Annotated in this window: 53 protein-coding genes and 1 tRNA gene (2 of these 54 cut by a window edge); 43 read left to right on the plus strand and 11 right to left on the minus strand. The window is 32.9% G+C overall.

Features of this window, described 5'->3' with window-relative positions; translation table 11 throughout:
• Window positions 1-330: the 3' end of a M12 family metallo-peptidase gene (locus LG45_RS04260; protein WP_035124757.1), read on the plus strand. The gene continues 1,854 nt to the left of window position 1, outside the view; the window shows 330 of its 2,184 coding nt (coding positions 1,855-2,184); its start codon lies off the left edge, out of view; the stop codon is at window positions 328-330.
• Between the two features lie 128 nt (window positions 331-458).
• On the plus strand, window positions 459-1,991 hold the full coding sequence (locus LG45_RS04265; protein ID WP_035124760.1) for a DUF4394 domain-containing protein: 1,533 nt from the start codon (window positions 459-461) through the stop codon (window positions 1,989-1,991).
• Between the two features lie 72 nt (window positions 1,992-2,063).
• On the opposite strand, the gene mfd is transcribed toward LG45_RS04265, so the two are convergent.
• A complete protein-coding gene (gene mfd / locus LG45_RS04270) occupies window positions 2,064-5,366 on the minus strand; it encodes a transcription-repair coupling factor (protein ID WP_240471817.1) in 3,303 nt (1,100 codons plus the stop codon).
• A gap of 56 nt (window positions 5,367-5,422) precedes the next feature.
• The gene (locus LG45_RS04275; RefSeq protein WP_052087479.1) at window positions 5,423-6,046 is read right to left on the minus strand and encodes a hypothetical protein; all 624 of its coding nucleotides are present in this window, start codon (window positions 6,044-6,046) and stop codon (window positions 5,423-5,425) included.
• Window positions 6,047-6,238: 192 nt separating this feature from the next.
• Here LG45_RS04275 and LG45_RS04280 point away from each other — a divergent pair, with 192 nt between their 5' ends.
• Window positions 6,239-7,180 (plus strand): L-threonine 3-dehydrogenase, encoded by a 942-nt coding sequence (locus LG45_RS04280; RefSeq protein WP_035124764.1) that lies wholly within the window; start codon window positions 6,239-6,241, stop codon window positions 7,178-7,180.
• Between the two features lie 275 nt (window positions 7,181-7,455).
• Here the strand turns inward: LG45_RS04280 and LG45_RS04285 are convergent, their stop codons facing one another.
• Complete coding sequence (locus LG45_RS04285) at window positions 7,456-7,938, minus strand: nuclear transport factor 2 family protein (protein ID WP_035124765.1); 483 nt, start codon at window positions 7,936-7,938, stop codon at window positions 7,456-7,458.
• Between the two features lie 153 nt (window positions 7,939-8,091).
• Entirely contained in the window at window positions 8,092-9,423 is a 1,332-nt protein-coding gene (locus LG45_RS04290) for an ammonium transporter (protein ID WP_035124768.1), read from the minus strand.
• Window positions 9,424-9,663: 240 nt separating this feature from the next.
• Between LG45_RS04290 and LG45_RS04295 the strand changes: the two genes are divergently transcribed.
• Complete coding sequence (locus LG45_RS04295; protein ID WP_035124771.1) at window positions 9,664-10,257, plus strand: 2OG-Fe(II) oxygenase; 594 nt, start codon at window positions 9,664-9,666, stop codon at window positions 10,255-10,257.
• A 213-nt stretch (window positions 10,258-10,470) separates the two neighbouring features.
• Here LG45_RS04295 and LG45_RS04300 read toward each other — a convergent pair whose 3' ends face one another.
• Entirely contained in the window at window positions 10,471-10,758 is a 288-nt protein-coding gene (locus LG45_RS04300) for a hypothetical protein (protein ID WP_035124774.1), read from the minus strand.
• Window positions 10,759-10,814: 56 nt separating this feature from the next.
• On the opposite strand from LG45_RS04300, the gene LG45_RS04305 reads away from it, so the two are divergent.
• From LG45_RS04305 to LG45_RS04320, 4 genes are all read left to right on the plus strand, one after another.
• A complete protein-coding gene (locus LG45_RS04305) occupies window positions 10,815-11,201 on the plus strand; it encodes a (deoxy)nucleoside triphosphate pyrophosphohydrolase (protein ID WP_035124775.1) in 387 nt (128 codons plus the stop codon).
• The gene (locus LG45_RS04310; protein WP_035124777.1) at window positions 11,198-14,338 is read left to right on the plus strand and encodes a DEAD/DEAH box helicase; all 3,141 of its coding nucleotides are present in this window, start codon (window positions 11,198-11,200) and stop codon (window positions 14,336-14,338) included. Before LG45_RS04305 ends, LG45_RS04310 begins: the two co-directional genes overlap by 4 nt.
• A 116-nt stretch (window positions 14,339-14,454) precedes the next feature.
• Entirely contained in the window at window positions 14,455-15,015 is a 561-nt protein-coding gene (locus LG45_RS16005; protein ID WP_052087480.1) for a hypothetical protein, read from the plus strand.
• Window positions 15,016-15,680: 665 nt separating this feature from the next.
• Window positions 15,681-15,875: a hypothetical protein gene (locus tag LG45_RS04320; RefSeq protein ID WP_035124780.1), complete on the plus strand. Its 195-nt coding sequence runs from the start codon at window positions 15,681-15,683 to the stop codon at window positions 15,873-15,875.
• An 85-nt stretch (window positions 15,876-15,960) separates the two neighbouring features.
• Here LG45_RS04320 and LG45_RS16010 read toward each other — a convergent pair whose 3' ends face one another.
• The gene (locus LG45_RS16010) at window positions 15,961-19,884 is read right to left on the minus strand and encodes a choice-of-anchor I family protein (RefSeq protein WP_081932033.1); all 3,924 of its coding nucleotides are present in this window, start codon (window positions 19,882-19,884) and stop codon (window positions 15,961-15,963) included.
• A 488-nt stretch (window positions 19,885-20,372) separates the two neighbouring features.
• Here LG45_RS16010 and LG45_RS04330 point away from each other — a divergent pair, with 488 nt between their 5' ends.
• The 12 genes from LG45_RS04330 (at window position 20,373) to LG45_RS04385 (ending at window position 29,347) form a co-directional block, all read left to right on the plus strand.
• Complete coding sequence (locus LG45_RS04330) at window positions 20,373-20,564, plus strand: hypothetical protein (RefSeq protein WP_165570792.1); 192 nt, start codon at window positions 20,373-20,375, stop codon at window positions 20,562-20,564.
• 55 nt (window positions 20,565-20,619) lie between these two features.
• Window positions 20,620-21,333, plus strand: a complete 714-nt coding sequence (locus tag LG45_RS16015) for a GLPGLI family protein (RefSeq protein ID WP_165570793.1) — start codon at window positions 20,620-20,622, stop codon at window positions 21,331-21,333.
• Window positions 21,323-22,060 (plus strand): GLPGLI family protein, encoded by a 738-nt coding sequence (locus tag LG45_RS16020; protein WP_052087483.1) that lies wholly within the window; start codon window positions 21,323-21,325, stop codon window positions 22,058-22,060. The genes LG45_RS16015 and LG45_RS16020 overlap by 11 nt, the downstream gene beginning before the upstream one ends.
• A 174-nt stretch (window positions 22,061-22,234) precedes the next feature.
• On the plus strand, window positions 22,235-22,936 hold the full coding sequence (locus tag LG45_RS04345; RefSeq protein ID WP_035124786.1) for a GLPGLI family protein: 702 nt from the start codon (window positions 22,235-22,237) through the stop codon (window positions 22,934-22,936).
• 378 nt (window positions 22,937-23,314) lie between these two features.
• Complete coding sequence (locus LG45_RS04355; protein ID WP_035124791.1) at window positions 23,315-23,590, plus strand: hypothetical protein; 276 nt, start codon at window positions 23,315-23,317, stop codon at window positions 23,588-23,590.
• Between the two features lie 54 nt (window positions 23,591-23,644).
• A complete protein-coding gene (locus LG45_RS04360) occupies window positions 23,645-24,358 on the plus strand; it encodes a GLPGLI family protein (protein WP_035124795.1) in 714 nt (237 codons plus the stop codon).
• Between the two features lie 47 nt (window positions 24,359-24,405).
• Entirely contained in the window at window positions 24,406-24,627 is a 222-nt protein-coding gene (locus LG45_RS04365; RefSeq protein WP_035124797.1) for a hypothetical protein, read from the plus strand.
• A 57-nt stretch (window positions 24,628-24,684) separates the two neighbouring features.
• Complete coding sequence (locus tag LG45_RS04370) at window positions 24,685-24,915, plus strand: hypothetical protein (protein ID WP_035124799.1); 231 nt, start codon at window positions 24,685-24,687, stop codon at window positions 24,913-24,915.
• Window positions 24,916-24,966: 51 nt separating this feature from the next.
• On the plus strand, window positions 24,967-25,677 hold the full coding sequence (locus LG45_RS16025) for a GLPGLI family protein (RefSeq protein ID WP_081932036.1): 711 nt from the start codon (window positions 24,967-24,969) through the stop codon (window positions 25,675-25,677).
• 70 nt (window positions 25,678-25,747) lie between these two features.
• Window positions 25,748-25,906, plus strand: a complete 159-nt coding sequence (locus tag LG45_RS16460; protein WP_165570794.1) for a hypothetical protein — start codon at window positions 25,748-25,750, stop codon at window positions 25,904-25,906.
• 68 nt (window positions 25,907-25,974) lie between these two features.
• Window positions 25,975-26,673, plus strand: a complete 699-nt coding sequence (locus LG45_RS04380; protein ID WP_035124802.1) for a GLPGLI family protein — start codon at window positions 25,975-25,977, stop codon at window positions 26,671-26,673.
• A 7-nt stretch (window positions 26,674-26,680) separates the two neighbouring features.
• Complete coding sequence (locus LG45_RS04385) at window positions 26,681-29,347, plus strand: TonB-dependent receptor (RefSeq protein WP_035124805.1); 2,667 nt, start codon at window positions 26,681-26,683, stop codon at window positions 29,345-29,347.
• A gap of 215 nt (window positions 29,348-29,562) precedes the next feature.
• On the opposite strand, the gene LG45_RS04390 is transcribed toward LG45_RS04385, so the two are convergent.
• On the minus strand, window positions 29,563-31,581 hold the full coding sequence (locus LG45_RS04390; protein ID WP_035124808.1) for a M13 family metallopeptidase: 2,019 nt from the start codon (window positions 31,579-31,581) through the stop codon (window positions 29,563-29,565).
• Between the two features lie 356 nt (window positions 31,582-31,937).
• Between LG45_RS04390 and hisG the strand changes: the two genes are divergently transcribed.
• The 15 genes from hisG to trpA all read left to right on the plus strand — a co-directional run bounded on the left by hisG (window position 31,938) and on the right by trpA (window position 45,540).
• A complete protein-coding gene (gene hisG / locus LG45_RS04395) occupies window positions 31,938-32,795 on the plus strand; it encodes an ATP phosphoribosyltransferase (RefSeq protein ID WP_035124810.1) in 858 nt (285 codons plus the stop codon).
• A gap of 13 nt (window positions 32,796-32,808) precedes the next feature.
• A complete protein-coding gene (hisD, locus tag LG45_RS04400) occupies window positions 32,809-34,098 on the plus strand; it encodes a histidinol dehydrogenase (RefSeq protein ID WP_035124812.1) in 1,290 nt (429 codons plus the stop codon).
• Window positions 34,091-35,104, plus strand: a complete 1,014-nt coding sequence (hisC, locus tag LG45_RS04405; protein ID WP_035124813.1) for a histidinol-phosphate transaminase — start codon at window positions 34,091-34,093, stop codon at window positions 35,102-35,104. The genes hisD and hisC overlap by 8 nt, the downstream gene beginning before the upstream one ends.
• A complete protein-coding gene (gene hisB, locus LG45_RS04410) occupies window positions 35,101-36,192 on the plus strand; it encodes a bifunctional histidinol-phosphatase/imidazoleglycerol-phosphate dehydratase HisB (RefSeq protein ID WP_035124814.1) in 1,092 nt (363 codons plus the stop codon). Before hisC ends, hisB begins: the two co-directional genes overlap by 4 nt.
• Window positions 36,189-36,767, plus strand: a complete 579-nt coding sequence (gene hisH / locus LG45_RS04415; protein WP_035124815.1) for an imidazole glycerol phosphate synthase subunit HisH — start codon at window positions 36,189-36,191, stop codon at window positions 36,765-36,767. The genes hisB and hisH overlap by 4 nt, the downstream gene beginning before the upstream one ends.
• 51 nt (window positions 36,768-36,818) lie before the next feature.
• Window positions 36,819-37,532: a 1-(5-phosphoribosyl)-5-[(5-phosphoribosylamino)methylideneamino]imidazole-4-carboxamide isomerase gene (gene hisA, locus LG45_RS04420; protein ID WP_035125379.1), complete on the plus strand. Its 714-nt coding sequence runs from the start codon at window positions 36,819-36,821 to the stop codon at window positions 37,530-37,532.
• The gene (gene hisF, locus LG45_RS04425; protein WP_035124816.1) at window positions 37,526-38,278 is read left to right on the plus strand and encodes an imidazole glycerol phosphate synthase subunit HisF; all 753 of its coding nucleotides are present in this window, start codon (window positions 37,526-37,528) and stop codon (window positions 38,276-38,278) included. The genes hisA and hisF overlap by 7 nt, the downstream gene beginning before the upstream one ends.
• On the plus strand, window positions 38,275-38,865 hold the full coding sequence (gene hisIE, locus LG45_RS04430; protein WP_035124817.1) for a bifunctional phosphoribosyl-AMP cyclohydrolase/phosphoribosyl-ATP diphosphatase HisIE: 591 nt from the start codon (window positions 38,275-38,277) through the stop codon (window positions 38,863-38,865). The genes hisF and hisIE overlap by 4 nt, the downstream gene beginning before the upstream one ends.
• A gap of 233 nt (window positions 38,866-39,098) precedes the next feature.
• Complete coding sequence (locus tag LG45_RS04435) at window positions 39,099-40,490, plus strand: anthranilate synthase component I family protein (protein WP_035124819.1); 1,392 nt, start codon at window positions 39,099-39,101, stop codon at window positions 40,488-40,490.
• A gap of 3 nt (window positions 40,491-40,493) precedes the next feature.
• Window positions 40,494-41,084, plus strand: coding sequence for an anthranilate synthase component II (locus LG45_RS04440; protein WP_035124821.1), 591 nt, complete (start codon window positions 40,494-40,496; stop codon window positions 41,082-41,084).
• A 105-nt stretch (window positions 41,085-41,189) separates the two neighbouring features.
• On the plus strand, window positions 41,190-42,182 hold the full coding sequence (gene trpD, locus LG45_RS04445) for an anthranilate phosphoribosyltransferase (RefSeq protein WP_035124822.1): 993 nt from the start codon (window positions 41,190-41,192) through the stop codon (window positions 42,180-42,182).
• On the plus strand, window positions 42,179-42,964 hold the full coding sequence (locus LG45_RS04450) for an indole-3-glycerol phosphate synthase TrpC (protein ID WP_035124824.1): 786 nt from the start codon (window positions 42,179-42,181) through the stop codon (window positions 42,962-42,964). Before trpD ends, LG45_RS04450 begins: the two co-directional genes overlap by 4 nt.
• On the plus strand, window positions 42,961-43,587 hold the full coding sequence (locus tag LG45_RS04455; RefSeq protein ID WP_035124825.1) for a phosphoribosylanthranilate isomerase: 627 nt from the start codon (window positions 42,961-42,963) through the stop codon (window positions 43,585-43,587). Before LG45_RS04450 ends, LG45_RS04455 begins: the two co-directional genes overlap by 4 nt.
• Window positions 43,584-44,777, plus strand: coding sequence for a tryptophan synthase subunit beta (gene trpB, locus LG45_RS04460; RefSeq protein WP_035124826.1), 1,194 nt, complete (start codon window positions 43,584-43,586; stop codon window positions 44,775-44,777). The genes LG45_RS04455 and trpB overlap by 4 nt, the downstream gene beginning before the upstream one ends.
• On the plus strand, window positions 44,767-45,540 hold the full coding sequence (gene trpA / locus LG45_RS04465; RefSeq protein WP_035124827.1) for a tryptophan synthase subunit alpha: 774 nt from the start codon (window positions 44,767-44,769) through the stop codon (window positions 45,538-45,540). Before trpB ends, trpA begins: the two co-directional genes overlap by 11 nt.
• 174 nt (window positions 45,541-45,714) lie before the next feature.
• Here the strand turns inward: trpA and LG45_RS04470 are convergent.
• The 3 genes from LG45_RS04470 to LG45_RS04480 all read right to left on the minus strand — a co-directional run bounded on the left by LG45_RS04470 (window position 45,715) and on the right by LG45_RS04480 (window position 49,488).
• Window positions 45,715-45,788 (minus strand) — tRNA-Asn (locus LG45_RS04470).
• Window positions 45,789-45,929: 141 nt separating this feature from the next.
• Window positions 45,930-47,492 carry a site-2 protease family protein gene (locus tag LG45_RS04475; RefSeq protein WP_035124828.1) on the minus strand — a complete coding sequence of 521 codons (1,563 nt, stop codon included), beginning with the start codon at window positions 47,490-47,492 and terminating at the stop codon, window positions 45,930-45,932.
• A 76-nt stretch (window positions 47,493-47,568) separates the two neighbouring features.
• Window positions 47,569-49,488 (minus strand): M1 family metallopeptidase, encoded by a 1,920-nt coding sequence (locus tag LG45_RS04480; RefSeq protein ID WP_035124829.1) that lies wholly within the window; start codon window positions 49,486-49,488, stop codon window positions 47,569-47,571.
• Window positions 49,489-49,665: 177 nt separating this feature from the next.
• Between LG45_RS04480 and serS the strand changes: the two genes are divergently transcribed.
• The 5 genes from serS to mgtE all read left to right on the plus strand — a co-directional run bounded on the left by serS (window position 49,666) and on the right by mgtE (window position 55,454).
• Window positions 49,666-50,937 carry a serine--tRNA ligase gene (gene serS, locus LG45_RS04485; protein ID WP_035124830.1) on the plus strand — a complete coding sequence of 424 codons (1,272 nt, stop codon included), beginning with the start codon at window positions 49,666-49,668 and terminating at the stop codon, window positions 50,935-50,937.
• Between the two features lie 166 nt (window positions 50,938-51,103).
• Entirely contained in the window at window positions 51,104-52,882 is a 1,779-nt protein-coding gene (locus tag LG45_RS04490) for a tetratricopeptide repeat protein (RefSeq protein ID WP_035124831.1), read from the plus strand.
• A 45-nt stretch (window positions 52,883-52,927) separates the two neighbouring features.
• Entirely contained in the window at window positions 52,928-53,251 is a 324-nt protein-coding gene (locus tag LG45_RS04495) for a DUF4286 family protein (RefSeq protein WP_035124832.1), read from the plus strand.
• An 81-nt stretch (window positions 53,252-53,332) separates the two neighbouring features.
• Window positions 53,333-54,112: a 16S rRNA (adenine(1518)-N(6)/adenine(1519)-N(6))-dimethyltransferase RsmA gene (gene rsmA / locus LG45_RS04500; RefSeq protein ID WP_035124833.1), complete on the plus strand. Its 780-nt coding sequence runs from the start codon at window positions 53,333-53,335 to the stop codon at window positions 54,110-54,112.
• Window positions 54,102-55,454, plus strand: coding sequence for a magnesium transporter (gene mgtE, locus LG45_RS04505; protein WP_035124834.1), 1,353 nt, complete (start codon window positions 54,102-54,104; stop codon window positions 55,452-55,454). The genes rsmA and mgtE overlap by 11 nt, the downstream gene beginning before the upstream one ends.
• 30 nt (window positions 55,455-55,484) lie before the next feature.
• Here the strand turns inward: mgtE and LG45_RS04510 are convergent, their stop codons facing one another.
• Window positions 55,485-56,201, minus strand: a complete 717-nt coding sequence (locus tag LG45_RS04510; RefSeq protein WP_035124835.1) for a hypothetical protein — start codon at window positions 56,199-56,201, stop codon at window positions 55,485-55,487.
• Between the two features lie 57 nt (window positions 56,202-56,258).
• Between LG45_RS04510 and LG45_RS04515 the strand changes: the two genes are divergently transcribed.
• The 3 genes from LG45_RS04515 to LG45_RS04525 form a co-directional block, all read left to right on the plus strand.
• The gene (locus tag LG45_RS04515) at window positions 56,259-57,215 is read left to right on the plus strand and encodes a 2-hydroxyacid dehydrogenase (protein WP_035124837.1); all 957 of its coding nucleotides are present in this window, start codon (window positions 56,259-56,261) and stop codon (window positions 57,213-57,215) included.
• Between the two features lie 89 nt (window positions 57,216-57,304).
• Window positions 57,305-57,643 (plus strand): TM2 domain-containing protein, encoded by a 339-nt coding sequence (locus tag LG45_RS04520; protein WP_035124838.1) that lies wholly within the window; start codon window positions 57,305-57,307, stop codon window positions 57,641-57,643.
• A 3-nt stretch (window positions 57,644-57,646) separates the two neighbouring features.
• Window positions 57,647-57,671, plus strand: the 5' end (the start) of a protein-coding gene (locus LG45_RS04525; RefSeq protein ID WP_035124839.1) for a DUF2752 domain-containing protein. Its footprint extends 380 nt past the window's final position; the window shows 25 of its 405 coding nt (coding positions 1-25); its start codon is at window positions 57,647-57,649; the stop codon falls past the right edge of the window.

Below are 57,671 nucleotides of genomic sequence, written 5' to 3' on the forward strand. Positions count from 1 at the left end.
TCTTTAACGATGAGATTTGAATCTGATCCAGGTGTTACTGATATTGGTTGGGTTGCTGCAACTTCTTGTAGCGCTTTAGCAAATAATGAATTTGACGGAATAGATTTTACCTATTTCCCAAATCCAACTACTGGATCAGTTTCTATAAATTCTAAATCAGAAATTAATCAGGTTTATGTTTACAACATTATGGGTCAATTATTATATCAAAATGATGTAAATGATCTAAATACTAATGTTGATATTTCTGCCTATTCTACTGGAACTTATTTCTTCAAATTAAAATTTGATGACAATAAAGAAGTCAACTTCAAGATATTGAAAAAGTAAAAAAATCAAGTACTTTTTCTTCAAAAGCTCTTTATCAATTAAAAATAAAATTGATAAAGAGCTTTTTTTTAAAACCAAACAGCTTTTTTCTGCGTAATTGTTTTTTATAACTAAAAAAATATATACAAATGAAAAAATTTAAATCAATTAATCGATTCGCATTTATTGCGGTTTTGACATCATTTTGTTTTGCTACAATTTCTTGTAGTGATGATGACGATAACAACACACCAATTGTTACACCACCAGATCCAATTCCGAACATGAATTTTACAGCTTTATCTAACAATAATGCTATAGTAAAATACAACTCTACTAATTTATCGTCACCAATTTCAACAACTCCAATTACTGGATTAACAGCTGGAGATGAAATTATCAGTATTGATTACAGACCAGCAACAGGACAACTATATGGTTTAGGCTCTTCAAGCAGATTGTATTTTATTAATGAAGAAAGTGGTCTTGCAACTGCATTAGGTGCAGCACCTTTCACGCCAGTTATTGCTGGTGCAAACGCTTCAATCAATTTTAACCCAACAGTAGATAGAATTCGATTAGTTACAGAATCTGGACAAAATTTACGTCTTCACCCAGAATTAGGAACTGTGGCCGCAAATGATGGTTCAATTAATGGAGTTGCTAACGCAAGAGTTGGAGCAGTTGCTTATACTAATAGCATTGCTGGAGCAACATCAACAGTTTTATATGATATCGATTTTCAAACAGATAAATTGTACATGCAAGTTCCTCCAAATGATGGAACATTACAAGTTGTTGGAGATTTAACTTTAGATTTTGAAGGTTCAGGAGATTTTGACATCACTCCAGATAATTCTCAAGCTTTCGCAGTAACTAATAATGCAAGCGTTTCAACACTTTACACTATAAGTTTAGAAACTGGAAAAGCTAGAAACATTGGTGCATTTTCACAACAAATTATTAGCATTGCATTTAAAACAAATCCGGTTGCTTATGCAATTACTGCTGGAAATGAATTGTTCAGATTCAATCCTACAACTGGAGTTTCATCAGTTTCTGCAATAACAGGAACAGCTGCTGGAGAAACTATAGTTGGTATCGATTTTAGACCTGCTACTGGACAATTATATGGTATTACAAACCAAAGTAGAATAGTAACAATCAATACTTCATCTGGTGCAGTTGCAGTAGTTGGGACAACACTTACTACAGCACTTTCAGGAACTACTTTCGGGTTTGATTTTAATCCAACAGTAGATAGAATTAGATTGGTAAGTGATTCTGGTCAAAACTTAAGATTGCACCCAGATTTAGGAACAGTTGCTGCTGTAGATTCTAATTTAAATCCAGGATCACCAATGGTAAATGGCGCAGGATACACTAATAGTTTTGCAAGTACAACAACTACAACTTTGTATGTAATTGATTCACAAACTAATATGTTATACATGCAAAATCCACCAAACGCAGGTACTTTGGTTCCAGTTGGAGCTTTAGGTGTTGATGTTGATGCAGATAGCGGTTTTGATATTGGAGGAAGCAGTGGCGTTGCTTATGGATTGCTAAAAGTTGGGGGTACAACTTCAGTGTATTCTATCAATTTAACAACTGGTGCAGCTACTAAAGTTAGAGATATTCCTGTTCAAGCAACAGCTATGACAATTGGTTTAGGATTCTAAATTTCAGTTTTAATTATAAAAAAAGCCTTGTAGATTTTTTTACAAGGCTTTTTTGTTGGTTTATATCCAAAATTATATTCGATTCATCAATTCTAATGCTTTATTAATTGACTTTACATTGTCAAATGTTAGCAATAATCGAAGTCCGTTTTTGGTTTCTTTTTCTTTCATTTTACACAAATTACTATTCATTTGCACAAACTGAACCATTTTCATAAAACGATTGGATTGGTAAAAATCACTTTGTTGATCGCCCACAAAATAGCCAATCATTTTACCTTGTTTCATCAATAATTTTTCAATTCCAATACTGCTTGCTTTCCATTTTATTCTGATGCTGTTTAGTAAAGCATTGGCTTCTTTTGGCAACGCTCCAAATCTATCAATTAATTTTTGTTCGAATTTCAATAACGTTTCTTCATCTTTTATCAAAGCCAATTCGTTGTATAAACTCAATCGTTCTGTAATACTGTTGATGTATTCGTCTGGAAAAAGCAATTCAAAATCGGTGTCAATTTGTAAATCTTTTACGTATTCTTTGGTTTCGATATTGTTTTCTGTTGGATATAAATCTTTGAATTCGTTTTCTTTTAGTTCGTCAATAGCTTCGTTCATGATTTTTTGATAGGTATCAAATCCGATATCGTTGATGAAACCGCTTTGTTCGCCACCAAGCAAATCTCCAGCTCCACGAATTTCCAAATCTTTCATGGCGATATTAAATCCGCTTCCAAGTTCTGAGAATTGTTCCAATGCATGAATACGTTTTCTAGCATCATCGGTCATCGCTGAATAGGGAGGAGTAATGAAATAACAAAACGCTTTTTTATTACTTCTACCAACACGACCACGCATTTGATGCAAATCAGACAAACCAAAATTATTCGCATTATTAATGAAAATGGTATTGGCATTTGGCACATCCAATCCGCTTTCAATAATTGTTGTGGCGACCAAAACATCAAATTCTCCGTTCATGAAGCCCAACATTAATTCTTCTAGTTTTTTTCCGTCCAATTGTCCGTGGCCAACGCCAACTCTCGCATCTGGAACCAATCGCTGAATCATTCCAGCAACTTCTTTAATGTTTTCAATTCGATTATTGATGAAAAATACTTGTCCGTTTCTCTGAATTTCATACGAAATAGCATCACGAATTAACTCTTCATGAAAGCGAACTACATTGGTTTCAATTGGATATCTATTTGGCGGAGGCGTCGTAATTACTGATAAATCTCGAGCTGCCATTAACGAAAATTGTAACGTTCTCGGAATTGGAGTTGCCGTTAAAGTCAACGTATCGACATTGGCAGAAATCGTTTTGAGTTTGTCTTTTACGTTTACACCAAATTTTTGTTCCTCGTCAATAATCAATAATCCTAAATCTTTGAAAACTACATTTTTATTAACCAATTGATGCGTTCCGATAATAATATCGAGTTTTCCTTCAGATAGTTCTTTTATAGTTTGAGCTTTTTCTTTTGCAGTTCTAAAACGGTTCAAGTAACCAATTGTAACTGGCATTTCCTTCAATCTTTCGGTAAAAGTTCTATAATGTTGGTATGCCAAAATCGTAGTTGGAACCAAAACCGCCACTTGTTTACCATTATCAACAGCTTTGAATGCCGCGCGAATGGCGACTTCTGTTTTACCAAAACCCACGTCGCCACAAACCAATCTATCCATTGGGCGATCGGTTTCCATATCATTTTTCACGTCTTGTGTTGAGGTAATTTGATCAGGCGTATCTTCATAAATGAAGGAACTTTCTAATTCTTTTTGCAAATAACTATCGGGTGCGCAAGCAAATCCTTTTTCCAATCTTCGCTTTGCATAAAGTTGAATTAAATTGAACGCAATATGTTTTACACGCGCTTTTGTTTTTTGTTTTAAAGCTTTCCACGCGCCACTTCCCAATTTGTAAATTTTTGGTGGTGCGCCATCTTTTCCGTTGTATTTTGAAATTTTATGTAGCGAATGAATACTCACATACACAATATCATTATCGGCATAAACCAGTTTTATAGCTTCTTGTGTTTTGCCTTCTACCTGAATTTTTTGCAATCCACCAAACTTTCCAATTCCATGATCGATGTGAGTTACATAATCGCCAACAGTTAATGACGTCAGTTCTTTTAAGGTTATAGTTTGCTTTTTAGAATAGCCGTTTTTGATGCTGAATTTGTGATAGCGTTCAAATATTTGGTGATCGGTGTAACATGCTATCTGATTTTCCTCATCTATGAACCCTTGAAACAATGGAAAAACAACGGTATTGTATTGTTTTTTGATGTTTTCGTGGTTTTCTTCATCAATTTCTTCAAAAATATCATGAAAACGATTCGCCTGATTTTCATTCGAACAAAACAAATAATTTTTAATTCCGTTGAAATGATTTTCGTTCAAATTATTGAGCAATAAATCAAATTGCTTGTTGAATGACGGTTGCGGATGAATATGAAATTCTATCGTTTTATCAATTTTATACGTTGGCGAATTGCTTAATTCTACCACCGAAAAATTAAGTGCTTTCCTAAGAAATTGCTTTTGATCTACAAATAAACCTTCGGGTTGAACGTGTTTTATTGTGGAGTCAAGTTTAGAAAATGCTTCGGTTGCTTTTGAAAAAAGTTTGTCTAATTGTTGCGAAAGCAAATCGGTATTCTGAATGAAAAGCACCGTTTTGGGATCGATGTAATCTAAAAAACTTTCACGATTTTCTTCAAAAAATTTATTTTCAACATTCGGAATAATTGAAATCTTTTTTAGTTTTTCGATAGACAATTGGGTTTCTACATCAAAACTTCGAATGGAATCGACTTCATTTCCAAAAAACTCAATTCGATACGGATTATCATTTGAAAAGGAAAACACATCTACAATTCCGCCACGCACCGAAAATTCGCCTGGTTCAGTAACAAAATCAACGCGTTTAAAGTTGTATTCAAATAATATTTCGTTGATAAAATCGATGGCTAATTTGTCATTAACTCCAATCTTTAAAGTGTTTTTTTCGAGATCTTTTTTGGTTACAACTTTTTCAAAAAGTGCTTCTGCATACGAAACAATTATAGCTGGTTTTTTACGAGAATTAATTCTGTTTAAAACCTCGGCGCGCAATAAAATATTAGCGTTATCGGTATCTTCAAGTTGGTAAGGTCTTCGGTACGAACCGGGATAAAACAGCACATCTTGGTCGTTAATCAATTGCTCTAAATCGTTTAAATAATAGGCAGCTTCTTCTTTGTCGTTGAACAATAGAAGAAAAGGCAAATCACTCTTTTCGAAAGTAGCATTTACAATAAATGACAACGCCGAACCCAATAAACCTTTCGCATTTATTTTGGTATCGCGTTGTTTTAATTCATTGGCCAAAAGCGCAACTTTAGCCGATTTTTGATAAACAGAAACTACTGTATTTTTACTCAAGTTTAATTTTTTTGAAATAATTCTGATTTTATTGGACGTTCACCAAGAACTTTTGGAGCAGACGGAATAGCTCTTGCCGTATCTTTCATTTTAATTAAGTCGGGTTCGCCTTCTTCTCTTGGAATCTGACTTCTAGTTACAATTTCTTCTAATTGCAGTTGTAAATATTCGATTTCCATATTAATTTCACCAACTAATTTCACCACTTTATTATCGGGAATTTGATTCAAATGAATAAACAAATCCATCGATTTTACTTTGGTAGTAATCACCGAAATTCTCGCTTTTACTTGTGGTTTATTGAATTCTACCGGAATGTTATTATTTAATTCAACGACTTTTTGAGAAAGTACTTTTGCTTTTTTCTGAAACGCACCAATAGAACTTTTTGGTTTCTGATTGATTTCGTTTAAAAAGACGCGCCATTCGTTCCAGCTGTTAATTTTAGATTGTGTGGCAGGATTAACAGGTGCGATGTCAAAAATCCAACCGTTGCTGATGTTGTTAAAGATAGCTTCACTTTTTTTGGCTTGTTTTTGTTGTTCAATTTTGCGTTGAGCAGCATCGTCCTGACAAGAAAAAAGAAGAACAGAAAGTAGTGAAAGAATTAGCAATTTCAATTTCATAGTGCGATTTTCATTTGGATTACAAAAATACAAAAGTAGTAGTTTAGTTTTGAGATTTTGTGAAAGGTTTTATAAATGTTGGACGATAGCAGTTTGATTTTCAAATTTGTTTGTTAATTGTATTGGTTGCTGTTTTGAATTCGAATAAATTTCTTCCGAAAACGTTATCTTTGTATCAGAAACAAACAAACTATGACTACTAAAATATTAATTATTGGTGCCTGTGGCCAAATAGGAACCGAGCTAACGACAAAGTTAAGAAGCATTTATGGTAACGACAATGTTATTGCTTCTGATATCAGAAAATTAAACAGTGATATTGTAAACAACGGAATTTTTGAAGTTGTAAATGCATTAGATTACAATCAGATTGAGCATTTAATTGAGAAATATCAAATTACCGATGTTTATTTAATGGCGGCATTATTATCGGCTACGGCTGAGAAAAATCCAGCTTTTGCATGGGATTTAAATATGAATTCGCTATTCCATGTATTGAATTTGGCGAAAGCCGGAAAGATAAAAAAGATATTTTGGCCTTCAAGTATCGCGGTTTTCGGACCAACAACTCCAAGAAACAACACGCCACAATATACCATAATGGAACCTTCTACAGTGTACGGAATTTCTAAACAAACTGGCGAAAGATGGTGTGAATATTACCATAATCAATATGGAGTTGATGTGCGAAGTATTCGTTATCCTGGATTAATAAGTTGGACAACCGAACCTGGTGGCGGAACGACAGATTATGCTGTAGATATTTACCACAAAGCATTAGAAAACGGAACTTTTGAATGTTTTTTATCAGAAGACACTAAGTTGCCAATGATGTACATGGATGATGCCATTAGAGCAACGGTAGAAATCATGCAAGCCAATGCTGATGATGTAAAGATTCGCTCTTCGTACAATTTGTCTGGAATTAGTTTTACTCCAGCCGAGATTGCCAATGAAATTAAAAAGCATATTCCCGATTTTACTATTTCGTACAAACCCGATTTTCGTCAGAAGATTGCCGACAGTTGGCCTGCTTCAATAGACGATTCTAGCGCTAGAAAAGATTGGGGTTGGAGACATGAATTTGAAATGGATTCGATGACAAAAGTGATGTTGGAGAATTTGAGGAAGTAAGGTTTTATGTAACATTTTTGAACATAGATTAGAGAAATTATATAAATTTTTAAAATTTCTTTAATCTGTGTTTCTTTTTTATAGTTCTGATTTATTCAGCCGTCACTTCGAGTGTTTTTTATAAAATTGCGACCGAGCTATTTTATGAAAAATGTATCGAGAACTTTGGAGCAATTAATTCAGTTTTTCAAAAGTTCTCGATACAATTTTGCTCCATTGCATTCCACAAAATCACTCGAAGTGACGATTGAGTAATTCCGGAATTTGGAAAGAAACTATTTTTTCAATTTACTAATCAAAGCGTCTTCAATAGGCGCTTTTATTTTTGTAACTTCATCCGAATTGTCGTTGGGAACGGTCATTGATAATACGTAATGTTTTATTTTCCAAGAGTTTTTGTCTTTTACCAAAACACCCGAACCACGACAGATTTTCATTTGAGTATTCAATAATTCATCAAACCAAGCTGTTTTTCCGTCTTTAGAAAAATAGATATTTCGTTCTAACGCGGTGAAACTCCAAGCGCGACCTTTATCGAAATAAGGTTTTGCAAAGGCTTTAAATTGAGTTTTGTTCCAGTTTTCTGTAGCATCGGTTCCAATGTAGATGGAATCATCGGTTAAGTAACTAAAGTAGTTGTCAAACTGAACATCGGCTGCAGCTTTGTGCCAATTGTCTAACATTACATTTATGTCTTTTTTGTCTTGTGCTGTTGCAAAAGTTGTAGCTAGCAATAAAAAGAAAAGTAGTTTTTTCATGAGTAAAGTTTTGATAAAAATACAAAAAGGTTGCCACAAAGTCATTAAGCCACAAAGTTTTTTTCTAGCTCACTGACCAAAAGAAATATATTTTAGAGTTTAACAAATTAAAGTAAACCTTTGCGTCTTTGTGTCTTCGTGGCAAAAATGTATCTAAAACTTCTCACCATGCTGCGATAAATCCAAACCTAAATCTTCTGATTCTTCGGTAACACGTATGGGAATTATAAAATTGGTAATTTTAAAAAGTAAGTAAGCACCACCAAAAGTAAATGCCGAAACTAGAACCAACGCCATCATGTGATGACCAAAAACGCTCCATCCGCCGTGAAGCAAACTAGCATTTTCTCCTTGTGCGAAGATTGCCGTAAGAATCATACCCATAATTCCGCCAACGCCATGACAGGCAAAAACGTCTAACGTGTCGTCTATTTGCTTTAGCTTTTTCCAATAGACCATTTTGTTGGAAACTATAGCGCCGATAAATCCGAAGAAAATACTTTGCGGAACGGTTACAAATCCTGCCGAAGGAGTAATTACCACCAATCCAACAACTGCGCCGATACAAGCTCCGAGTGCCGAAACTTTTCGTCCGTTTAATCGGTCGAAGAACACCCAAGTCATCATTGCTGATGCCGATGCGATTGTAGTAGTTGCAAATGCCATTGCCGCCGTTGCATTTGCTGCCAAAGCCGAACCAGCATTGAATCCGAACCAACCAAACCACAACAATCCAGTTCCTAATAACACAAACGGAATGTTGGTAGGAATATGTTCGCTATTTTTTCGTTTGCCCAAAACAATAACTCCAGCCAATGCTGCGAAACCTGCGCTCATGTGCACCACTGTACCTCCAGCGAAATCCTTAACTCCGAAATAACTACCTAAAAGGCCGTGAGGATGCCAAATCATGTGGCATAACGGAGCATAAATACAAACTGTGAACAAACAAATAAATAGGAGAAAGGAGATAAAGCGAATGCGCTCGGCCAATGCGCCGGTTATGATTGCAGGCGTAATCACAGCAAATTTCATTTGGAAAAGGGCAAAAAGAATAAACGGTATTGAAGAACCCAACGACTTATGAGGCAAAAGTTCTACTTGATCAAAAAAAGCATAATTGCATGGGTTGCCTATTATTCCGTAGTGTGTTCCGTCTATGGTTAAGCCTATTGGGCTTCCGAATGATAAACTGAAACCTACGGTTACCCAAAGCAAACTCACAACGCCAAGGCAAATAAAACTTTTGAGCATGGTAGAAATGACGTTTTTCTTGCCCACCATTCCGCCATAGAAAAAAGAAAGTCCAGGCGTCATTAATAAAACTAAGCACGATGCAGTTAGTAACCAAGCCACATCGGCAAAATTAATTGTACTTGCATCATTAAAATCGGTTGTTGGCGCTTGGTGTTGCCAAAACAAACCAGTAATCGCTACAATTGTAATAATTATGAAAGCCGATATCCAACGTTTTTCTAAACCCATTTTATTTTTACCCTAAAATTTATGGGGTAAAATTATAAAATAATTAAATATAATGGATTTGAAGTCTAAAATAATTGGGGTTAAAAATAAATTTTTATGAAAAATACAATTATAAGTTTGTTTTTGCGTCATGTATGTAGATATTCGAAATTATAGTACAAATACATTATTTAAAATGTAACACCAACGCTTTTTAATAGCCTACCTTGCTCGGCTTGTCTAATCGAGTACAAATGTGAAATGGATGCTAGTTTTGAAACCTTGATTACGAGTTTTATTGAAAATAATGTGGGAATTGCCGATGATTTTTTGAGTGATGAATTGTGTCAGCATTTAAAAGAAAATCTTTTACAATTGAACGATAGTGATTTGCTAAAAAAAGCAGGAGTAGGCAATGATGCCCGAATGGTTGTAGACGATTTAATTAGAAATGACAAAATTTATTGGCTAGATAAAGCGCACAATAACAAATTTGAAAATGCTTTTTTTGCTAAAATTGATGCTTTTGTGGCACATTTAAACCGCAGTTGTTTTACCAATATTAAAAGCTACGAATTTCACTACTCTTTGTATGAATCGGGTAGTTTTTACCGACCTCATTTTGATCAATTTGAAGACGATGCCAAGCGCCAATTCTCGATGATTAGTTACTTAAATGCCAATTGGGAGCAAAAGGACGGAGGCGAATTAAAGATTTACCAAGACAACAGCAACCAAACGATTTCACCCACGCAAGGCAAAACGGTTTTCTTTAATAGTCACGATTTAGAACATGAGGTTTTAGTGACGAATGAGAGACGAATGAGTGTTACTGGTTGGTTGAAGAGAGGTTAGATATTTTTTTGTAGAAAACTTGAATCACATTAATCTTTTGGGTACCACAACATCGAGGTATATACGGCTTATATACGGCGTATATATGGAGTAAGTACGGCGTAAGTACGGAGTAAGTGTAAATTTCAATGCGATTGATTTTTGTATTGAGGTTTCTTAAAATTTACGATTTGGAGCATGAGGTTTTAGTAACGAATGAGAGAAGTATGAGAGTTATTGGTTGGTTGAAGAGAGGATGAAACTTAAATAATCATGAATAAAATCATTTTCTGATTCTTGATTTTCATCAAATTTTAAAACGAATTGTGAAGTTAAATTATCGATAAGAGCTTCAATTTCTTCTGTGGTGTTGAGATTGTTTAGAAAAATTAATTGTTGATTTTCTTCTGAAAAATCTTCATTGAAATATATTAAAATGTCTTGCTTGAAAGAATCGGCGTAGTTTTGTTCTACTTTGTTTAAGTAGTTTTCTAGGTGATGGATTTTGTCTTTTAATTTCATTGCAAAAATTTCTTTAAAATTAAATAATTATATTTAAGTTTATCAAAAATCAAAAAATGATTAATGTTACCTGTGCAATCATAGTAATAGATTCTAAAATCTTAGTAACTCAAAGAAGTGCAAAGATGAAACTACCTTTGAAATGGGAGTTTCCAGGTGGAAAACTAGAAGTAGATGAAAGTGAAGTTGATTGTGTAATGAGAGAAGTTAAAGAAGAATTAAACATTGAAATTGAAGTTTTGAACAAACTTTCCAATAGCATTTTTGATTATGGAGCTTTTAAAATAAATCTAATTCCATTTATTGCAAATTATATCTCTGGTGAAATTTTATTGTCAGAACATAAAGATTATAAGTTGCTTGATAAAATCGAATTATTGAATTTAGATTGGGCGGAAGCAGATTTGCCAATTGTAGAAGAATTTTTAAAACTTGAATTATGAACCAAGGATTATATGAAGAATTAGTTACTAAACTAATCAATTATAAAATAAATGAATTAGATAAAGATACGTTTCACGTAAAGACAACACCTATTGACAAAGCTGAAGCGGCACAATTATTATCTCAACATATTGGAAAAACAATTCGGCAAGCTTTTAATTTAATCAAAGGCGAAGATGTTCTTGAAACACAAATTGAAATAGCAAATAAAATCATTCTATTTTTAAATGAAGAATTAAAAAAAGAAGAATTTGAAGATGACTTAATCGAAACAGAAGGAAAAATTTTAAAAGCTGTTTTTACAAAAGTTGATGCACATTTCACTGATTTAAATTTACATTTAAAAGAAATTACACCTTATACAAGATTAATTCATAGCGAGCTTTTTACAGGAGGAAATTCAGGAACAACTTTAGAAAGTGAATTAAGAAAGGAAATATTATCGTCTAATAAAATTGACTTATTAGTTTCATTTATTAAATGGAAAGGTATCAGGATTTTAGAGCGTGAATTAAGAGAATTTACAGAAAGAGGTGGAAAACTTAGAGTTATTACAACAACTTACATTGGAGCAACCGACGCAAAAGCAGTTGAATTTTTAGCTTCTTTAGAAAATACAGAAGTAAAAGTTTCTTACAATACAGGAAATGAGAGATTACATGCCAAAGCTTATTTGTTTCAAAGAAATACTGGTTTTCATACTGGTTATATTGGGTCTTCCAATTTTTCTCGCTCAGCATTAACTGACGGATTAGAATGGAATTTGAAAATAACTACTAAAGAAGTTAGTCATATTATTGATAAATTTAAAAAAACATTCGAGGCTTATTGGCAAAATTCAGAGTTTGAATTGTACGACCGCAATATTCATTCTGTAAAATTAGTTGAAGCTTTAAAACAAGGAAAACTTTCAAAAGAATACACTTTTACAACATCGTTTTTCGATATAAAACCTTTTCATTATCAAAATGAAATACTTGAAAAATTAGAAGTTGAAAGGGCTGTTCATAATAGATATAAAAATCTTTTAGTTGCGGCAACAGGTACAGGAAAAACTGTTATATCTGCATTTGATTATAAAAATTTTAGAAGCAATAAAAAATCATCAAGATTACTTTTCGTTGCGCACAGGAAAGAAATTTTGCAACAAGCAAAGGCAACATTTCAAGGAGTTTTAAAAGATAATAATTTTGGAGCTTTATGGGTTGATGGTTTAGAACCAACATCGAATGAATATGTTTTTGCTTCGGTTCAAACCTTAAATAATAGACTTAAGGAAATTAAGCTTTCACCTGAATACTATGATTTTATAATTATTGACGAAGTTCACCACATATCTGCAGCAACTTACAGACCAATCATAAACTATTTTAAACCAAAAGTTCTTTTAGGATTAACAGCAACTCCCGAAAGAATGGATAATGAGAATATTCTTGAAGATTTTTGTAACCGCATTGCTGCAGAAATTAGACTTCCAGAAGCATTAAATAAAAAATTATTAAGTCCTTTTCAATATTTTGGAATTACAGATAGTATAGATTTAAGAGGTGTAAAATGGGAAAAAGGAAAGTATGTAGCAAGTGAATTAACAAATTTATATACTAAAAATGATGTTCGTGTAGGTGAGATAATTTCTAATCTTAATAAGTACACTAATGATATAAATGATGTTCGTGCAATTGGTTTTTGTGTAACAATTGAACACGCATCATTTATGGCTGAAAAATTCAATTTAGCAGGATTAAAAGCAGAATATTTGACAGCTAAAAACTCTAGCGAAAGAGACAGAATTAGAGAACAATTTAGAAAGAAAGAATTCAACTATTTATTTGTAGTAGATATTTTCAATGAAGGAGTTGATATTCCTGAAATTGATACGGTTTTGTTTTTAAGACCAACCGAAAGTTTAACCGTTTTCCTTCAACAATTAGGACGTGGTTTGCGTTTGGCAGAGGGTAAAGATTGTTTAACAGTTTTAGATTTTGTTGGTAATTCAAGACCAGAATATGATTTTGAGAGTAAGTTTAGAGCTTTAATTGGGAAGACAACAACTTCTGTTCAAAAAGAAATTGAAGATGATTTTCCACATTTACCTTTGGGATGTTCAATTGTTTTAGAAAAAAGAACAAAAGAAACTATTCTTGAAAACATAAAAAGGGCAACATCTTTAAATGTAAACCAACTGATAAACAAAATTATAAATTTTCAGCACCAAACGACTTTACCATTAACTTTAAATAATTTTATTGAACTAAATCATATTACAATTGAAACTATTTATAAGAAAGATAGTTGGTCAAGATTATGTCAAAGAGCAGGAGTAATTAATGATTTTGAAAATACAAACGAAAAGCAAATTTATTCAGCTATTGGAAAAAAATGGTTGTCTACCAATTCTACAAGTTATTTCAATTTCATTTTAAAAATTGCCAAACAAGGTTTCAATATTAAAATTAATGATTTTAATGAGAATGAAAAAACAATGCTATTGATGTTACATTATGACGTTTGGCAAAGTGCTGGAGGTTTTGATTCCTTAGAAAAAAGTATAATTCAAATTGGAAAAAATAGAATCCTTGTAAAAGAAATTATTGAAGTTCTAGAAATATTGATTGATAAAATTGGTTTTAAGGAAATAGATATCAAACTTCCTTATGAACAGTCATTAAAGTTGCATGCGCGTTATACTAGAGATCAAATCTTAGTTGCTTTCGGGTTAAGTACTTTTGATAAAAAGTCTTCAAATAGAGAAGGCGCTGCGGAAAATAAAAAGTTAAACACGGAAATACTCTTCATAAATTTAATTAAATCAGAAGAAAATTTTTCTCCAACAACGATGTATGATGATTATGCAATCAGCGAAACATTATTTCATTGGCAATCACACAATGCTTATGGTCCGGAAACAGGCAAAGGATTGTCATATATAAATCATGGTGAATTGAATAAAAAAATGTTACTCTTTGTTCGAGAAAAAGCAAACGATGAAAATGGAAATACTCTTGGTTATGTTTTTATTGGAGAAGCAAATTTTAGAGAAACAGAAGGTTCAAAGCCAATGAGCATTAAATGGGAACTGAACGAACCAATGCCAAATTATTTGTGGAAAGAATCTGCTAAAATGTCTGTAGGATAATCTAATTTTTGAAAGCATTTTAATTGTATATATCTTCCATTTCAACTTTTAACACTTCCACAACTAAAAACTTATTTCAAAAACTACTATATTTGAAATCTTAAAAAACACACACTATGAAAAATATATTAAGTGCTTTGGTTTTAGCGTCGGTATTGTTTGTTTCTTGCAAGAAAGAGGAAACAGCAGTTGCTCCAGAAGCCAATAAAGAAGAGTCGGTTTTCTCAGATTCTTTCTCTGGACCGGTTGATACTACTGCAGTTCCGGTTGCTACGGCAACTACTCCAGCTACAACTACCACTGGAAGTCCAACTATGATGACTACAACGCAAACGGCTACTGTGCCTGCGCCAGCTCCGGTTGCTAAAGGAATGAATCCTGCGCATGGTCAGCCAGGACATCGTTGTGAAATTCCGGTTGGTGCGCCATTGAATTCGGCTCCAGGTAAAGCTACTGTGCAACAGGTAAAGCCAACTAGCACAACAATTAGTTCTTCTGATTTAAAAGCAGGAACGGTTTCTACTAATGGTGCTACAATTACTACGGTGAATAATAATGTTACTCCAAATGCTGGTCCAGTTACTCCAACTGTTACAGCTCCTGGAATGAATCCGCCACACGGTCAAGAAGGTCATGATTGCGCGGTTGCTGTTGGTGCGCCGTTACCGAAGAAATAATTTTTAGTTTTTAGATATAATGGAAGAGTGGCTTTTTGGTCACTCTTTTTTTTGTGGAAATGTTTCCATAGGTTCTCGATTAGCTACGCTCAGTTCGGCAAAAGCCTCGGGTCAATTTTTATAAAACAGCTAATCGCAGTTTTATAAAAATCACTCGAAGTGACGGTAGTGTGAGTTTGACGTTCAGTTTTCATAGTGTTGGTGGTTTTTGGGACGCGGATGACGCGGATTTTGGCGGATTTTGGCGGATTTTGGCGGATTTTTTATTTGGATTGTGGAATTGTTTCCATTGGTTCTCGATTAGCTACGCTCAGTTCGGCAAAAGCCTCGGGTCAATTTTTATAAAACAGCTAATCGCAGTTTTATAAAAATCACTCGAAGTGACGGTAGTGTGAGTTTGACGTTCAGTTTTCATAGTGTTGGTGGTTTTTGGGACGCGGATGACGCGGATTTTGACGGATTGTCACGGATTTTTTTATTGAGTATTTTGATTTTTTGGAACACAGATTTGAGAAATTTATTTATTTTTTACTAATCACTAATCACTAATCACTAATCACTAATCACTAATCACTCAAATCATACAACATTTAACTGAGAATGTATAACAGAATCAAACTGTTGGCAGATACCTTTGTTGTCATATTAATTTAAAACTAAGGATTATGAATTTGAAACGTACTTTTGGCTTTGTGCTAACGATATTGGGAATTGTGGGATTGATTTATGCAGCGGTGTTGTTCTCTGGAACGCAAGGTAGCGAAAGTGATATTAAAGGTTTAATTATCTACGGTGTTTTGGGTGCTATCTTTTTCATATCCGGAATTGGATTGGTGAAAAATACTAAAGACGAAGCATAAATTTTCACTTTTGAACATTACATAAAAAAGAAAACCTCCTTTGCACAGGAGGTTTTCAAGTTGAAAAAAAACTACACAATTAACTTTATTTCACAACTAATTTTTTAACGATTCCTTCGCCTGTTTTTACTAAGTAAATTCCAGTTGATAAACCGCTTGTATTGATGGTTTGAGCTCCTTTTTGTGATAGGATTAATTTTCCTGAAAAGTCATACAACTCAATATCGGCAGTACGATTAAAGTATACTATTCCGTTGTCGTTTGATGGATTTGGAAACAATACAAATGTTGCTGGACCATTATCAAAATCTGGTGTTGATAAGGCATTGGTATCTACTTCAAATATTGTAATTGTTCCGCTTATTTCATTGGCAACTAAAATGTATGGTGTTCCTGTTGGGCTATTTGCTCCAGAAACATAAGTAATTCCTTCTGGTCCATGATCACCTGCATACGCTGAGGTACTTCGACTGTTTTTATAATCGACAAAAACAGCATCGTTTGGATTGGTAATGTTATAAACCATAACGCCACCAACGCGTTCTAACGAAATGAAAGCAAATGTTTCCGAACCAATTTGAGCAACCGTTACACCTTCTGGTTCTGGACCTTTAGCACGGCTTCTTCCTTTAGCAACGTTGTCCTCATGATCGGCATTGAATAATGTTGGAAGATTGGCAGCTGTATACATTTCAAAATCATCACCACTATCATAAACTAATTGTTTAGTCGTAGCATTGAAAATTGAAAACGAACGTGCTCCAACCGCATTAATAGTTTCAAATTCTGGATCGGCATCAGTATTTCCACTTAAGTTGGAAACTCTAAAACGTCCCATATTGTACGATTGTTTCAAAACACTTGCATTTGGAAAATTGACAGCATCCAATAAATAAGTAGCTGCTCCAACGGTAGTTCTTTCTACAAATCCAGTGTATTCTTTTTCGTCACCTTCATTAGCAGTTACAATGTAATTTGTTCCGCCAACAGTGTAATTTGCAACAGCATCAGGCATATAAAACGCTTGAATTGGCCAGTTTGCAATAAGCACTTGGTTGTTGTTATCAGAAATATCCATTCCGTTTCCAGGCGTATTTACATTTTTGGTTCCTAATGCCCAAATATCAGTAATAGAAGTAGTTGCCAAATTGATTTCGGCAATAGCATTGTTTTCTTGTAGAGTAACATAAGCTTTTTGAGAATCGGCGCTAATAGCGATATATTCTGGTTCGAAATCTTGAGACATTGTACTAGTCAATTTTAATTTTCTTACACCAGATGCAATCAAAGTTGCTTCTTGCGAATTATAAGCAGTAAATAATAAAGTAGTTACATTGGCTTGAGTTAAAGCAGGAATTCCTCCCGAAATATCAATCACACTTACCGAACCTTCTGGATCGATAGAATAATTAGCGTTTGGCTGACCTTCATTAGCCGTCATAACTTTAGTTCCGTCTGGTGAAAACGTAATCATATCAGGTAATGCACCAACAGTTACTTGTTTTAAAAATACTCCGTTGGTATCAAAAAATACTACAGAACCATTTAAGGTTTCATCAGCATTTGGCGAAGCAACAGCTACAACTCCGTTTTTAACAGCTACAGAAGTTACTCCTCCATAAGGATTCATGTTGATTGATGTTACAACAGTTGGCGCAGTTGGATTTGAGAAATTAATGATGTCTAAAAATCCTGCTACAGCGCTTGTAGTAAATAAACGTTGCGATGTTGGATCGTGAACTACAATTTCGCATGTACTCGTACTTGATCCTGATGGGTCGAAACTTCCAATGTAATTTAGTTCAATTTGATTGCTTGGCGTTGGCGCTAAACGATCGTTATCTTTAATGAAAATCGTTGCAGTTGGAGTTCCTGTAATTGCTAAACCAACTGGATTTTCTAAACTTAAAACAAAATATTCTGCTTGTTGTTCTTCTAAAGTATCATCAATAATCGGAATAGTAATCGTTTGTGTCAACGCACTTGTTCCAGTAAAGTTCAAAGTTTGCGTAGCCAATGTAAAATCTCCAGAATCGGCTGTGCTGAACGGTGCAGTTTTTACAACTAAATCTACTGAACTTGTTGCAGGACTTGATAAATTAACTACGAAAGATAGTGTTCCAGCTGTTTCATTTACTGTAACAAAATTAGAAGCTAAACTTACAGATGTATTGTATGTAAAAGCAAAAGAATAAGGACAAGACATTAACGCGTTTGTAGTATCTTGAATATTACTAATTACTAAAGTATAATTTGTTGCCGATGCAAATGCTGTGCTGAAATTTAATGTGGCAATATTATTTGCAACAGATACAGAAGCTAAATTTGGAACACCAGAATAATTCGCCACATTTGAAGCAGAAGTTGGGTTCAAATTATTATTGAATGTTACTTGAATTGTTGTATTATTTACAACCGAAACACTTTGTACTTGAAGTGAACTTGGGAAATTCCAAGTTGGCCACGTTTGAGCTGCTGTTCCGCCTCCGACACCTGTCCAATTAGCTGGATTTAATATTGAAGCTCTTACAGTAGCTGGAGTTCCAGTTTGCGTTCCGCTGTAAAAAGCATTTACTGTATTTCCGGATACATTTCCAGGAGAAGTTGTAGTATTTAATGATGAAACTCCGTCTGTTAAACCAACTGGTAACATGGATAAACTTCCGCTGCATGAGGTGTTTGTTGCAATCCATCCGTTAGAAGTTAAAGCCGTAAGATAATTTGGAGTAGTATTTGAACCTGTGTAAGCAATCACTTGATCACCACCAGAACTCAATCCGAAACCAGAACCAGTAACTGTTCCAGTATTAGAAAGTAAAGCCGATGTTTGAATTGTAACAACAGAACCAGCAGGAACACATTGCGTCGCAGTCCAAACAATTCCGTTAGCACATTGTGCCGGTGAATTAGTAGTATATTTTGAATCGGTAAAGTTGATAAAAGTACCAGCAATAATATCTACGAAAGTGATAAAAGCTACTTCATCTTCAGTTGCTGTTGCATTCATTCTGTAAGCTACAAAAGCAATATCGCCTGCAGCAAATACCGTTTGATTGGCAATTGTTGTAAACGTAACTGATGGTGAAGTTGCAAGAGCATTATTACTTAAATCTTCAACTACATTTGGCAACAAAGTAACATAATATACTTGATTGTTAGCTAAATCTGAAGTTGGATTGATAGTAATTGTATTTCCAGAAATGGTAGCGTCGAATGGCACTAAAGTTCCTGTTGCATTATTTAAACGTAGTTCTACTAATGCATCAACATTGGTATTAGTAATTGCCGCATCGCTAACTAAACGAACATCTTCATTAAAAGTTATAGTAGGATTTGTAGTGATTGCCACATTTGTAGAAGCATTGGAAGGTAAAATAGTCGCAATTGGAGCAACCGAATCACCGCCGCCAACTGAAGCACCTTGAACAGTGAAATTGTCAAAACGATTGTTACCAACAGTTCCACCATCGCCTTGTGAAAATTCAACTTTTAGTTTGAAATTAGCGTTGTTATTCGCGCCAGTTACAGCTGTAAAATCTAAAGTTGCTAAAGCTGGATCACCGTTGTTTGGTAAAACAGTTGCGAATGGAACGTAAGTTGTTCCGTTTAATGAGTACGACCAAGATTGTGTTCCTGCTCCAGAACCAGATCGACGAGTTGCAAATTTCACGATAATGTTTTCATAACCTGAAGTTGGCAAAGCAAATTCTAATGCGCCACCAATTGGATCATTAAAACGTAAATGGGTTCCAGAAGCATCAGCATTTTGTGCGTTTAAGTTGAGAACATTAAAGTTCTGACCAGTTCCACCAGCAAAATCAATCGTACTTATTCCGCCAGGAATTGCATTTAAAGTTGCGCCACCAATTGTCTGAGATGGTGTAGTTATTGTAGCAACTGAAGTGGCAGTATTGAAGTTCCAATAGTGCAATAAGGTTTGCCCATGTGAGAATTGGCAAAGGATTAATAGGAGAAAAAAGACTCCTTTAGATAGGTAGTTTTTGTACATAATAGCGTTGTTTTTTTATTGCCACAAAATTGCAATGTGATTGTTATTATAGGATTATCTAAAAAACAATGATTTATTAAAAACAACTACTGGAATGTGTGTAAAATGTTACGGCTTGATGTTATGTTAAAATTGGTTTTACAATTTTGTAAAGGTTGGATTGTGATGTGAGCTAAAGATTTAAAGGAATTTATATTATGAATTTTCGAAATAAAAAAGCCCAACATTGAAAACTACACAGAAAATTTTAAAACCAAAAGAGTTTCATTTAATGCTAAAATTTATTTACACTTATTTATAATAAAATTCTATAACTTCGTAGAAATCATTCTACAGCCTTTTAAAACGGCAATCAAAATAAAAATCTTACAATTGTAGTGTAAACATTTTGCGCAAAAGTTTATAAAATATATTTATAAATTTAAAACTTTTAAAAACTAAAAAAGTATTTTACAACTATCGCAATGGTAGCTTTTAGTAGTGCATCAATGGCAAATACAATTGCTGATGAAGAAGTTGTAACTGAAGAAAAAAAAGAAGTGGTTGTCGTTAGAAAAACAGATTGTTGTTTAATCTATGATCTAGCTTATGACTTAGCAATTAGTGAAGTCGCACCAGCTGAATCGGCTGAAAGTACAGCTAACATAGCATATAATAATTGTGAAAAAACAGCCGTTTAAAAATTAACAAAAGGAACTGAATTGTCAAATTCAGTTCCTTTAAAACTCAAATATTGTGAATAAAATAATAGTAGTATTGCTTTTTATTACTTCAAATTTAATTGGTCAAACAAATTCAAAATTTGTTTATGGAGTTACAGCAATTGTAAATAAAGACTCTAAAGTAGATGAAATGATGAAATCATTGAGCCCAAACTATGAAAATTTAATTTCTGGAATAGAATTTAATTTAATTACAAATGATTCTATTGCTTCATTTAGTATCAATAAAAAAACGGTACCAGATGATGTAGGAGTGCAAATGTTTCTCACATTAAGCAATTACAGCGTACTAAATCAAACAAAAGAATTTCTTTTTACAGAAAAAAAGTATGACTACCTTGAGAAGAATTATACTGTTAAAGATTCAGTTTACAAGAATTGGCAAATTCTAGATGAATCAAAAGAAATAATGGGCTACAAATGTTGCAAAGCAATAGGCGAAAAAATAATAATAAATGATGCTGGAAAATTTACTGACAAAATAATTGCTTGGTTTTGTCCGTCAATTCCTTTACAATATGGTCCGATTGGTTATGGAAATTTACCCGGTTTGATTTTTGAATTGCAAACAAAAAAAACATTGTACGGATTAAAAAAAATTGAGTATAATAGTACTGAAAGTATTGCGTTAATAGATGAGAAAAATATTTCAATTAAATATGAAGATTTTGTAAAAATTATTAAAGAATCAAGAGAAAAAAGAAAACAAATGATGAATGGGAACTAAAAAAATTCTTCTACTTTTTTTACTAAATACACTTATTTTATTTTCACAAAATAAAAGTGGAGAAGTTGTATATAAAGTTGTCTTTAGTCAAGATTCAACCTTGCAAAAAAAATCTGATCGTTTAAACCAATTACAACAACAAGCCGCTAATGGTAGTTCAAAAATTAGACTTGATTTAATATTTAACAAAGAGTTTTCACAGTTTTCATTGCAGAAATCAATAGAAGATAACGATGTAAAGTTGGCCATTGCATGGGCAAATTGCAGTAATACTATTTATTGTGATTTAAAAGCAAAAAAAAGTTACTATAATACCGAGTCAAATTCAATGGGAATAGTTAAAAAAGATGAGTTTTTAATATACAATGAATTAGGCAACGATTGGGTTGAAAGTACTGAAACCAAAAAAATTGATACGTTTGATTGTTATAAAGCAACTAAGATTATTGAGTTTTCAACTGAAAAAGGAATACAAAAAAAAGAGATAATTGCATGGTATTGTCCGAAAATCCCGTATTCTTTTGGTCCTAAAGGATATTGCGGACTTCCTGGCATGATTCTAGAACTAACTGACAAGAATGTAACATTTATCGCAGAAAAAATTATTTTAAAAGATGACAACATTGAAATAAAAATGCCTAAAAAAGGCAAATTGATTTCTAACTCGGAATATCAAACTATTTTAAAAAGCAGATTTGAAGAAGCAAAAAAAAGTGTAGAAAAATAATTTCGAAAGCAACTTTTAATCATGTCAAAGCTAATAAATAAACTAGTAGTCAAAAAATTGCAAATACATCTTATCAATTAGCATTAACTGCATGTGTTTTGGGTGGATTATAAAATTTAAAACAAATAAATCCTATGCTTTTTAAGTCTAGGATTTTAAAACTTAATTAAATATATGAGATTTTTATTTTTTTTACTATTTTTTCAAACATTATTTTCTCAAAGCACTATTGAAGTTGTTTATAAATCCTCTTTTAACGGAGATTTCTTAAGTAAGGAAAATAAAGACAATCCAAACTTAAAAACTTTCAATAATGGTATAGAAAACAAAATAAGTACACTTAAGTTTCAATTATTGATTAATGAAAATAAATCATTATTCAAATCAATTCCTGAAATGGAAAGAGAAGGTGAAACTACTGGCGAGAAAATGGCAAAAATTGTTACAGGATTTGAAAATAAATATTATACTGATTTAAAATTAAAGAAAATAATAATTGATGAAGTCTTTGCAGATAAGAATGATAAAGTTGATCTTGGTTTTGATACTTATAAATGGGAGTTTTTAAATGAAACTAAAGAAATAAATGGATATAAATGTTATTTAGCTAAAACTAAATTTGCACATTTAGATGTATTTGCATGGTATTGCCCAAAATTACCCTATTCCTTTGGACCGATGGAATTTAGTAATTTACCTGGTTTAGTTTTAGAACTTCAAAAAGGAAATGTAATTTTTCAAGTAGAAAAAATCACATTAGATTCAAAAAATAAGATAGATTTTGATATCACAAAATTTCAAACCATTACAAAAGAGGAACGAGATATTTATCTAAAAAAACAACGAGAATCATTTGGTATTAAATACGGAAATTAATTTTCAAATACAGTAAATTATCACAAAAGAAGAAAATGCTGCAATTGCAAAAGCAAAATTATAAGAAATGTTAAACAATAGATAATCAATTGTATTTAATGAAATTTATTTTAGCATTTCTATTTTTACTCATATGTATATTCTCCCAAACTCTAACCCTAACAGGCGTTATCTCTGACGACATAAGTAAACCACTTGAGTCGGCTAATATTATTGCCAAACCTTTACAAGAAAAAGCAACTTTAAAATTCTACAACTTTGTAGAAATCATTCTACAGCATTTTAAAACGGCAAACAAAATAAAAATCTTACAATTGTAATGTAAACAATTGGCCAAAAGTTTATAAAATATATTTATAAATTTAACACATTAAAAAAATGAAAAAAGTATTTTTTACAGCTATCGCAATGATAGCTTTTACTAGTGTTTCAATGGCAAATACAATTGCAGTTGAAAAAAAGGTTAGTGAAATTGAAATTAAAAAAGAGAGTAAAAGAAATAAAAAATCTTTACCATTGAAACGTGGACTTACTTTATGTGAGATGATTGGGACAATCGCTGCACATGATGTTTTTATTGCAACAGGAAATACAAACGCTGCTACCCAAGCCGGACTTACAGCTCAATTAACTTGTATTCTTGCAGGAGGTTAATAAATGTTGCACTTGATAATCTTTTTTATCAAGTGCATTTATAAATTCAAACTAATGAAAAAACTTAAATATCTTTTGCTTATTTTTCTACTTGTAAACAATGTATACTCACAAAATAAAATTAGTGTGATATATTCTGTAGATTTCATTGGAGAAGTTTTTAAAAAAAGAAATAATGCAATATCACAAAATCTAGTCTCTGGAACGAAAGGAACTGAAACAAAAATAAAGAGTTTAGAATTTAAACTTATAGTGGATAAAAATAAATCTGTTTTTAATGTAATTCCTCAAATGGAAAAAGATAATGAATCTTTAGGAGAAAAAATGGGAAAAATAGTTGCGGGTTATGATGATATATTTTACAGAGACAATGATTCTAAAATTCTCATTAACAATTTTTTACTTGATGGAAAAAAAATTAATTTATTAGATAAATTTGAAAAATATAAATGGGAATTTTCAAAAGAAGAAAGATTAATTCAGGGTTATAAATGCTATTTAGCAAAAACAAAATTATTACATCTTGAAATAAATGCATGGTATTGTCCACAATTACCATACTCAACAGGCCCGAGAGATTTTGGTCAACTTCCGGGTTTAATTTTAGAGTTACAAAAAGGAGATTTAATATTTCAAGCAAAAAAAATAACTTTTGATGACAACATAAAATTAGATTATGATTTAAAAACTTTTAAAACAATTACTGTTGAAGAAAATGAAAAAATGTTAAAAAATATACGTGATAAATATTTAAATCAGCAGGATTAAAATCAATACCTATTGAATCTAAATACTATTTTTTTAATATACCCATAATGAATTTAAAGTTTTATGTACTTTTTTTATTTTCAATATTTTCTGTTAATGCCCAAACCCTAACAGGCGTTATCTTTGATGACTTGAGTAAACCACTTGAGTCTGCTAATATTATTGCCAAACCGTTACAAGAAAAAGCATCTTTAAAATTCTACAACTTTGTAGAAATCATTCTACAGCATTTTAAAACGGCAAACAAAATAAAAATCTTACAATTGTAATGTAAACAATTGGCCAAAAGTTTATAAAATATATTTATATATTTAAAACTTTTAAAAATGAAAAAAGTATTTTTTACAGCTATCGCAATGATAGCTTTTAGTAGTGCATCAATGGCAAATACAATTGCTGATGAAGAAATTGTTGTTAAAGAATTGAGCAGTTGTCAACTACTTTCTGCTTATGCATACGATTATGGTGTTAATCAAGAATGTATGACTCATAGTGAAGCACTAACTTATTCTAACACGGTTTACTTTAATTGTGTTATGAGTAATTGGATTTGGTAAAACTATTTCACGCTCTAAAAATTTTAGAGCGTGATTTTTAATTTTTAAGTTATGAAGCTAAAAATAACGATTTTTATATTATTACATTTTGTTTTAAGTCATTCTCAAAAAAATAATTTATCTGTAACATATAAGTGTAAGGTAATTGAAAAAAAAGAGAGTAAATTGAGGAAAATGATGCTTGATGCATATCCAAATATTGAAAATAATACTGAAAAAATTGAATTTGTCTTAAATATTAATGACAACAAATCTTCATTTTCAGTTTTAAATAACAAAATTTTCGAAACAAAAGAATTGGAGGCATCTTTACTTATTTTAGGTTTTTTAGGTAATGTATGGACAGATAAAGATTATGTTTATGAACAGCAACCTGAAAATTATGTATACAAATCTTGTCTTGTTAAGAGTGAAGTTCCTAAAAACTGGGAATTGATTAATGAAACAAAAGACATTGATAATTATAAATGCTATAAAGCAATATATAAAAAAGAAATAATTAATCCAAGAGGTGTTTTTTATGAAAATATTACAGCTTGGTATTGTCCAGAGCTTCCATATTCTTTTGGTCCTTTAGGTTTGTGTGGATTACCTGGTTTAATAATAGAAGCTCAAACAAAAAATGCGGTGTACGGATTATATAAGTTCAATACGGACCAAAATAGTCAAATGATAATTAAGCCAAAACTTGATGAACTAACAACTAAAGAATATTTTACGATTACAAAAGCTAAAATGGATGAGTTTTTTAAAGAAAAATAATTTTGAATTAACGATTTAGCATTTTTTCTTACATCTAAAGGCAAATACAATTGCTGATGAGGAAGTTGTTGTGAACGACAAAGAGAAAAAAGAAGCAGTAGTTAAAAAAGATTGCTTTGCTATGGCGTTATTTGCATTTGACGTGGCTGAAAGTTTTTATGGTGAAATGGATGATGTAGAAGCTACTGATTATTTGAACTGGGCATACAATCAATGTATGACAACTTAAAATTTTCTCTAAATTATTAACTAAAAGATGCAGTAAATATGCTGCATCTTTTAAAATTTTATACTATCATGAAAAAAATTCTTGTACTTTTATTATTAAACACATTAGTTTCCTTCTCACAAAATAAATCAGGAACAGTTACTTATAAAAGTTACCCAGCCGTTGTAAACAAAGTAGACTCGACCAAATTCGATCAAGAAGCTTATAAACTTGTATCAAACATGACAAAATCAAGAGAAAAACTGGAGTTTAATTTGGTCTATAATACTAAATATTCTAAGTTCAATCTTATTGATAAATTAGAAACCGAAACCAATGCAGGTATGGATTTTGCTAAAAATGTGTTTGGAAATAAAGAATTTTACTATGATTTTACTCAAAGATATTTTATTAGAAATAATAAAGGTAAACTTGTAAAACTAAATAGTACTTATGAATGGAATTTAACACCCGAAAGCAAGGATATTAATGGTAATTTGTGTTACAAGGCTACTTGTGATCATAAATTTATGAGTAGAAAAGGTGAGGTTACAAGAAAAGTTATAGCTTGGTTTTGCCCGAAAATACCAGTAAATAGTGCACCAGAAGACTTTAATGGTTTACCAGGTTTAGTTTTAGAATTAAATACTGGTATGACCGTTTATGTAGTAAAGGAAATTAAATTCTCTGACAAAGAAATTACTATAAACTTTCCAAAAGGTAAAGTTATTACAGAAGATGAAAATGCAAAAGAAACTAAGAAGAACTTGTCAATGTTTCAAAAATAATTTATAAATGCCAAAAACTATTATTTTCTTTATTTCCATTTTATGCCTTGTAACTTCTCAAGCTCAAACCTTAACAGGTGTAATCTCTGACGACTTAAACAAGCCACTTGAGTCTGCCAATATCATTGCCAAACCATTACAAGAAAAAGCATCTTTAAAATTTGCAATTGCAGATAATAAAGGTCGTTACAGGCTTGAATTGGAAACTTCTGTAAAATATGAAATTACCGTTTCTTACATTGGTTATACCGAAGAAGTACTTATTCTAGAACCCAATTCTTCTTTAAAAACTTACGATTTCAAACTAAAACCAACTGGCGAAGTGCTTAAAGAAATTGTCATTAAGCACGAGTACAAACCCATAGTCATTAAAAAAGATACGCTAACCTATGACATAAAAGCTTTTGCCAATGGTAACGAGCGCAAGATGAAAGAAATTCTTGAAAAATTGCCTGGTGTAGAAGTAGATAAAAATGGTGGTGTAACTGTTCAAGGTAAAAAGGTTACTAAAATGTTGGTTGAGGGAAAATCGTTTTTTGGTGGCGGTTCTAAACTGGCTGTAGAAAATATTCCTGCCGATGCTTTAGACAAAATTGAGGTAATAGATCACTTTAACGAAGTGGGTTTCATGAAACAAGTTTCCGACAGTGAAGACTTGGCAATGAATGTCAAACTTAAAGAAAATAAAAAGAAATTTGTTTTTGGAGATGTAGAAGCTGGCGTAGAAGTTGCCAACGATAACGGCTACAATTTAGCACATGCTGGGTTGTTTTATTATGCTCCAAAAACCAACGTGAGCTTTATTGGCGACATCAACAACATTGGTAAAAGCACATTTACCTTTGAAGATTTAATGCGTTTTCAAGGTGGCGTGAGTAGTTTTTTATCGGGTAGAAAATCGTTTACCAATTTGTATTCTTACACGAATGATAATACCGATGTCGTGGAGAATAAATCACAATTTGGCGCCTTAAATTTTAGTTTTGATGCTTCGTCAAAATTGGTTATTTCTGGTTTCGGAATATTTTCTAAAGTATTTATGGCATCGCAAATAGAAACTAGAAATGAATACTTGCAAAATGCCGAAATAGCATTCGAAAATAAATCTCAAAACGACAACAATAAAACCTTACTCGGAATTGGAAATGTAAAACTCGATTATTCGCCCAATAAAAACGAAAAATGGTATTACAACGCGCAATACCAGTCGAGTACTAATGATATTTTCAATACTATAAATTCGGCTACTAATTTGAATTCAAATACGTTTGAAACCATTAGCAATGCCGATAATAGTTCGGTGAAACAATACATCGAATGGCACAAAAGCCATAATGACAAACACACCACTACATTTGTTGTAAATCATGCTTTTGAAAAAAACACACCACAAAATCATTGGTTTACAGATGCGCCATTTTTAGCAGGATTAATTCCGTTAGAAACCGACACCAATTACACTATTGAGCAAATTAAAAAAGTGCAAAATAACAGTATTGATGCGTTGTTCAAACATTATTGGATTATAAATAACTTCAACCATTTGTACACCAACATTGGAAACAATTATGGAAGTTCAAGATTTGATACTTCCGAAAAGCAAATTTTAACCGATGGTTCTATCAATGATTTTTCGGATGCTAATTTTGGAAATAACGTAAAATACAATTTAAACGACGCTTACATCGGATTAGAATACAAATTCAAAATAGGAAAATGGACCAACAAACCCGGATTGTATTTGCACAATTATCATTTAAAAACCAACCAATCAGGAACCGATTACACCATTTCTAAAACACTTTTTCAACCGCAATTTAATAGCGATTACGAGTTCAATAAATCGGAAAATTTAAACTTTGCTTATCGCTTGGCCAATACTTTTCCTGAGGTAAGTCAGCTTGCTAATCGATTTACATTGCAAAATTACAATTCGGTTTTTAAAGGAAATGCGTTGTTGCAAAATGAACGTTTTCATTCGGCAAACTTGCGTTATTCTAAAATGAACATGTATCGCGGTGTAATGATTAACGCAATGTTGAGCTACAACAAAAAGGTAAAAACTACTCGAAACGAAATTCAAATTACTGGAATCAATCAATACAACACACCAGTTTTAACCGATAATCCAGAAACCAATTGGCGGTTTATGGGTTCGATAAGTAAAAAAATCTATCGTTTTAATTTGAAATTGGATTCTAATTTAGGATGGTTCAATTATGTTCAAACGGTAAATAATGTGACTACAACAAACGATAGAAACAATCAAAATGTTGGTTTAACTTTTAAAACCGCCTACAGAAAATGGCCCGATTTTAGCATAGGCTACAACAAAGGTTTTAGTCAGTTTAACGGAATTACCAATTCGAAATACCAATCAGATGCGTTCAATTCAGATTTAGAAATTACTTTTTTAAAGTTTTTTACCTACAAATTTGAATATGAAAATTTGAAGAATACCGACAACAACAATCAATCCAATTATTTTGATGTAGCCAATACTTCTATTCGATATCAAAAGAAAAACAGTCCGTTTGGGTTTGAATTATTTGCCAATAATTTATTCAATACAAAATCTAAAAACGATTACTCTTTCTCTGATTTTATAATTAGCAATAGACAAACATTTATACTTCCTAGAGTTTTTATGTTTAGCGTAAGTTATAAATTGTAGAGGAATATAATGTATACTTATAGTAAAATTAGAAATAAATTTCACAAACCTTTTCAATGTAACAAATTATAGAACAATTAATGTTAACGATTTTTGCTATGTAGCAACTAATTTTAATTTAAGACCCAGACAAGTTTTATTTAAAATAAGATTTTCATATACAAAAAATGCCCCAAATAGTGTCTAACTTTTCGGGGCATATTCATTTATTTTGATTACCAAATTTTAACGCGTTTTTCTGGAGCTAAATAAAGTGAATCGGTTGGTTTGATTTTGAATGCTTCGTAGAATTCTGGAATGTTTCTAACCACACCATTAATTCTAAACTTAGCAGGAGAATGCGGATCTCCAGCAATTTGATTTCTCAAAGCTTCTTCACGAGATTTGTCTAACCAAACTTGTCCCCAACCCAAAAACACTCTTTGAATTCCGGTGAAACCATCCATAACTGGAGCTTCTTTTCCATTAAGTGACATTTTATAAGCTTTAATTGCAATGCTCAATCCACCTAAATCTCCAATGTTTTCACCAAGTGTAAATGAACCATTTACATTTAAATCTGGAAATGCTTTAAATGAACTATATTGATCTACCAATGCTTTTGTTCTCGATTGAAAAGCAGTTAAATCGGCTGGAGTCCACCAGTTTTTCATAACGCCATCGCCATCAAATGTACTTCCTTGATCGTCGAATCCATGACCAATTTCGTGACCAATAACGGCTCCAATTCCGCCATAATTTACAGCATCATCTGCTTCTAAATTAAAGAATGGTGGTTGTAAAATAGCAGCTGGAAAAACAATTTCGTTCAACGTTGGATTGTAGTATGCATTTACCGTTTGTGGTGTCATTCCCCATTCAGTTCTATCAACTGGTTTGCCCAATTTAGCAATCATTCTATTGTATTCAAATTCTCTTGCACGTTGCTTGTTGCCATACAAATCATTCTTAGCTACTTTCAATGAAGAATAATCTCTCCAAGTATCTGGGTAACCAATTTTGATCATGAATTTATCCACTTTTGCCAAAGCTTCTTTTTTAGTATTGGCACTCATCCAATCTAAATTTTTGATACTTTCGGCATACGCTTTTAAAAGGTTTTTAACCATTCCAGTCATGCGCTCTTTCGCTTCTGGAGTGAAGTGTTTTTTTACATATACTTTTCCAACAATTTCTCCTAAACCACCATTTACGGCATTAACCGCTCTTTTCCAATCTTCCTCTTGCGCTTCAGTTCCGTATAATGTTTTACTATAAAATTCAAAATTTTGTTTGTCTAAAGCCGATGTTAAACTGTTAGCTCTATCATTAATTAAACCCCATTTTAAATAGGTTTTCCAAGTATCAATTGGAGTTGTTTTGATAATGTTGTTCAAACTTTTAGTATAATCTACTTGAGAAACTACAATATTTTTTTCTTTGTCAATTCCAGCATTTTTCAACATTGCAGTCCAATCAAAATCGGGCATTAACGTTTTTAAATCGGCTGTTGCATATTTGTTATATAAAGCTGCAGTATTTCTAGTGTCTTCTTTTTTCATGTGATTGGTCGCCAAAGAAGTTTCCAATGCCATGATTTTTGCAGCGCTTTCAGATGGATTTGCAATACCACCTAATTGTAACATTTTTTCAACGTGAGCCACATATTTCTTACGAATGTCTGTCATTTTAGCATCACTCTGAAGATAGTATTCACGCTCTGGCAAACCTAATCCGCCTTGCCAAGTCATTAGTGTATATTTCTTAGGATCTTTAAAATCTTCAGTAACAGCAACCGAAAACGGAATAGAAACTCCATTTTTATTAGCTTTTCCAAAATAAGCAGCTAAATCAGAATAATTTGCAATAGCATCAATTTCCTTTAATTCATTTTGAATTGGAGAAATTCCCTTAGCATCACGATCTTTTCTGTTTAAAAAAGAATTATAGAAATCACCAATTTTTTGCTCGTCGCTACCGTCAGCGAAAGTTCCTTTTGAAGCTTCTTCGATAATCGCTTTTACATCTTTTTGAGATTGATCATAAAGGATATCAAATGCTCCATAAGATGCTTTATCTGCAGGAATTTTATTAGTTTTTTTCCAAGTTCCGTTTACATATTGCTCAAAATTATCTCCTGGATTAACAAGAGTGTCCATATTTTTTTTGGTAATTCCCGAAAGTAATTCAGGCTTTTTATCGCACGATGCCAATAAAACAGTGGCTGCAAGAAGCGTTAATTTAATGTTTTTCATATTCTAGTTTGATTTGTTAATAAGCTAATTTACTGAATTTTGAATTGTAATCACTATTGGTTGCTTTTTCTTTTTATTTGTTACAGGAACTCAATGTGAATTCGTTTGAACAAATGTTAAACTTTGTAAAAGAAGCACATTGTTTCAAAAGTTATGTCTAGTTTTGTCCCATCAAAATAAAACAATGAACACGATTATCTCACAATTACATCATCATCATTCTTGCAACCAGGCGAGTTAATGATGTATTGTATCTAATCAAATAACATAATTAAAAACCCGTCTGAGTATATCAAGACGGGTTTTTTGTATTTATACACTTCGTGATATACTCAGATTTTATTTCAAATTAAAAAATGAGTACTTTAAAAATTGCGGTCCAAAAAAGTGGCCGATTAAGCGAAAAATCACTCCAACTTCTTGAAGAATGTGGCATCAAAATTTCTAATGGCGAACGTAAACTAAAAGCGGTTGCCCAAAATTTTCCTATCGAAATTCTGTTTTTGCGTGATGATGATATTCCGCAATACGTTGAACAAGGCGTTGCTGATATCGGAATTCTCGGCGAAAATGAAGTTTGGGAAAAAGACAAAGAAATTAGTATCATCCAGCAATTAGGATTTGCTGGTTGCAGAATGTCATTGGCAATTCCAAAAGACGAAGTTTATACTGACTTAAATTATTTCGAAGGCAAGCGTATTGCAACAAGTTATCCTAAAATCCTAATTGATTTTTTTGCCAGAAACAGCATTAATGTTTTCATCGAAGAAATCAGCGGAAGCGTTGAAATTGCCACCAGTATTGGTCTAGCCGATGCCGTTTTTGATATTGTTAGCACCGGAAGTACTTTGTTGATGAACGGATTGAAAGAGGTAGCAACAGTTACCAAAAGTGAAGCCGTTTTAATTTCAAATCCAAATTTGACACCAGAAAATCAAGCCATTTTAGATAAATTATTGTTCAGAATGCAATCCGTTCGTGAAGGAAAACAGAACAAATACATTTTACTAAATGCACCAAATGCTGCTATCGAACGCATTTGTTCGTTGCTACCCGGAATGAAATCTCCAACCATTTTACCGCTAGTCAACAAAGATTGGAGCAGTTTGCACTCGGTTATCCAAGAAGATGATTATTGGGAAATTATAGAACAACTCAAAAATCTAGGCGCCGAAGGAATTTTGATTATTCCGATAGAAAAAATGATTCGATAAAATATAAGAAACTATGAAAACTTACATAAATCCAAATCCAGAACAGTGGTCAGAATTGGCAAAACGCAAAACCGTTGCCACTGCCGATTTAAACGAAACCGTGAAAGCTGTTTTTAATGACATCCAAAAAAACGGAAGCAAAGCTGTAAAAAAATACACCAGTTATTTTGATGGTGTTTCGATAGAAAATTTTGAAGTAACGGCATCAGAAATTGAAAATGCGGTTGCCCAAATTCCATCCGAATTAAAAAACGCCATTCAAATTGCAGCTGATAATATTTCGAAATTTCACAGTTCACAAAAAGAAATTCCGACAAAAATTGAAACCACTTCAGGAGTTTTTTGCTGGAGAGAAAGCCGTGCCATCGATACCATCGGAATTTACATTCCTGGCGGAACAGCACCACTCTTTTCAACAGTTTTGATGTTGGCAATTCCGGCTAAAATTGCAGGTTGCAAAAACATTATTTTGTGTTCGCCACCAGATAAAAACGGCAACATCAATCCAGCGATTTTATATGCTGCGCAATTAACAGGTGTAACCCAAATGTATAAAGTTGGAGGTATTCAAGCCATCGCTGCACTGACTTTTGGAACCGATGAAATTCCGAAAGTTTCTAAAATTTTCGGACCAGGAAATCAATACGTAACTGCCGCCAAACAATATGCGCAACAATTAGGTTTGGCCATCGACATGCCAGCTGGACCAAGTGAGTTATTAGTAATTGCAGACGCAAGTTGTGATCCCGAATTCGTGGCATCCGATTTACTTTCACAAGCCGAACATGGTGGTGATAGTCAAGTTATTTTGGTTACCAATTCAGAAGAAATTGTAGCGAAAGTTAGTGTGGCAATCGAAAAACAGAAAGCAGTTTTACCTAGACAAGTAACAGTTGAAAAAGCATTAGAAAACAGTCGTGCTTTGGTTTTTGAAGACATTCAAAGAGCAATTGAATTCAGTAATTTTTATGCGCCAGAACATTTGATTTTAGCTATTGAAAATGCTGAAGATAAAATTGAATTCATCGAAAATGCAGGTTCAATTTTCATCGGAAATTATAGTTGTGAAAGTGCCGGAGATTATGCTAGCGGAACGAATCACACTTTGCCAACGAATGGTTATGCTAAAAATTACAGTGGTGTTTCGTTAGACAGTTTTGTAAAGAAAATTACAATTCAAAAACTGACATCACAAGGCATTCAAAACCTCGGACCAACCATAGAAATTATGGCTGCTGCTGAACAATTAGACGCACACAAAAACGCTGTTTCCATCCGATTAAAAAAATTACAAAATGGATAATATCACTAATTTAATTCGAAAAAATATTCTCTCGCTGACTCCTTATTCGAGTGCGCGCGACGAGTACAAAAGCAATCAAGGTATCTTTTTGGACGCCAACGAAAATCCGTTTGGAAATTTAAATCGCTATCCTGATCCATACCAATGGCGCTTGAAGCAAATTTTAAGTAGTCAGAAAAAAGTCGGAATTGAAAACATCCTAATTGGTAATGGAAGTGATGAAATCATTGATTTGGTGCAACGCGTTTTTTGCGATCCCAACGAAGACAAAATCATCATTTGTCCGCCAACGTATGGTATGTATGAAGTGTATGCGAACATCAATAATTTAGAGATAATCTCGATTCCATTAACCGAAGATTTTCAATTAAATACTGAAGCGATTTTAGCACAAAACGCCAAAATATTGTATTTGTGTTCGCCAAACAATCCGACAGGAAATTCTTTAGAAAACCTGGAATACATTATTGAAAATTTCAACGGAATTGTGTTTCTAGATGAAGCCTATATTGACTTTAGCGAACAACCTTCTTTGGTTTCTAAAATCAAGAAGTATCCCAATTTAATTGTTTCACAAACCTTCAGTAAAGCACGAGGTTTGGCAGCAGTTCGAGTTGGAATTGCTTATGCAAATGAAAAAATAATTTCGGTAATGAATAAGGTGAAACCGCCTTATAATGTGAGTCAATTGAATCAAGAATCGGCAGTACAATCGCTTGCAAATGAAGACGATTTTAAATCGAATGTACAATTGATAAAATCAGAACGAGAACTACTGAAACAATCACTTTTGGCATTGGATTTTGTTACTAAAATTTATCCATCAGAAGCCAATTTTTTATTGGTCGAAATGGAAAATGCAACGGCCATTTACAACAGTTTAATTGAACAACAAATCATTACACGCAACCGAAGTTCGGTCGTTGAAAACACCATTCGAATTACCATTGGAACACCAAGAGAAAACCAACAATTATTGTATGCTTTAAATTTAGTTATGTCATGAAAAAAGTATTATTTATAGATAGAGATGGCACGTTAATCATTGAACCGCCAATAGATTTTCAAGTCGATAGTTTGGAAAAATTGGAGTTTTATCCGCAAGTTTTTCAGTATTTATCACGCATTGCCAAAGAACTCGATTATGAGTTGGTTATGGTAACTAATCAAGACGGAATGGGAACCGATTCGTTTCCGGAAACCACGTTTTGGCCAGCACAAAACAAAATGATGAAAGCTTTTGAAAACGAAGGCATTCGATTTTCTGATGTTGTTATTGACGTTTCGTTTCCAGAGCAAAATTTACCAACCAGAAAACCCGGAACAGCTTTATTACAACACTACATCAAAGGCAATTATGATTTGAAAAACTCGTTCGTAATTGGAGATAGAATTACCGATATTCAACTAGCAGATAATTTAGGAAGTCAAGCGATTTTTATTTCAGCTTCAGCAAATGAACGAGCTACTTTATCAACGACTTCTTGGGAAACCATTTATCAATTTTTGAAGGAACAACCACGTGTAGCTCAATTAATTAGAAAAACAAAAGAAACCGAAATTGCAGTCGAAATCAATTTAGATGGAAGCGGAAAAAGTAACATCAGCACCGGTTTAGGATTTTTTGATCACATGTTAGACCAAATTGCCAAACACGGAAACATCGATTTGAACATCAATGTAAAAGGCGATTTATATGTTGACGAACACCACACAATCGAAGATGTTGGAATTGCTTTGGGTGATGTTTTTTCGCAAGCTTTGGATTCTAAAAAAGGAATTACTCGTTACGGATTTCTGCTTCCAATGGACGATTGTTTATCGCAAGTTGCATTAGATTTTGGCGGTCGTTCGTGGTTGGTTTGGAATGCCGAATTTAAACGTGAAAAAATCGGAGAGATGCCAACCGAAATGTTTTCACACTTTTTTAAATCGTTTTGTGATGGCGCCAAATGCAATTTAAACATCAAAAGTGAAGGCGAAAACGAACACCACAAAATTGAATCGATTTTCAAAGCATTTGCAAAAGCAATTAAAATGGCAGTACAAAAAGACGGCACTAACGGCATACCAAGCACAAAAGGAATTCTATGATAGCGATTGTAAAATATAACGCAGGCAACATCACTTCTGTGAAAAACGCAGTCGAACGATTGGGTTATTCTTGTATCGTAACCGATGATGAAGCTATTTTGAAACAAGCTGAAAAAGTAATTTTTCCTGGCGTTGGCGAAGCAAGTTCGGCAATGAAGTATTTAAAAGAAAAAGGTTTGGATGAAGTCATAAAAAATCTCACACAACCGGTTTTAGGAATTTGCCTAGGTCAACAATTATTATGTCAATTTTCGGAAGAAGGAAACACAGAATGTCTAGGAATTTTTAATGCAACCGTAAAGAAATTCGAACCTAAATTGAAAGTACCTCACATGGGTTGGAATACTATTTCACAGTTAAACTCTGAATTGTATAGCGGAATTTCAGCTGATGAAAATTTCTATTTCGTCCACAGTTTTTATGCCGAAATCAGTCAAGAAACCACAGCGGTTTGCGATTATATCGTTCCGTTTAGTGCTTCGATGCAAAAGGATAATTTCTATGCAACACAATTTCATCCCGAAAAATCATCCAGCGTAGGCGAACAACTTTTATTAAATTTTTTAAAGCTATAAACTCGGAATAATCTGTGAAAATCAGTGTAATCCGTGGCAAAAACAAAAAACATGAGAATCATTCCAGCCATAGACATCATCAACGGAAAATGCGTCCGATTGACCAAAGGCGATTACGCCACGCAAAAAATATACAACGAAAATCCCATGGAAGTTGCCAAATATTTCGAAGACAACGGCCTCCAATACTTGCATTTAGTCGATTTGGATGGCGCTAAATCCAACCAAATTATCAATCATAAAGTGTTATATCAAATTGCAACAAAAACCAAGTTGAAAATTGATTTTGGTGGCGGATTGAAACAACGAAAAGACCTCGAAATCGCTTTTGAAAATGGAGCCAATCAAATTACAGGCGGAAGCATTGCGGCAAAAAATCCAAGCGAATTTCTAGAATGGTTAACCGAATTTGGAAGCGAAAAAATCATTTTAGGCGCCGATTGTTTGAACCGAAAAATTGCAACGCATGGTTGGCTGGAAACATCTGAATTGGATGTTGTAGATTACATTTCTGATTACGTTTCCAAAGGAATTTCGACAGTTATTTGTACCGATATTTCAAAAGACGGAATGCTACAAGGAACGTCTAACGAATTGTATCAAAACATTTTAGAAACAACAAAAGTAAATTTAATTGCTAGTGGTGGCGTTACAACGATTTCCGATTTAGAACTTTTAAAAACTATAGGTTGTGAAGGTGCCATCATCGGAAAAGCCTTGTATGAAGGCACAATAAAAATCGAAAATCTACGCGAATTATGTTAAAGAAAAGAATCATTCCGTGTTTGGATATTAAAAACGGTCGCGTCGTAAAAGGCGTTCAATTTCTAGAACTAAAAGATGCCGGAAATCCAGTAGAATTAGCTTCGTTTTATTCAAAAAATGGAGCAGATGAATTGGTGTTTTTAGACATTTCTGCAACTTTAGAAAAACGAAAAACTTTAGCCGAAATGGTTACGCAATTGTCGAAAGAAATCAACATTCCATTTACGGTTGGCGGCGGAATTCAATCGGTTGAAGATGCGCGATTATTACTTCAATCTGGTGCGGATAAAGTAAGTATCAATTCGGCCGCAGTTTTAAATCCCGAATTGATTACTCAAATTTCAGACGCTTTTGGAAGTCAGAGTTTAGTGGTTGCGATTGACATCAAAAAATTAGATAATGATTGGTACGTTTTCATAAAAGGCGGCACAGAATCAACAGGAATTTTAGCTATTGATTGGGCGAAAAAAGTGGAGGAATTAGGCGCTGGAGAATTACTAATAACTTCAATGAATAACGATGGTTCCAAAGATGGATTTGCATTAGAAATTACAAATGAAATTAGTAAAGTGGTTTCTATTCCAGTTATCGCTTCTGGTGGCGCAGGAAATTCGCAGCATTTTACAGATTTATTCACCAAAACTGAAGTCAGCGCAGGATTAGCAGCCAGTATTTTTCACTTTAATGAAGTGCCGATTTCCGAATTAAAAAACGTTTTAAAAACTCAAAATATTTCCATCAGATGAAGGTAGATTTCTCAAAAAACAACGGATTAATTCCAGTAATTATCCAAAATAACGAAACGCAACAGGTTTTAATGTTGGGTTACATGAACGAAGAAGCCTTCCAAAAAACACAAAAAGAAAACATTGTGACGTTCTTCAGTAGAAGCAAAAATCGTTTATGGACCAAAGGCGAAACGTCTAGAAATTTTCTAAAAGTAGTTTCCATAAAAGAAGATTGCGATCAAGATGCATTGCTGATTCAAGTTATCCCAAACGGACCAACATGTCACAACGGAACGACATCTTGTTTTGCAACGGAACCTCAAATTCCTTTTCTGAACGAATTGGAAAACGTAATCGAAAATCGAATTTCAAACCCAAGTTCAGAATCGTATGTTGCGTCGCTTTTTCAAAAAGGAATCAACAAAATGGCTCAAAAAGTTGGTGAAGAAGCAGTTGAATTAGTAATTGAAGCCAAAGATGACAATCAAGATTTGTTTATTGGTGAAGCAGCCGATTTGTTGTTTCATTATTTGATTTTGCTTCAAGCTAAAAATCTGAAATTAAATGATATCGAACAAGAATTGATGCGTAGAATGAAGAAATAATTTCATAGAACAAATGTTAAAATTTAAAAAATAATGCTGTTGCAACAAAATAATTCAATACGTTTGTACCCATTATGATGAACAAAATACAAAATACAAATTGGTGGCACATGACTAACTCCGTTTTTGGAATTGGTTGGTAACTGCTATTTGTAATTTTCTACAATATCTTCAAACCCGCTTTTCCAAGCGGGTTTTTTTTATGTCCAATTTTTTCTCAAAATTCAATTATCATGTTATATAATTTTCAAACCAAAGTAATCAAAACCCTGAGCGATACCCATACGCCAGTAGGTTTATATCTAAAAATTCGTGATCAGTTTTCTAATAGTTTTCTTTTGGAAAGTTCTGATTATAAAAGCAAAGAAAATAGTTTTTCCTACCTCTGTTTTGATCCAATTGCCTCCTTTATTGCTGATGCAAATGAAACTACAATAACTTTTCCAGATAAAAACGTTACAATAAAATCAACCTCAGAAATTGAAATTGCTGCTGAACTGAATCAATTTGCAAAATCATTTTCGGTAATCGATTTAAACCTCGGATTTGAAACGTTAGGATTGTTTGGCTACACTAGTTACGATGCAATTCCACTATTTGAGGACATTGCTTTTACCAACCAAGATTTCGATTTGCCGTTGATTCAATACCATTTGTTTCGTTATACGATTGTCTTCAATCACTTCAACAACGAACTCTTTTTGTTGGAACATTTGCAAGAAAATGAAGTTTCTAATTTGGATAAAATTCAAGAAATCATCAACAATCGTTCGGTAACGCAATTCAAATTTTCAACTCAAAATAACGAAGAATCGAATTTTACAAACGAAGCTTTTTTAGAAGTCATCAAAAAAGGACAAGAGCATTGTTTTGTTGGTGATGTGTTTCAAATTGTACTTTCTAGAAAATACAAACAACAATTTAAAGGCGACGAATTCAATGTTTACAGAGCGTTGCGTTCCATCAATCCGTCACCGTATTTATTTTATTTTGATTACGGAAATTTTAAATTATTTGGTTCTTCACCCGAAGCACAACTGACCATAAACGACCAAAAAGCCATCATCAATCCAATTGCCGGAACATTCAAGCGAACAGGCGATGATGCACAAGATGTTCTTTTGGCCGAAGCACTTTTGGCCGATGCAAAAGAAAATGCAGAACACATTATGTTGGTCGATTTGGCTCGAAATGATTTGAGTAAATCGAGCAAAAAAGTCGTTGTTGAAAGTTTTAAAAAGATCGAATATTACTCGCACGTGATTCACATGGTTTCTAAAGTTAGTGCCGAATTACAACCTGAATACAATCCGATACAAATTTTGGGTAACACTTATCCTGCAGGAACTTTATCTGGCGCGCCAAAACACAAAGCTATGCAATTAATTGATCAATACGAACCACAATCACGCGGATTTTATGGCGGAACGGTTGGCATAATCGGACTAAATGGAGGATTTAATCACGCGATTTTTATTCGTTCGTTCGTGAGTAGAAACAATCAATTGACGTACCAAGCAGGTTGCGGAATCGTAACAAAATCAGATGTTAACAGCGAATTGAATGAAGTTGAAACTAAACTTTCGGCACTTCGAAAAGCAATTCAATTGGCTCAAAATATATAAGTTATGAAGGTATTAGTAGTAGATAATTACGATTCGTTTGTGTACAATATTGTGCATTTACTTTATGAAATTGGTGTTGCAGAAATTGATATTATCAAAAACGATCAACTCGATTTTTCGTATATCAATCAGTACGATAAAATTGTGCTTTCGCCTGGACCAGGAATTCCAAAAAATGCTGGAATGATGCCGCAATTATTGTCTGAATTCGCTTCCACAAAAAGTATACTCGGAATTTGTTTAGGTCATCAAGCCATTGCAGAACATTTTGGTACAGATTTAATCAATTTATCAGAACCACTTCATGGAGTTGCCTCCAAAATTAAAATTCTAAAAGAGGATTATTTATTTGAAAATCTGCCAAAACATTTTAAGATTGGACATTATCATTCTTGGGTTGTTTCTGAAGCAATTTCAGATGATTTAGAAATTATTGCCAAAGACGAATTGGGAAATATCATGGCAATAAAACACAAAAAACACGATGTCCGCGGATTGCAATTTCATCCAGAATCCATCTTGACAGAAAACGGAAAAATAATACTTACTAATTGGATAAACTATGTCTATTGTGAACACCTAAATATCGAATAAAATATTAGCCACTGATTCACTGATTAAAAAAGATTCTAAAAATCTGTGAATCTGTGGCAAAAAAAAGAAGCAACACTTCAAAGAAGTAACCGTAAAATTAATTAAATGAAAACAATACTAGAACCTTTATTCAAACATAAAACCCTAACGAAAGACGAAGCCAAACAAGTGCTCACCGACATCGCTTTAGGAAAGTATACCCCAAGTCAGATTGCTTCGTTCTTGACGGTTTTTATCATGCGAAATATCACGCTCGATGAACTTCTGGGTTTCAGAGAAGCGTTATTAAACTTATGTCATAAAATCGATTTATCAGCTTACAATCCGATGGATGTTTGTGGCACTGGTGGCGATGGAAAAAATACGTTTAACATTTCAACACTGACATCATTTGTAGTTGCTGGAGCAGGAATTCCAGTGGCAAAACACGGAAATTATGGCGTATCGTCTATTTCGGGTTCGTCGAATGTTTTAGAAACTTTGGGTGTTGTTTTTCAAACCGACGAAACAGTTTTGAAACAACAACTTGAGGAAACCAATATTTGTTTTTTACATGCGCCATTGTTTCATCCAGCCATGAAAGCAGTTGGTCCTATTAGAAAAGAATTAGGTATTAAAACCTTTTTCAATATGCTTGGACCATTAGTGAATCCTGCTTTTCCAAAGGTTCAAATGACCGGCGTATTTAGTTTAGAATTGGCAAGAATGTACCAGTATTTATTGCAAGAAGAAAACAGTCAATACACCGTAATTTATGGTTTGGACGGTTTTGACGAAGTAACGCTGACCGATAAAACCAAGTTGATTACTAACACAGGTGAACGCTTTATAGAAGCTAAAGATTTTGGTTTGAAAAATGTAACTTTTTCTGAATTGTATGGCGGCGAAACTCTAGAAGAAGCAGCTTCAATTTTCACCACAATTATTGACGGAAAAGGAACTGAATCACAGAATAATGTGGTTTTAATAAATGCTGCTTTGGCGATTCAAACGTATCATCCAAATCTGGATTTTGAAGAAGCATTTGCTCAAGCAAAAGAATCACTTTTCGGATTGAAAGCTAAGAATTCGTTTAACCGATTAAAAGAAATTCAATGAATATTTTAGATACAATAAAAGCACAGAAATTAAAAGAAGTTGCCAATTTGAAAGCGCAATTTTCTACCTCTTTTTTAGAAGAACAACCGTTATTTAATTCGGCAACACATTCTTTAAGAAAAGCTATTGAAAGTTCGGTAACTGGCGGAATTATTGCCGAATTCAAACGAAAATCTCCTGCTAAAGGTAACATAAATTTAGATGCCAATGTAGTTGAAGTTACGCAAGGTTATGCTAACGCAGCAGTTTCTGGATTATCAGTTTTGACAGATGTAGATTTTTTTGGAGCAAGAACAAACGACTTTGAATTGGCGCGAAAAAACAACACCATTCCGATGCTGCGAAAGGATTTTATGGTAGATGAATATCAAATTATTCAATCGAAAGCGATGGGTGCGGATGTGATTTTGTTGATTGCTAAAATTTTGAACAAAAAACAAATGCAATCGTATATCAACTTAGCGCACGAATTAGGAATGGAAGTTTTTCTAGAAACCCAAAATGAAGCCGAAATTTTGGATAATCTTGATTTGAATTTTGATTTAATCGGAATTAATAATCGGAATCTAAATTCGTTTGAAGTTTCGGTTGAAAACAGTATAAAATTGGCGCAATTGTTACCTAAATCGAGTAATAAAATTGCTGAAAGTGGTATCAATTCTTTAGAAACTATTCAACTTTTGCAAGCCAATGGATTTCATGGATTTTTAATCGGAGAATATTTTATGAAAGAGGAAAATCCGGCAGAAAAATGTAGAAATTTAATACAGAAGTTGTTATGAAAATAAAGATTTGCGGAATGAAATTTCCGAAAAATATACTTGAAGTCGGCGCATTGCAACCCGATTATATGGGATTTATTTTTTATCCAAAATCGAAGCGTTATGTTGGTGAAGATTTTTCATCTAAATCGATAGAAAAATTACCTGAAAACATAAAAAAGGTTGCTGTTTTTGTAAATGAAGATGTTAATCGAATCATAGCAATTCAAAAGCAATTTTCGTTTGATTTTGTTCAATTACACGGAAATGAATCGGTTGCCGAATGTGAAATTTTGAAAGAAAATAATATCAATGTTATCAAAGTATTTTCGGTCGATCCTTATTTCAATTTTAATGAAGTTGTGGCTTATGAAAAAGTTTGCGATTACTTTTTATTTGATACCAAAACTCCGAAATTTGGTGGAAGTGGAAAAACATTTGATTGGGAATTATTAGAAAATTACACCTTATCAAAACCATTTTTTTTAAGTGGCGGATTAAGCATTCATAATATTGGTAAGATTAAATTTAAAGATTATCCGATGTTAGTAGGATTGGATTTTAATAGCAGATTAGAAGATACAAATACTAAAAAAATTACTGAAGAAGTTAGCGAATTAATAGAAAAAATAAGAAGACGATGAAAACGACTTTACAACCTGATGAAAATGGATTTTATGGCGAATTTGGCGGTGCATTTGTGCCTGAAATGTTGTATCCAAACGTATTGGAATTGCAACAAAATTATTTACAAATCATAGAGACTGAAGACTTTCAAAAAGAATTCAAATTGTTATTAAAAGATTATGTTGGTCGTCCAACACCATTGTATTTTTCCAAGAATTTATCGGAACAATTCCAAGCACAAATTTACCTGAAAAGAGAAGATTTGAATCATACAGGTGCGCACAAAATAAATAATGCCATTGGACAAGTTTTATTAGCCAAACGATTGAATAAAAAAAGAATCATTGCAGAAACTGGCGCAGGTCAACATGGTGTAGCAACAGCAACAGCTTGTGCTTTGTTAGGATTGGATTGCACAATTTACATGGGCGAAATTGACATTGAACGCCAAAAACCAAATGTTGAACGCATGCGTCTTTTAGGTGCAAAAATCCAGCCTGCAACTAGTGGAAGTAAAACCTTGAAAGATGCTACTAACGAAGCTATTCGAGCTTGGATAAACGATCCGGTTGGAACACATTATATTATTGGTTCGGTGGTTGGTCCGCATCCTTATCCCGATTTGGTGGCCCAATTTCAATCGGTAATAAGTCAAGAAATCAAAATCCAATTGAAAGAAAAAACAGGCGATGAAAATCCGGATTACGTAATTGCTTGCCTTGGTGGCGGAAGCAATGCGATTGGTGCTTTTTACCATTTTATCGACAATGGAAAAACACAATTAATTGCAGTGGAAGCTGGAGGCTTGGGAGTTTATTCTGGGAAAACTGCAGCAACAATAGCTTTGGGTAAAAAAGGAATCATTCACGGTAGTAAAACTTATTTAATTCAAACCGATGATGGTCAGATTGTCGAACCGCATTCAATTTCGGCAGGATTAGATTATCCTGGAATTGGTCCGATTCATTCCTATTTGCACGATACTAAAAAGGCAGAAGTAGTTTCAATAACCGATGAAGAAGCTATGCAAGCTGCGTATGATTTGTCTCGAAGAGAAGGAATTATTCCAGCAATTGAATCGGCACACGCTTTGGCCTATTTGCATAAAATGAAATTGAAAACTACAGATGTTGTGGTCGTGAATTTATCGGGAAGAGGCGACAAAGATTTGGCAACATTACAAAATTACAGAACAGATGAAAAATAGAATCCAAAACTTATTTGAAACCAAAAAAGAGCACATTTTGTCGTTGTATTTTACTGCAGGATTCCCAAATTTGAACGACACACTTACCATTTTAAAACATTTGGAAGAAAGTGATGTTGATATGATAGAAATTGGATTTCCTTATTCTGATCCTTTAGCAGATGGACCAGTTATTCAAGAAAGCAGTGGCAAGGCGATTGAAAACGGAATGACATTAAATCTTTTATTTGAACAATTGCAATCACTTCGAAATATCACTCAAAAACCAATTGTATTGATGGGTTATTTGAATGTAGTTTTGCAATTTGGTGAAAAAGAATTCATAGAAAAATGTACAGAAGTTGGTGTTGACGGAATCATAATTCCCGATATGCCGTTGCATTATTATCTTTCGAATTTTAAAGAATTGTGTGAATTAAATCAAGTTTCAAATGTGTTGTTGATAACGCCAGAAACTTCGGAAGAACGCATTAAGCAATTGGATGGTTATTCGTCGGGATTTATTTATTTGGTTTCATCTAATAGTATTACGGGAAGCACCAATGCGATAACTTTTCAAACGGATTATTACCAACGCATTCAGAACATGAAGTTGCAAAATCCGCATTTAATAGGTTTTGGCGTTCATGACAGAAAGACTTTTGAAACAGTTTGCGAATTTGGTTCGGGTGCAATTATTGGAAGTGCATTTATCAAACATTTGAATGAAAAGGGAACGAGTAAGGAATCTATTGAAGGATTTGTTGATGGGATAAGGAAATGATGAATTAGATGTTCTAAGAAAAGGTATACCGAAAAGTATGCCTTTTTTTATTTATTTTCACAAAATGGAAGAATGTAGTAAACAAACATCTTTTTATAAAGTCCTGCCAGCATCAATAAATATTGATAAAAACAAAAAATCCAGTTTAAATAAATAAACTGGATTTTTAAAAAGCTCCCTCTCTTGGGCTCGAACCAAGGACCCTCTGATTAACAGTCAGATGCTCTAACCAACTGAGCTAAGAAGGAAACTGTATATTTTCAATAATGAATGAACTTTTCTGTTGTTTGCTTTCGACTTGAAAACCTATTTCTTATCTGCTAAGCGGTTGCAAATATAATATGTTTTTTACGTTTTGCAAATTAAAATTGAAAAAAAATTGATTTTTTTTACAAAAGTTTATCAACTACTAATTGGTAAATATCCTTACCAAAGGTTAAAGCCATTAGACTCAGCAAGATAATCATTCCAAACGTTTGAACGTAACCAGCCGTTTTTTCGTTTAAAGTTTTACCAGTTATCATTTCTACAATTGTAAAAAGGGCATGTCCACCATCTAATCCTGGAATAGGAAGCAAATTCATGAAAGCTAAACCAATTGAAAAAAGTGCGGTAAAACTCCAAATGAATTCCCAGTTCCATTCGTCTGGAAGCATTCTAGCAATTCCGATTGGGCTTTTTACTTGTGTGTAAGCTCCAGTTGCTGGTCTCAAAATTAACTTAAAACTATTAATATTATAGATAATTTGGCTCCATGATTGATGAACAGCTTCTGTAATTGCTTTACCAAAACTCATTTTGTTTACTACTGTATATTCATTTAGTTTAGAATTGTCGAATTGTATTCCTAATTTTCCGGCTGCATTTACCTTCGACACTACATCAATTGTTTGATTGTCTCTAGATACTTTCATCGAAATAGTTTTTCCTTTATTTTCTTCCAATTGTTTCTTGAAATCTATATTAGAAATTTTACCATTTGCCGAAAGTATTACATCGCCAGATTTTAATGAATCATTGTTTTTAGATTCTTTAATCGTGAGATTTGACAACTTATAATTCTGACTAACAAAAACGTTATTGCCTGTAAATGAACCTAGGGAATCTGTTTTAACTTTAATTCCTATATCTTTTCCATCTCTATTAATCAATAAGTTAATAAAATTATTTTTATGCAATTTTGATTCGCTTAAAACTTCATCATAATAGTTATATTTAACAGTGTCAACACCAACAATTTTATCAAATCGTTTTAAGGCTGTTAATTTTGGATTTGTAATAGAGTCTATAAATATTTCATCCAAGTTAATTCTTGCCTGAATAAAACTTTTACCTTCTTTTCTAATAATTTCTCCTTTTTGAGAATCAGTTAAGTGTAAATTAACTATTTTACCTTCTCTCTCAACTTGTACATTATCTCCAAATAAAACACCCATTACAGCATATTTTAAATCTGGAATAACTTCTCCGTCAACTGAAACTATTTTATCGCCATTTTTAAATCCTACTTTTTGACCAACATCACCATAAGCTAGTCCGTCTTTCTGAACTTTCTCTAAAGATGTATATTTCTGTCCAATAGTAGAAAACATAATCGTATAAATTGTTATCGCTAGAATAATATTTACAATAATTCCGCCCAACATAATTATTAAACGTTGCCAAGCTGGTTTCGATCTAAATTCCCATGGTTGTGCTGGCTGTTTCATTTGCTCGGTGTCCATACTTTCATCAATCATTCCAGAAAGTTTTACATAACCGCCAATTGGTAACCAACCAATTCCCCATTCTGTATCTCCAATTTTTTTCTTTAGTAGTGAAAAACCAGCGTCCATAAAAAGGTAGAATTTTTCAACTCTAACTTTAAAGATTTTTGCGGCTATATAGTGTCCGAATTCATGTAGTATAACTAATACTGATAAAATAAAAATAATTTGTGCAACTTGTATCATTAATCTATAAATGTAATTTCTAAAAAAGCAAAAGTAAGGTTTTCACCTTACTTTTTACTAAATATGTTATCTAAGTCTAATTTTTTATAATTTTTTTATGAAATGTGCCTTCAGAAGTTTCAATTTCAACATAGTAAATACCCGAAGATAAACTGCTTACTGAGAAATTACTGTTAGAGTTTTCAAGGACTTTTTGTCCGATTCCGTTAAATAGTGTTACAGAATTTATAGTTACATTAGATGGTAACTGAATGTGAAGTTGGTCATTAACAGGATTTGGATAGAGTGCAAGTGCGTTCTCTAATTCGAAACTGTTATTAGCTAAAGTTGCTGTATTATTTTTAGAAATTATATCTTTTTCAGGATCAAATTCTACTCCAGTAACTCCAAAAGGAACCGAAATAATAAATTCTTGATTGTTAGAAGTATTATTTAAAATAGTATCAAATGTTAATCCACCAGCGCCAGTAAGTCTTACAGGAACTGGCATTTCAAAGAACGTTACACTAGCATGAGATTGTGTTTGACTAATTATTATTTTAGCTTGTCCAGCACCCCAATTTTGTGCAGTAACAGTATAGCTTGGATAGCCCTGGTTGTAAACCCAATCATTAAAAAATTCAGTCAAACTATTTCCGTAAACTGCTTCAAGATGTGTTTTTAAATCGGATGTTACGGCATATTTATAAGCTAAATTAGAGTCTGCCAAATAATTTTTTAATGCTTGAAAAAATTGCGTATCTCCCATTTTTAAACGTAGCATGTTTAAAACCATTGCACCTTTATTATAAGATAATCTACCGCTAAAAATTCTATTTACGTTTGTAGCTTCATCTTCTGTTAAATAAACAGCTCCGCCTACTTGTGAGGTAATATTGTTTATCATATTGGTTTTGTCTGAAATAAATGCAGTATTCCCATCAAAATTCTCAATAACTAAGGAAGCTAAATAAGTTGCAAATCCTTCATTCAACCAAATATCTCTCCAGCTTCCACAAGTAATTTTATCGCCAAACCATTGATGAGCCAATTCATGAGCAATTAATCCTCTACTAAAATTATTCATAAACGAAACGGTTGTGTGTTCCATTCCACCACCCCAACCAAATTGTGCATGTCCATATTTTTCAGTGTGAAATGGATAAGTTTCAAATAATGTTTCAAATAAATTCATAATCAACGGCGTTTGTAAAAGCTGATTTTGAACTGTAAACGTGTTGTTCTCTGGGTAGATATAGTTTACAATTGGAAACGTGTTAGGTGCTGTCCCAGCCGTTTGATTAATAACAGTATAATTAGTAACCGCAAATGCAATTAAGTAAGCAGGAATTGGATAGTTGTGTTGAAAACGCGTTGTTTTATTTCCTCCAAGTGTAACTTGGTTTATTTCAAGACCATTTGATGCAACCGTGTAAGATGATGGTGCCGTAACATATACATCTATAGCATTTATCTTGTCATTTAAATCTTGTTTGCATGGCCACCAATCTCTAGCCCCAAAAGGTTCAGATAATGTCCACATAACTGGAGTTCCATTGTGAGTCTGTGATGCAAATGCACTAAATCCAGAAACTGGAGGTGCACCAGAATATGTTATTTCTACAGTTGCTGAAGTTCCATTTTCAATAGCGGATGGGAAATTAATTACTAGTTCGTTATTTCCACTTTCTGAAAATGTCATGTTTACACCATTTCTTGTCACTAAGCTAACAGTTAGTTCGTTAGCCATATCAAACGTTATGGAACTCATATTAGATAGTGCTGTGAAAGTAGTGGTAATTTTACCTGAAATGAAATACACTGCAGGATCAACCGTAACTTCTAACTTGTGATATGTAATGTCATAATTTAATGTGTTCGGATTAACCGCTAATTCCATTAATCCAGATGCCGATTTCATCTCAGCTTGAACAATTTCATTTAACTCTTGATCATTTGTTTGGGAAAATGAAAAGGTTATCGTAAAAAGCAATAAATATAAGTAGGTTTTTTTCATAACAAATGGTAATTTTTTGCGAATATACTAATTATTTATAATCATAAGTTTTAAACATATCCTAAAATTGGTTTTAAGCACCTATTATTGACGATTTTACAAGTAATGATTATCTTTTTATAATAGTTCAATAATAAAAACCAATTCCTTAAATTTGCAACCTTATAAAATTAAATCATGTTACAGATAGCCTTTATTAGAGAGAATCAAGAGAAAGTAATTCAAGCTTTAGCTAAAAGAAATTTAGATGTTAAAGAGTTGGTTAACGAAGTTGTTGCCTTAGACGAAATTCGCAGAGCGGTTCAAGCCGAAATGGATAATGCTCTAGCAGAATCTAATAAGTTATCCAAAGACATTGGGGATTTAATGAAAAATGGTGAAAAAGCCAAGGCCGAGATTTTAAAATTAAAAAATGTTGGTCTAAAAGAAACGAGTAAAGACGCATCAGAACGACTTGAAACTCTAGCTAACGATTTGTTGCAGAAAATGTATTTGCTACCAAATTTACCAGCAGATATAGTTCCTGTTGGGAAAAGTGCCGATGATAATTTAAATGTATTCGAATCTGGTGAAGTGCCAGTTTTACATGATGGCGCATTACCACATTGGGATTTGATAAAAAAATACGACATCATCGATTTCGAATTAGGAACTAAAATTACAGCTCCAGGATTTCCAGTTTATAAAGGAAAAGGAGCTAAATTACAACGTGCTTTAATTTCATACTTTTTAGATAAAAATACCGATGCAGGTTATCTAGAATATCAAGTGCCACACATGGTAAACGAAGCTTCTGCCTATGGAACTGGACAATTGCCAGATAAAGAAGGTCAAATGTATCACGATGCAAAAGACGATTTATATTTAATTCCAACGGCAGAAGTTCCGGTTACTAATATTTTTCGTGATGTAATTTTATCTGAAAATGAATTACCCGTTTTGTGTACAGGTTACACGCCATGCTTTAGAAGAGAAGCAGGAAGTTGGGGTGCACACGTTCGTGGATTAAACCGTTTACATCAATTTGATAAAGTAGAAATTGTTCGAATTGAACATCCCGAAAAATCATACGAAGCATTAGAAGGAATGGTAGAACATGTGAAAGAAATTCTTGACGAATTGAAATTGCCGTACCGAGTTTTAAGACTTTGTGGTGGCGATATGGGATTTGCATCTGCTTTAACCTACGATTTTGAAGTATTTTCTACAGCTCAAGATCGATGGTTGGAAATTTCATCTGTGTCTAATTTTGAAACATTCCAAGCCAATCGTTTAAAACTGAGATTTAAGGATAAAGACGGAAAAAACCAATTGGCACATACATTAAACGGAAGTTCGCTTGCATTGCCAAGAGTTATGGCAGGAATATTAGAAAATTATCAAACGCCAGAAGGAATTGTAATTCCAGAAGTATTGCGCAAATACACCGGATTTGATATTATTAACTAAAAGTTAATCTTACAGTATAATGTACTAAATTGACGCAAAATGTGTTACTTTAGTACATTGTTTTTTAAATACATTTGATGAAATCGCCACTAACAAAGAGTTTGTGAAACAAACACCTATAAACGGCGATAACATATATGACCTCTAAAAAATAAATTTTACATATATGAAAAAACTCTTTACCTTCTTATTCTTAACAATTTCGCTATTTGTTCAATCTCAAAATGAACAATTAGCGCAAAATTATTTTGATAGAGGTGAGTTTGAAAAGGCAGTGATTAGCTACGAAGAATTGCTAAAAAACCAACCCAATAATTTCAATTTTTTTCAGAAGGCAGTTGAATGTTATCAGCAATTACAACAATTTGAAAAAGCCGAAAAAGCACTACAAGAGCGATTCAATAAATACAAACAATCCAATATTTTAGTAGAAATAGGATACAATTATCAGTTACAAAAAAATCAATCGGAAGCTACAAAATATTACAATCAAGCTATAGATAAAATAAAGAAAAACCCAGCAGATAGTTTTGGTATTGGCTTTTTATTTGATAAAAAAGGATTGACCGATTATGCCATTTTAGCTTATCAAACGGCAATGGATTTAGATCCAAAAATAAATTTTAACTATCAAGTTGCTTTACTTTACGGACAAAAAGGTGACACCGAAACCATGATTGAAAAATTGTTGAATGAATCGTTCAATAATCCGCAAAATATGTTGATTATTATTCAGAATCAATTGTCTCGTTACATGTCTGAAGATGCAACAGCTTCGTTCAATGATGCATTGCGAAAAGCACTTTTAGTAAGAATTCAAAAGAATCAAGATATTTTTTGGAACGAATATCTAAGTTGGTTTTATGTGCAACAAAAAGAGTACGGAAAAGCATTTATTCAAGAAAAAGCAATTTATAAACGCGATCCCGAATCGTTTTCAAATATCATCAATTTAGGACAACTTGCTATTGAAGAAAACGATGATGAAGCTGCAACAGAAATTCTAGGATTCGTATTAGAGAACACCAACGATTTAGATTTGCAAATTCAGTCGCATTCCTATTTGATGGAAATGAAAATCGAGAAAGCACAACCTAAAGATTATGCAGCGATCAATCAAGAATTAGATAATTTGATTAAGCAATTTGGCGTAAGTCCGTTTACATTATCGTTGTTAAAATTGAAAGCACATTTTGCAACTTTCAATTTAAAAGATGCAGAAACCGGAAAAGTCATTCTAAAAAATATTCTAGAAATGCCTTTAAACAGGCAACAAATTGCAGAAATGAAGATGGAATTGGGAGATATTTTATTATTTGAAGAGAAATTCAATCAGGCTTTAATTTATTATTCTCAAATTGAAAATGAATCCAATAATAATCCAATTGGGCAAGAAGCAAGTTTGAAAACAGCCAAAACCAGTTACTATAAAGCCGATTTTAAATGGGCAGAACATCAACTTAAAGTATTAAAATCGGCATCAACACAACTTATTGCCAACGACGCTTTAGATTTATATTTGTTAATTTCTGACAATACTGTAGAAGATTCGACGCAAGTGGCATTAAAGAAATTTTCAAGAGCCGATTTTTTAGTTTTTCAAGACAAAAAAGAAGATGCATTAGTTGCTTTTCAGCAAATTTTAAAAGAGCACAAAGGCGATGCAATTGAACCAGTTACTCTTTTAAGAATTGGAAAAATTTACGAAAAAAAGAACGAATACAATTTAGCTTTAAGCAATTATCAGCAAATAATTGACAACCATAAAGAGTGTATTTATATTGATGAAGCCTTGTTTTTTTCGGCCGAAATTTATAATCAAATGGGAGATTTTGAAAAAGCAAAACCACTTTACGAGCAAATAATTCTCAATAAAGCCGATAGCATTTACTTTGTAGAAGCACAAAAAAAATACAGGAAAATTCGAGGCGATAAAGACATTTAATCAATTTCAAAGTTCAAAAATCAAAATTCAAAAATCTTCAATCGTATGATTTTATACAACGTAACAATAAACATTCACGAAAGCGTTCACGATAAATGGATGAACTGGATGCAAACCAAACATATAAATGACGTTCTTGCCACCGGAAAATTTTCGTCGGCGCGAATGGTCAAAGTTTTAATAGAGGAAGAAATGGGAGGAACAACCTATGCCATTCAATACACAACCGATTCTATGGAAACATTACAACGTTATTACGATGAAGATGCGCCAAGATTAAGAGATGAAGGCGCACGACTTTTCGGAGATAAAATGTTAGCCTTTAGAACTGAATTAGAGATGATTTCAGAGTTTTTTCAGACGAATTAAAATAGTAAATAATTTGCATTTCACCTTCGTTCTTTTGCAAAAAAAAACCTTAGCGACTTAGCGCCTTCGTGGCAAAAAAATATGGAAAAAGTAAAAGCCAAAAAACACCTCGGACAACATTTCTTAAAAGACGAATCTATCGCCAAGGCCATTGCCGATACGTTAAATCTTGAAGGTTATAATGATGTATTAGAAATTGGTCCGGGAATGGGTGTTTTAACAAAATATCTTCTGGAAAAACCAGTCAACACATATGTAATTGAAATCGATACCGAATCGGTTACGTACTTGGACGAGAATTTTCCGAAATTAAAAGATAAAATCATCTCAAAAGATTTTTTGCGATGGAATGTCAACGAAATTTTCGATGGAAAGCAATTCGCAATCATCGGAAATTTTCCGTACAATATTTCTACTCAAATTGTTTTTAGAACATTAGAATATCGCAATCAAATACCAGAATTTGCCGGAATGTTTCAAAAAGAAGTAGCCGAAAGAATTTGCTCTAAAAAAGGAAGTAAAGTCTACGGAATTCTATCTGTCTTAGCACAAGCGTTTTATGATGTTGAATATCTTTTTACAGTTGACGAAACGGTTTTTATTCCGCCACCAAAAGTAAAATCAGGTGTGATGCGCATGCGAAGAAAAGAAAATTATACTTTGCCTTGCAATGAAAAAATGCTTTACACTGTGGTAAAAATGGCTTTTCAACAACGCAGAAAAACCATGCGAAATAGTTTAAAAGCATTAAATTTGTCCGATAATTTAAGAGAAGATACTATCTTTGACCTACGTCCAGAGCAATTATCGGTAGAACAATTTATAGAACTTACACAAAAAATAGAAGCCAATGCAGTTTAAAATCAGCAAAGAACTTTTAGTTCAAATAGAGCAATTAATTCATCAAAAGAACGACCAAGAGTTGAGCATTTTGTTGAACGATTTGCACCATGCTGATATTGCTGAAATTTTTGACGAACTTGAATCAGAAGAGGCAATTTATATTTTTAAACTATTAGATAGCGAAATTACTGCAGAAATTCTTCTTGAATTGGAAGATGATGTTCGTGAAAAAATCCTTCAAGGACTTTCTGCCAAAGAAATCGCCGAAGAAATTGACGAACTCGACACCGATGATGCTGCCGATATTATTGGTGAACTTCCTCAAAAGAAGAAAGAACAAGTAATCTCAGAGCTTGAAGACGTTGAACACGCTAAAGATATTGTAGATTTATTACGTTACGACGAAGATTCTGCCGGAGGTTTAATGGGAAAAGAATTAGTAAAAGTTAACGAAAACTGGAACGTTCTCACTTGCGTGAAAGAAATGCGAATTCAAGCAGAAAACGTAACTCGCGTACATTCAATATATGTAGTCGATGACGAAAATAGATTGAAAGGACGATTATCGCTAAAAGATTTATTGGTAACTTCAACTAAAACCATGATTAGTGATGTCTACATCAAAAAAGTAGACTCCGTTCGTGTAAACGATTCTAATGTTGAGGTTGCTCGAATCATGCAAAAATACGACTTAGAAGCCATCCCAGTTGTTGACGAAATGGGACGATTAGTAGGCCGAATCACCATCGACGATATCGTAGACGTAATCAAGGACGAAGCCGACAAAGATTACCAATTAGCTGCCGGTATCTCGCAAGACGTTGAAGCCGATGACAGCATTCTCGAACTCACAAAAGCACGTTTACCATGGCTTGTTTTAGCTCTTTTTGGTGGATTTATCAGCGTAACTTTACTAGAAAGTTTTCAAGGTGCAATGCAGTTTCATAAAGAATTATTCTTTTTTACACCACTAATTGCCGCAATGGCAGGAAATGTTGGTGTTCAATCATCAGCAATTATTGTTCAAGGTTTAGCCAACCATTCCATCAGCGGAACCATTTTTAATCGACTTCTAAAAGAAATATCCCTAAGTTTATTAAACGGATTAATTCTAGCAACATTACTCTTTGTAGGTAGTCATTTTTTACTTGGTGTAGATACAAAAATCGGAATTATCGTAACCATTGCTTTAGTTTCAGTAATTATTATTGCGTCACTAATCGGCACATCAATTCCCTTAATTCTCGATAAATTCGGAATCGATCCAGCACTTGCAACTGGTCCATTCATTACAACCAGCAACGACATTTGCGGAATATTAATCTACTTTTCAATCGCTAAATTAATTTTAGGATTTTAATTTACTTTCAAATAATTTTCAATTAAAAAATTATTTACCATCCCAAATTTTTGGATTTGAGTAATCACATTCTTCAGGAATTGTTGCGTATTTATCTACCTTAATTTTGGTTATTTCCATTTTTCCAGTTTCTTCTCCTTTAAAATCAGTGTAATATATAATTTTAGGATTGCCATTGGGAATTGTTTTTGAAATTTTCCAAATTTCGTAAATTGATGAAAAATTAGCAAACGGAAGAAAATTAGAATCAGATTTTTCTACAATATAATGTATTGTAACAATTTTTTTTCTTTTTTGATATTTTAGTTTTCGGTTACTTTTTAAAGCGTAATGGTAGTAGGATGTGTCATTAATTATGGTGTCAGAATAATTAATAAAATTATATTGTTTACTTTTTTCTTGATTTATATTACGTCTATATGGATTTAAATATCGGAATACTTCATTACAGCTATTTGAAATTGTTTCTGCTTTATAAAAATTGACCTTAGACATTTGTGAATTGAAACTTACTCCATTGTGATCTATAAAATGCATAGAAAAGTTTAAAGAATCTTTACCATCCTGTGCGTAAAGATGATAACTATTATTTTTTGAATTTACCAAAAAAATAGAGTTAAAGCTTATTTCATCTATTTTATTTATTTTATAACTTTGCTTTACTCCGAAGGCATAATCAAAATGGTACTTTTTTTGAGCAAATAATATACTCGAAGTTAAAAGATAAAGGAAGATAATTTTTTTCATGTTCTACATCTAGTTGTAATAAATCAAAAATAAGTATTTTTATGCTTTTAAATCGTTATGAATAATAAAAACATAAAAATCCTACACATAGACAGCAATCATCCGTTATTATGGAACCAACTTGAACAAGCAGGTTTCACTAACGAAGAAGATTTCGCATCAACCAAAGAAGAAGTCGAAGCTAAAATCCAAAACTATAACGGAATTGTAATTCGTTCTCGTTTCAAAATCGATAAAACTTTTCTCGATAAAGCAACCAATTTACAATTTATCGCCAGAGTTGGAGCAGGTTTAGAAAGTATCGACTGTGATTATGCAGTAGAAAAAGGAGTTCATTTAATTGCTGCACCAGAAGGAAATAGCAATGCTGTTGGCGAACATGCACTCGGAATGTTATTATCCTTAATGAATAAATTAAACCGTGCCGACAAATTAGTTCGCGACGGAAAATGGATTCGAGAAGGCAATCGCGGTTACGAACTAGAAGGCAAAACCATCGGAATAATTGGCTATGGAAACATGGGAAAATCATTTGCCAAAAAACTCCGCGGATTTGACGTAAAAGTACTTTGCCACGATATTCTAGAAAATGTATCCGATGAAAATGCTACACAAGTTTCACTTCAAGAACTTCAAATGCAAGCCGATGTTTTAAGTTTGCACCTTCCATGGACGCCACAAACCGATAAAATGGTGAATACTGAATTCATCAATTCGTTCACAAAACCTTTTTGGTTCATCAACACATCGCGAGGAAACAACGTAGTTACAGCTGATTTGGTGAAAGCATTACAATCAGGAAAAATTCTCGGTGCTGGTTTAGACGTGTTAGAATATGAAAAATTATCTTTCGAAAATCTTTTTATCGATACAGAAAAACCTGCGGCATTCCAGTATTTACTAGATTCCGAAAATGTTTTGCTAACGCCACACATCGCTGGATGGACATTTGAAAGTCATCAAAAATTAGCACAAACCATTGTAGATAAAATTATAAATTATTACAAAAAATAATTTTACGACTAACTTTTGTAATAAAAATATGACTACTAAATATTTTTTTATATTTTAGTAAACTTAAAACTAACCAATAAAATAAAATTATGGAATCAAGTAAAGTGGACATGTTTATGTTGATAAACAATAAATATTTTGAAAGTCATCATTTAAATGCAATCAGAGAAAAATTATTAACACTTGACGATTCAAAATGGCCAATTGTTCAAACGATGCAATTCAAAAATCCAGAGACTGCTCAAATGTTGTCTTTCCTTGGTGGTCCAATTGGAATTGATCGTTTTTATATAGGTGATACAGGATTGGGAATTGCAAAGTTACTAACTTGTGGAGGTTTATATATTTGGATGATTATTGATTGGTTTTCCATTGCAGGTACTGCTCGTGAGAAAAACATGGAAATATTCCAAAATGCATTATACTAATTAATGAAAAAAAACAAGTTATATTCCA

Origin of the sequence: Flavobacterium aquatile LMG 4008 = ATCC 11947, assembly GCF_000757385.1 — a bacterium.
GTDB lineage: Bacteria > Bacteroidota > Bacteroidia > Flavobacteriales > Flavobacteriaceae > Flavobacterium > Flavobacterium aquatile.

Excerpts from the sequence above, each read along its gene's own strand:
- LG45_RS04265 (WP_035124760.1), top strand. The coding sequence starts at position 459 with ATGAAAAAATTTAAATCAATTAATCGATTCGCATTTATTGCGGTTTTG.
- LG45_RS04275 (WP_052087479.1), bottom strand. The coding sequence starts at position 6,046 with ATGAAATTGAAATTGCTAATTCTTTCACTACTTTCTGTTCTTCTTTTT.
- LG45_RS04280 (WP_035124764.1), top strand. The coding sequence starts at position 6,239 with ATGACTACTAAAATATTAATTATTGGTGCCTGTGGCCAAATAGGAACC.
- LG45_RS04285 (WP_035124765.1), bottom strand. The coding sequence starts at position 7,938 with ATGAAAAAACTACTTTTCTTTTTATTGCTAGCTACAACTTTTGCAACA.
- LG45_RS04290 (WP_035124768.1), bottom strand. The coding sequence starts at position 9,423 with ATGGGTTTAGAAAAACGTTGGATATCGGCTTTCATAATTATTACAATT.
- LG45_RS04295 (WP_035124771.1), top strand. The coding sequence starts at position 9,664 with ATGGATGCTAGTTTTGAAACCTTGATTACGAGTTTTATTGAAAATAAT.
- LG45_RS04300 (WP_035124774.1), bottom strand. The coding sequence starts at position 10,758 with ATGAAATTAAAAGACAAAATCCATCACCTAGAAAACTACTTAAACAAA.
- LG45_RS04305 (WP_035124775.1), top strand. The coding sequence starts at position 10,815 with ATGATTAATGTTACCTGTGCAATCATAGTAATAGATTCTAAAATCTTA.
- LG45_RS04310 (WP_035124777.1), top strand. The coding sequence starts at position 11,198 with ATGAACCAAGGATTATATGAAGAATTAGTTACTAAACTAATCAATTAT.
- LG45_RS16005 (WP_052087480.1), top strand. The coding sequence starts at position 14,455 with ATGAAAAATATATTAAGTGCTTTGGTTTTAGCGTCGGTATTGTTTGTT.
- LG45_RS04320 (WP_035124780.1), top strand. The coding sequence starts at position 15,681 with ATGAATTTGAAACGTACTTTTGGCTTTGTGCTAACGATATTGGGAATT.
- LG45_RS16010 (WP_081932033.1), bottom strand. The coding sequence starts at position 19,884 with ATGTACAAAAACTACCTATCTAAAGGAGTCTTTTTTCTCCTATTAATC.
- LG45_RS04330 (WP_165570792.1), top strand. The coding sequence starts at position 20,373 with ATGGCAAATACAATTGCTGATGAAGAAGTTGTAACTGAAGAAAAAAAA.
- LG45_RS16020 (WP_052087483.1), top strand. The coding sequence starts at position 21,323 with ATGGGAACTAAAAAAATTCTTCTACTTTTTTTACTAAATACACTTATT.
- LG45_RS04345 (WP_035124786.1), top strand. The coding sequence starts at position 22,235 with ATGAGATTTTTATTTTTTTTACTATTTTTTCAAACATTATTTTCTCAA.
- LG45_RS04355 (WP_035124791.1), top strand. The coding sequence starts at position 23,315 with ATGAAAAAAGTATTTTTTACAGCTATCGCAATGATAGCTTTTACTAGT.
- LG45_RS04360 (WP_035124795.1), top strand. The coding sequence starts at position 23,645 with ATGAAAAAACTTAAATATCTTTTGCTTATTTTTCTACTTGTAAACAAT.
- LG45_RS04365 (WP_035124797.1), top strand. The coding sequence starts at position 24,406 with ATGAATTTAAAGTTTTATGTACTTTTTTTATTTTCAATATTTTCTGTT.
- LG45_RS04370 (WP_035124799.1), top strand. The coding sequence starts at position 24,685 with ATGAAAAAAGTATTTTTTACAGCTATCGCAATGATAGCTTTTAGTAGT.
- LG45_RS16025 (WP_081932036.1), top strand. The coding sequence starts at position 24,967 with ATGAAGCTAAAAATAACGATTTTTATATTATTACATTTTGTTTTAAGT.
- LG45_RS04380 (WP_035124802.1), top strand. The coding sequence starts at position 25,975 with ATGAAAAAAATTCTTGTACTTTTATTATTAAACACATTAGTTTCCTTC.
- LG45_RS04385 (WP_035124805.1), top strand. The coding sequence starts at position 26,681 with ATGCCAAAAACTATTATTTTCTTTATTTCCATTTTATGCCTTGTAACT.
- LG45_RS04390 (WP_035124808.1), bottom strand. The coding sequence starts at position 31,581 with ATGAAAAACATTAAATTAACGCTTCTTGCAGCCACTGTTTTATTGGCA.
- hisG (WP_035124810.1), top strand. The coding sequence starts at position 31,938 with ATGAGTACTTTAAAAATTGCGGTCCAAAAAAGTGGCCGATTAAGCGAA.
- hisD (WP_035124812.1), top strand. The coding sequence starts at position 32,809 with ATGAAAACTTACATAAATCCAAATCCAGAACAGTGGTCAGAATTGGCA.
- hisC (WP_035124813.1), top strand. The coding sequence starts at position 34,091 with ATGGATAATATCACTAATTTAATTCGAAAAAATATTCTCTCGCTGACT.
- hisB (WP_035124814.1), top strand. The coding sequence starts at position 35,101 with ATGAAAAAAGTATTATTTATAGATAGAGATGGCACGTTAATCATTGAA.
- hisH (WP_035124815.1), top strand. The coding sequence starts at position 36,189 with ATGATAGCGATTGTAAAATATAACGCAGGCAACATCACTTCTGTGAAA.
- hisA (WP_035125379.1), top strand. The coding sequence starts at position 36,819 with ATGAGAATCATTCCAGCCATAGACATCATCAACGGAAAATGCGTCCGA.
- hisF (WP_035124816.1), top strand. The coding sequence starts at position 37,526 with ATGTTAAAGAAAAGAATCATTCCGTGTTTGGATATTAAAAACGGTCGC.
- hisIE (WP_035124817.1), top strand. The coding sequence starts at position 38,275 with ATGAAGGTAGATTTCTCAAAAAACAACGGATTAATTCCAGTAATTATC.
- LG45_RS04435 (WP_035124819.1), top strand. The coding sequence starts at position 39,099 with ATGTTATATAATTTTCAAACCAAAGTAATCAAAACCCTGAGCGATACC.
- LG45_RS04440 (WP_035124821.1), top strand. The coding sequence starts at position 40,494 with ATGAAGGTATTAGTAGTAGATAATTACGATTCGTTTGTGTACAATATT.
- trpD (WP_035124822.1), top strand. The coding sequence starts at position 41,190 with ATGAAAACAATACTAGAACCTTTATTCAAACATAAAACCCTAACGAAA.
- LG45_RS04450 (WP_035124824.1), top strand. The coding sequence starts at position 42,179 with ATGAATATTTTAGATACAATAAAAGCACAGAAATTAAAAGAAGTTGCC.
- LG45_RS04455 (WP_035124825.1), top strand. The coding sequence starts at position 42,961 with ATGAAAATAAAGATTTGCGGAATGAAATTTCCGAAAAATATACTTGAA.
- trpB (WP_035124826.1), top strand. The coding sequence starts at position 43,584 with ATGAAAACGACTTTACAACCTGATGAAAATGGATTTTATGGCGAATTT.
- trpA (WP_035124827.1), top strand. The coding sequence starts at position 44,767 with ATGAAAAATAGAATCCAAAACTTATTTGAAACCAAAAAAGAGCACATT.
- LG45_RS04475 (WP_035124828.1), bottom strand. The coding sequence starts at position 47,492 with ATGATACAAGTTGCACAAATTATTTTTATTTTATCAGTATTAGTTATA.
- LG45_RS04480 (WP_035124829.1), bottom strand. The coding sequence starts at position 49,488 with ATGAAAAAAACCTACTTATATTTATTGCTTTTTACGATAACCTTTTCA.
- serS (WP_035124830.1), top strand. The coding sequence starts at position 49,666 with ATGTTACAGATAGCCTTTATTAGAGAGAATCAAGAGAAAGTAATTCAA.
- LG45_RS04490 (WP_035124831.1), top strand. The coding sequence starts at position 51,104 with ATGAAAAAACTCTTTACCTTCTTATTCTTAACAATTTCGCTATTTGTT.
- LG45_RS04495 (WP_035124832.1), top strand. The coding sequence starts at position 52,928 with ATGATTTTATACAACGTAACAATAAACATTCACGAAAGCGTTCACGAT.
- rsmA (WP_035124833.1), top strand. The coding sequence starts at position 53,333 with ATGGAAAAAGTAAAAGCCAAAAAACACCTCGGACAACATTTCTTAAAA.
- mgtE (WP_035124834.1), top strand. The coding sequence starts at position 54,102 with ATGCAGTTTAAAATCAGCAAAGAACTTTTAGTTCAAATAGAGCAATTA.
- LG45_RS04510 (WP_035124835.1), bottom strand. The coding sequence starts at position 56,201 with ATGAAAAAAATTATCTTCCTTTATCTTTTAACTTCGAGTATATTATTT.
- LG45_RS04515 (WP_035124837.1), top strand. The coding sequence starts at position 56,259 with ATGAATAATAAAAACATAAAAATCCTACACATAGACAGCAATCATCCG.
- LG45_RS04520 (WP_035124838.1), top strand. The coding sequence starts at position 57,305 with ATGGAATCAAGTAAAGTGGACATGTTTATGTTGATAAACAATAAATAT.